Source organism: Gardnerella sp. DNF00753 (assembly GCF_049244275.1).
Taxonomy (GTDB): domain Bacteria; phylum Actinomycetota; class Actinomycetes; order Actinomycetales; family Bifidobacteriaceae; genus Bifidobacterium; species Bifidobacterium greenwoodii.
Map to the genome: position 1 here is coordinate 1,383,766 of NZ_CP058393.1, position 57,671 is coordinate 1,441,436.

At 44.8% G+C, this 57,671-nt stretch carries 39 protein-coding genes, 1 other RNA gene and 1 pseudogene (1 of these 41 running past the window's edge); 11 read left to right on the forward strand and 30 right to left on the reverse strand.

Annotated elements, in window-relative coordinates; translation table 11 throughout:
• Positions 1–1,719, reverse strand: partial view of a methionine--tRNA ligase gene (metG, locus tag HXT33_RS05555; protein ID WP_421786912.1) — the 5' portion only. Its footprint begins 153 nt before the window's first position; the window shows 1,719 of its 1,872 coding nt (coding positions 1–1,719); the start codon lies at positions 1,717–1,719; the stop codon falls past the left edge of the window.
• Positions 1,720–2,029: 310 nt separating this feature from the next.
• Here metG and HXT33_RS05560 point away from each other — a divergent pair, with 310 nt between their 5' ends.
• Positions 2,030–2,656 (forward strand): hypothetical protein, encoded by a 627-nt coding sequence (locus tag HXT33_RS05560; protein ID WP_019260541.1) that lies wholly within the window; start codon positions 2,030–2,032, stop codon positions 2,654–2,656.
• Positions 2,653–2,916: a hypothetical protein gene (locus tag HXT33_RS05565; RefSeq protein WP_415699363.1), complete on the forward strand. Its 264-nt coding sequence runs from the start codon at positions 2,653–2,655 to the stop codon at positions 2,914–2,916. The genes HXT33_RS05560 and HXT33_RS05565 overlap by 4 nt, the downstream gene beginning before the upstream one ends.
• 86 nt (positions 2,917–3,002) lie before the next feature.
• On the opposite strand, the gene rsmI is transcribed toward HXT33_RS05565, so the two are convergent.
• The 8 genes from rsmI to ptsP form a co-directional block, all read right to left on the reverse strand.
• Entirely contained in the window at positions 3,003–3,845 is an 843-nt protein-coding gene (rsmI, locus tag HXT33_RS05570) for a 16S rRNA (cytidine(1402)-2'-O)-methyltransferase (RefSeq protein WP_421787614.1), read from the reverse strand.
• Between the two features lie 155 nt (positions 3,846–4,000).
• Positions 4,001–5,518, reverse strand: coding sequence for a formate--tetrahydrofolate ligase (locus HXT33_RS05575; protein WP_421786915.1), 1,518 nt, complete (start codon positions 5,516–5,518; stop codon positions 4,001–4,003).
• Between the two features lie 48 nt (positions 5,519–5,566).
• Positions 5,567–7,174, reverse strand: a complete 1,608-nt coding sequence (locus HXT33_RS05580; RefSeq protein WP_421786917.1) for a C69 family dipeptidase — start codon at positions 7,172–7,174, stop codon at positions 5,567–5,569.
• A gap of 75 nt (positions 7,175–7,249) precedes the next feature.
• Positions 7,250–7,801, reverse strand: a complete 552-nt coding sequence (locus tag HXT33_RS05585; protein ID WP_421786919.1) for a YbhB/YbcL family Raf kinase inhibitor-like protein — start codon at positions 7,799–7,801, stop codon at positions 7,250–7,252.
• 346 nt (positions 7,802–8,147) lie between these two features.
• On the reverse strand, positions 8,148–9,665 hold the full coding sequence (locus tag HXT33_RS05590; RefSeq protein WP_116794439.1) for a PTS ascorbate transporter subunit IIC: 1,518 nt from the start codon (positions 9,663–9,665) through the stop codon (positions 8,148–8,150).
• Between the two features lie 54 nt (positions 9,666–9,719).
• Entirely contained in the window at positions 9,720–9,989 is a 270-nt protein-coding gene (locus HXT33_RS05595) for a PTS sugar transporter subunit IIB (RefSeq protein ID WP_019260534.1), read from the reverse strand.
• 61 nt (positions 9,990–10,050) lie between these two features.
• Complete coding sequence (locus HXT33_RS05600; RefSeq protein ID WP_116794440.1) at positions 10,051–10,500, reverse strand: PTS sugar transporter subunit IIA; 450 nt, start codon at positions 10,498–10,500, stop codon at positions 10,051–10,053.
• An 84-nt stretch (positions 10,501–10,584) separates the two neighbouring features.
• A complete protein-coding gene (ptsP, locus tag HXT33_RS05605) occupies positions 10,585–12,243 on the reverse strand; it encodes a phosphoenolpyruvate--protein phosphotransferase (protein ID WP_421786922.1) in 1,659 nt (552 codons plus the stop codon).
• Between the two features lie 266 nt (positions 12,244–12,509).
• On the opposite strand from ptsP, the gene HXT33_RS05610 reads away from it, so the two are divergent.
• Positions 12,510–12,776 carry an HPr family phosphocarrier protein gene (locus HXT33_RS05610; protein ID WP_019260531.1) on the forward strand — a complete coding sequence of 89 codons (267 nt, stop codon included), beginning with the start codon at positions 12,510–12,512 and terminating at the stop codon, positions 12,774–12,776.
• Positions 12,777–12,889: 113 nt separating this feature from the next.
• Positions 12,890–13,969: a LacI family DNA-binding transcriptional regulator gene (locus HXT33_RS05615; RefSeq protein ID WP_116794442.1), complete on the forward strand. Its 1,080-nt coding sequence runs from the start codon at positions 12,890–12,892 to the stop codon at positions 13,967–13,969.
• Between the two features lie 18 nt (positions 13,970–13,987).
• Here HXT33_RS05615 and HXT33_RS05620 read toward each other — a convergent pair whose 3' ends face one another.
• The 6 genes from HXT33_RS05620 to HXT33_RS05645 form a co-directional block, all read right to left on the reverse strand.
• Positions 13,988–15,157: a DNA polymerase III subunit delta' gene (locus tag HXT33_RS05620; RefSeq protein WP_421786924.1), complete on the reverse strand. Its 1,170-nt coding sequence runs from the start codon at positions 15,155–15,157 to the stop codon at positions 13,988–13,990.
• A gap of 33 nt (positions 15,158–15,190) precedes the next feature.
• On the reverse strand, positions 15,191–15,895 hold the full coding sequence (gene tmk / locus HXT33_RS05625) for a dTMP kinase (protein ID WP_019260528.1): 705 nt from the start codon (positions 15,893–15,895) through the stop codon (positions 15,191–15,193).
• 48 nt (positions 15,896–15,943) lie between these two features.
• Positions 15,944–18,748 carry a type I DNA topoisomerase gene (topA, locus tag HXT33_RS05630; protein ID WP_421786926.1) on the reverse strand — a complete coding sequence of 935 codons (2,805 nt, stop codon included), beginning with the start codon at positions 18,746–18,748 and terminating at the stop codon, positions 15,944–15,946.
• A gap of 132 nt (positions 18,749–18,880) precedes the next feature.
• Complete coding sequence (locus HXT33_RS05635) at positions 18,881–20,047, reverse strand: phosphoesterase (RefSeq protein WP_421786928.1); 1,167 nt, start codon at positions 20,045–20,047, stop codon at positions 18,881–18,883.
• Positions 20,048–20,108: 61 nt separating this feature from the next.
• An RNA gene (gene ffs / locus HXT33_RS05640) (signal recognition particle sRNA small type) lies at positions 20,109–20,205 on the reverse strand.
• 88 nt (positions 20,206–20,293) lie between these two features.
• Positions 20,294–21,436 carry an inositol-3-phosphate synthase gene (locus HXT33_RS05645; protein WP_421786930.1) on the reverse strand — a complete coding sequence of 381 codons (1,143 nt, stop codon included), beginning with the start codon at positions 21,434–21,436 and terminating at the stop codon, positions 20,294–20,296.
• 173 nt (positions 21,437–21,609) lie between these two features.
• Between HXT33_RS05645 and HXT33_RS05650 the strand changes: the two genes are divergently transcribed.
• Together HXT33_RS05650 and HXT33_RS05655 are read left to right on the forward strand one after the other, a co-directional pair.
• Positions 21,610–23,961 (forward strand): transglycosylase domain-containing protein, encoded by a 2,352-nt coding sequence (locus HXT33_RS05650; RefSeq protein WP_421786932.1) that lies wholly within the window; start codon positions 21,610–21,612, stop codon positions 23,959–23,961.
• Between the two features lie 28 nt (positions 23,962–23,989).
• On the forward strand, positions 23,990–24,763 hold the full coding sequence (locus HXT33_RS05655; RefSeq protein ID WP_004137136.1) for an HAD family hydrolase: 774 nt from the start codon (positions 23,990–23,992) through the stop codon (positions 24,761–24,763).
• Here the strand turns inward: HXT33_RS05655 and HXT33_RS05660 are convergent.
• The 12 genes and pseudogenes from HXT33_RS05660 to HXT33_RS05715 form a co-directional block, all read right to left on the reverse strand.
• Entirely contained in the window at positions 24,717–25,313 is a 597-nt protein-coding gene (locus tag HXT33_RS05660) for a heat shock protein transcriptional repressor HspR (protein WP_004137134.1), read from the reverse strand. The two genes, HXT33_RS05655 and HXT33_RS05660, sit on opposite strands and share 47 nt — an antisense overlap.
• A 54-nt stretch (positions 25,314–25,367) precedes the next feature.
• A complete protein-coding gene (locus HXT33_RS05665) occupies positions 25,368–26,438 on the reverse strand; it encodes a DnaJ C-terminal domain-containing protein (RefSeq protein WP_421786935.1) in 1,071 nt (356 codons plus the stop codon).
• Positions 26,439–26,564: 126 nt separating this feature from the next.
• Positions 26,565–27,266 (reverse strand): nucleotide exchange factor GrpE, encoded by a 702-nt coding sequence (grpE, locus tag HXT33_RS05670; protein ID WP_421786937.1) that lies wholly within the window; start codon positions 27,264–27,266, stop codon positions 26,565–26,567.
• Positions 27,266–29,161 carry a molecular chaperone DnaK gene (gene dnaK / locus HXT33_RS05675; RefSeq protein ID WP_004137127.1) on the reverse strand — a complete coding sequence of 632 codons (1,896 nt, stop codon included), beginning with the start codon at positions 29,159–29,161 and terminating at the stop codon, positions 27,266–27,268. The genes grpE and dnaK overlap by 1 nt, the downstream gene beginning before the upstream one ends.
• 248 nt (positions 29,162–29,409) lie before the next feature.
• A complete protein-coding gene (locus HXT33_RS05680; RefSeq protein ID WP_410313859.1) occupies positions 29,410–30,141 on the reverse strand; it encodes a HesA/MoeB/ThiF family protein in 732 nt (243 codons plus the stop codon).
• 36 nt (positions 30,142–30,177) lie between these two features.
• Entirely contained in the window at positions 30,178–31,002 is an 825-nt protein-coding gene (locus HXT33_RS05685) for a thiazole synthase (protein ID WP_421786939.1), read from the reverse strand.
• A 38-nt stretch (positions 31,003–31,040) separates the two neighbouring features.
• Entirely contained in the window at positions 31,041–31,247 is a 207-nt protein-coding gene (thiS, locus tag HXT33_RS05690; RefSeq protein WP_004574745.1) for a sulfur carrier protein ThiS, read from the reverse strand.
• Positions 31,248–31,348: 101 nt separating this feature from the next.
• On the reverse strand, positions 31,349–32,419 hold the full coding sequence (gene thiO / locus HXT33_RS05695) for a glycine oxidase ThiO (protein WP_004104781.1): 1,071 nt from the start codon (positions 32,417–32,419) through the stop codon (positions 31,349–31,351).
• 573 nt (positions 32,420–32,992) lie between these two features.
• Positions 32,993–40,296, reverse strand: a pseudogene (locus HXT33_RS05700) (peptidase).
• 496 nt (positions 40,297–40,792) lie between these two features.
• Positions 40,793–43,480, reverse strand: a complete 2,688-nt coding sequence (locus HXT33_RS05705; RefSeq protein ID WP_421786942.1) for a TIM-barrel domain-containing protein — start codon at positions 43,478–43,480, stop codon at positions 40,793–40,795.
• Positions 43,481–43,517: 37 nt separating this feature from the next.
• Positions 43,518–44,294: a TraX family protein gene (locus tag HXT33_RS05710; protein WP_410314742.1), complete on the reverse strand. Its 777-nt coding sequence runs from the start codon at positions 44,292–44,294 to the stop codon at positions 43,518–43,520.
• Between the two features lie 161 nt (positions 44,295–44,455).
• Positions 44,456–46,162, reverse strand: a complete 1,707-nt coding sequence (locus HXT33_RS05715; RefSeq protein WP_410314722.1) for an alpha-amylase family glycosyl hydrolase — start codon at positions 46,160–46,162, stop codon at positions 44,456–44,458.
• 276 nt (positions 46,163–46,438) lie between these two features.
• On the opposite strand from HXT33_RS05715, the gene HXT33_RS05720 reads away from it, so the two are divergent.
• The 5 genes from HXT33_RS05720 to malQ all read left to right on the forward strand — a co-directional run bounded on the left by HXT33_RS05720 (position 46,439) and on the right by malQ (position 54,951).
• Positions 46,439–47,650, forward strand: coding sequence for an extracellular solute-binding protein (locus tag HXT33_RS05720; protein ID WP_421786944.1), 1,212 nt, complete (start codon positions 46,439–46,441; stop codon positions 47,648–47,650).
• A gap of 173 nt (positions 47,651–47,823) precedes the next feature.
• Positions 47,824–49,224, forward strand: coding sequence for a carbohydrate ABC transporter permease (locus tag HXT33_RS05725; RefSeq protein ID WP_410313863.1), 1,401 nt, complete (start codon positions 47,824–47,826; stop codon positions 49,222–49,224).
• Positions 49,221–50,141, forward strand: coding sequence for a sugar ABC transporter permease (locus HXT33_RS05730; protein WP_004129320.1), 921 nt, complete (start codon positions 49,221–49,223; stop codon positions 50,139–50,141). Before HXT33_RS05725 ends, HXT33_RS05730 begins: the two co-directional genes overlap by 4 nt.
• A gap of 363 nt (positions 50,142–50,504) precedes the next feature.
• A complete protein-coding gene (gene pulA / locus HXT33_RS05735; RefSeq protein WP_419389152.1) occupies positions 50,505–52,514 on the forward strand; it encodes a type I pullulanase in 2,010 nt (669 codons plus the stop codon).
• A 193-nt stretch (positions 52,515–52,707) separates the two neighbouring features.
• On the forward strand, positions 52,708–54,951 hold the full coding sequence (gene malQ / locus HXT33_RS05740) for a 4-alpha-glucanotransferase (protein ID WP_421786946.1): 2,244 nt from the start codon (positions 52,708–52,710) through the stop codon (positions 54,949–54,951).
• A gap of 153 nt (positions 54,952–55,104) precedes the next feature.
• Here malQ and HXT33_RS05745 read toward each other — a convergent pair whose 3' ends face one another.
• The 3 genes from HXT33_RS05745 to HXT33_RS05755 form a co-directional block, all read right to left on the reverse strand.
• Positions 55,105–55,710, reverse strand: coding sequence for a DUF624 domain-containing protein (locus tag HXT33_RS05745; RefSeq protein ID WP_004137098.1), 606 nt, complete (start codon positions 55,708–55,710; stop codon positions 55,105–55,107).
• Between the two features lie 168 nt (positions 55,711–55,878).
• Positions 55,879–56,712: a carbohydrate ABC transporter permease gene (locus HXT33_RS05750; protein WP_308582622.1), complete on the reverse strand. Its 834-nt coding sequence runs from the start codon at positions 56,710–56,712 to the stop codon at positions 55,879–55,881.
• Positions 56,709–57,563 (reverse strand): carbohydrate ABC transporter permease, encoded by an 855-nt coding sequence (locus HXT33_RS05755; protein ID WP_421786949.1) that lies wholly within the window; start codon positions 57,561–57,563, stop codon positions 56,709–56,711. The genes HXT33_RS05750 and HXT33_RS05755 overlap by 4 nt, the downstream gene beginning before the upstream one ends.
• Between the last annotated feature and the right edge of the window lie 108 nt (positions 57,564–57,671).

Sequence of the window (57,671 nt, forward strand, 5' to 3'; positions counted from 1 at the left end):
AGGCGTTCCCGCAACCAATTCTTCACTCTCCCAAGGATGTACAGTTTCACCCAAACGATAATCACCCGTAATAATCGGATACTTAAAGTCCGGATTATCCAAATCCTCTACTTCCTCAATATGAGGCAACGGTGAGAACACGCCAGTGCCACCAAGAGCTTCCCAAACCTTTTGCGCTGCATGAGGCAAGAACGGAGCAAGAAGATGATTAGCATCCGAAACAGCCTGCGCTGCCACGTGCAATACGGTTCCAAGACGAGCTTCGTCATCCTTAATCTTCCACGGCTCAGTTGCGGAAATATATTTATTAATATCCGCAACCACTCGCATCGCTTCCGTAAGAGCATTCTTTTGACGATGACGCTCAATCAAACTACCAACCAAAGCAAACGCATCAGAAGTTTGATCAAGCAAAGCGCGATCCATTGAAGTCATAGAATCTTCGTCCAAAGGAGGAATCTCGCCAAAATTCTTATTAATAAGATTTGCCACACGGTTAACAAGATTGCCCCAACTTGCAGCAAGCTCTTCGTTATTATGACGAGCAAACTCAGCCCAAGTAAAATCGGCATCAGAATTTTCTGGACCCGCAATAGAAATGTAGTATCGCACAGCATCCACAGGGTAACGAGCCAAAATATCCTTCACGTAAATAACAATTCCGCGCGAAGAGCTGAACTTCTTGCCTTCCATAGTCATAAACTCAGAAGCAACAACCTGCTCAGGCATATTAAGCGGTCCGTAAACACCAGCTTCGCCGCCCTTTGATCCAGCTCCGTTATATGCAAGCATTTCCGAAGGCCAGATTTGAGAGTGGAAAGTAATATTATCCTTACCCATAAAGTAGTAGCCAGGAGACTTAGGATCACACCACCAGTCTCGCCAAGCATCCGGCTTACCCTGCCTGCGCGCCCACTCAATAGAGGCAGACAAGTAGCCAATAACGGCATCAAACCACACGTACAAGCGCTTATTTGGATTATCAATCCACCCTTCAACAGGAACAGGAATGCCCCAATCAATATCGCGCGTAATAGCTCGCGGCTTTACTTCCTTAAATAAGCCAAGCGAGAAGTTAATAACGTTAGTGCGCCAACCTTCGCGCGAATGAAGCCAATTAACATTCGCTTCAGCCAAAGCAGGCAAATCCAAGAAGTAGTGTTCAGTTTCTTCAAAGCGAGGAGTTTCGCCATTGATTTTAGAAACAGGATTAATAAGCTCATCTGGATCAAGCTCGTTTCCACAAGCATCGCACTGGTCGCCGCGAGCGCCGTCCGCACCACACAATGGACAAGTGCCCTCAATATAACGATCCGGCAAAGTACGGCCGGTAGAAGGCGAAATTGCAACCTTCTGCGTACCTTTATAAATATAACCATTCTTTAAGCACTGGCGGAACATTTCCTGAACCACATGCTCATGGTTTGCGGTTGTTGTGCGCGTAAACAAATCGTAGCTTAAACCTAAATCGCATAAATCCTTAGTAATTACGCGATTGTAACGGTTTGCAAGCTCTTGCGCAGAAACGCCTTCTTTATCTGCCTCAACCAAAATAGGCGTGCCGTGTTCATCAGTTCCAGAAACCATCAACACGTCATTACCCTTCATGCGCTCGTAACGCGCGTACACGTCTGAAGGAACACCAAATCCAGCAACGTGACCAATATGACGAGGGCCATTAGCGTAAGGCCATGCAACATTCACCAAAATATGACTCATAGGCAAATATTATCTTGTTCAGCGCGGACAGTTCTAGCCGAATATCAAAGAAAAATTTAGAAAAAAGCGCAGAAACTAGCGCAAAAATGGCGTAAAAATAGCAGATTCTTACGAATATTCTAATTGTGAATATGTGCAAAACTTTTAGCTAATACGAATTATATGCACTTAAAAACAATAGCGATTCAATGTCGATTAAGTATCTACTTAAATAGCAATTCACATATCCACAATTTATTTATTTAATCTTATTTATCTCTAAAAATTTTCATAATCTCAATTCTTAAATCAATAAAAAGAGAGGAAGAATATGATTAATCAACAAATGGCATATACGATTTGGAAAATCGGCAAAATAGATAATGAGGAATTTCCACCGCTTCTTGACAACAACCATTTACCTGGGCCAATGTGCATGAAAAAACTTTCTAAATTTGGAATATTTAACCGATTAACATCTAATACCGGATACTCGCACAAAACGGCTATTTCTATGTGCGGAAGAAGCAATATAGTAAACGATTTAATACCTTCGCAAAGCGTTGCTTGCTTATTTACAGCTGCGTGGGTTTGGCTTGGTGGAGAATTTCCTGAAAATATAGATGTTATTGATTACGGTCATTATAGAAGGAAACCGCACGGTCACACAATTCGATCATTTCGTAGGAAATTAAACGAAAAAGACTATGTTACTCTTGGAAAAACTCGCATAACAACTCCGGAAAGAACAATATGCGATTTAGCATATACACAAAGCGACAGCGAAAATTACGAGCTATACAGAAAAAGCATTGCAAACTTACTAATATCGCACTATCGCGTAGATTTGCACGAGTGCAGACGTATTATTGACAGCAATCCTTATTTTCCAGGCTCTGTTCGTGCAAGAACTTGGCTGAATGATATTTCGAATGAAATAAGGAGAGAGTGGAAATGAAATTTAACTCTTTCGCTAATGAGCACGCAAGCTCGCCTCCAAAGCCTCCAATAATACTTACTCCTGTTGTTGCAAGCGACCCCGAAACAAATCCGGAAATATTGTGGCATATTGCAAAACATATACCCGAATTGCGTAAATGGGTTATTGCAAATCCTGCTGCAGACGCTCAGCTTTTAGAATACATTTCTCAACAGGGCGGACCGGATGTTCGTCACAGTTTTGAAGTGTTATTTGCGGCTTATGACAGCGACATATGACAGCGACATATAGCACTACTTATGTAAGTTTACGGCGCTTTTATGGCAAAGTTTTTAGGATTTATGAAAATTTATACGAAAATTTTCTACTCCGCCTCACCTTTTTGCTTAAGGCATGCTGCGTAAACTTGCTTACGATTTGCAAAAGAACCATCTAAAAGCGGATGCTCTTTTACTACTTTCGTAATCGCTTCTTTAATGCGCAAACCTTCCTTTTCTGCGCAATCAGCCGCAAGCTCAGCAAGAGCATCTACACTTAAATCTTTACTTTCTGCTCTAACTTCATCATCGTTAGCTCCCCCAATAACCAGCACAATTTCGCCACGAGGAGGATCTGCCATCACGCCGTCGTAAATACTTTGCACATTTCCGCGGCGAATTTCCTCAAAATCTTTAGTAAGCTCGCGGCACAATGCCATTGGTCTATTAGGGCCAAGCACGGCTAATAAATCTTGCATAGCTTCTGCAATTCGGTGCGGAGCTTCATAAAACACGATTGTTCTGCGCTCTGCTTTAAGCGAACGCAAATGCTGCTGACGCTCACCCGACTTTCTTGGCAAAAAACCTTCGTAGCAAAAGCGGTCTGTTGGCAAGCCAGAAAGCGCAAGCGCGTCAAGAACCGCACTAGGGCCTGGAGCGCATGTAACAGGAAGCTCACGTTCAATAGCACGTCGAACAATTGCTAAACCTGGGTCGTTAATAGTTGGCATTCCAGCATCTGAAACCACAAGAACCTTAGCGCCCTGCTCTACTTCATCCAGCAAACCGTCCGCCTTATTTCGCTCATTGTGATCGTGATACGCAATAACGCGCCCAGAAACATGAACCCCAAGTCGATTCGCCAAATCGTAAAGCCTACGCGTATCTTCAGCTGCCACAATATCTGCAGTTTCGAGGAGATTTATTAGCCTAGAAGAAGCGTCACCCATATTGCCGATTGGCGTTGCGGCAAGAAAAACCTTGCCGCAACTACTACCAATAGGCGATTCTGCGAGAACGACTTTGCTACGTAAATTACGATTTCCTGAAGTATTATTTTTAATTTCTTCAGATTCGGTCTCGCTCATTTTTACTCCTTGCCAATTCACACAATCTTTGGCATTGGTGTTGTAAGAGATGCAGTAAGGTTTACTTGCACAACTCCAGCACCAGCGTGAACTTCCACCTTCTTTAAGGTAACTGTGCGCTCCCCAGCAGGCTTGCGATCGTCATCCGTCATGGTTGCAGGAGACTTAACTGCCACCAACGCAAGGCTGTTGAAATCAACACCTGCGTTTGCACACAAATCTTGCGCTGCAGACAGAGAATCAACAAAGCCATCTTTTTCAATAATGCGATTAGCTGGAACGCCGTAAGCTTCTTCACACAGCAGCTTAATTCGATTCATAAGAGTGTTGCCGCGCCTAGATTCAGGAGAATACGCTTTAGTATCTGCACTAATTACAGACACAAAATCGTCGAGCTGATCTGCCAAACCATCGCCGCCGTCGCGGAAAAGATTGCCAACAATCGGCTTCCTAAATCCTAATGTCTTAGCTTGTTCCAACAATTCAGGCACTTTATCATCCTCGCCTTCCCACAAATTAATAAGTGGGAAAGTAGGAATATTAAGAGATTCAAGACGAGCAACATGGAATGGGTATCGCCAAGACAAATCTGGATCGTCGCGCCAAGTTGTTGCGCGAGTTACAACCACAGCTGCAGCAGGCCAAGCCGCGCCAAATTCGCGAGAAGCAATATCAATCCACTTTTGAGCGCCAGCATCAGTGCCATAACCAGCTTCTACAACAACAACATCGTGCTCAGCGCAAGCCATTTCAACACTTACCAAGCTTGGAATGCCGAGCGAAACGTTTGCGAACGGGCCGCAATGCACATAAATCGGCGAACCGTTAATAGTTTCTGTTTTTGCAGGCTTCACAGCATCGGTAAGAATATTGGTAATTCGCCACAAATCAACGAAATCACCAAACTTACGAGGAACACCATCCTTCGTGCCAGCAATCATTGAGGCAACGCGCTCGGAAATCTCATCCATGCTGCGCGAAAGAACAACAATTTGCATAAGCTCGCATGTTGGAGTCAAAACAACTCGCTCAGGAACAGTGCCCTTGCCATAATCAACAGCAATGCTGCGAAGTGAACGAGATGGAACTTCACTTACGCGAGGAACCAAAATCGTATCAAGCACGCCTTCATCAACTGCTTTTTCTGCAAACGACACAAGCAAATTCTGTGCGCAAGCAATAGCAGCCATCTCACCGCACAAACCCCAATCAATAAGCTCAGGATGAGAAAGCGAAGACTTACCGCCGCCACTTGCGCCACCTTTAGAGCCGGCTGCAGTAATGCCCATGCTTGGCTGACGAAGAACGGCAGCAGCATCAACACCGCGCTCGCGCAAGGCATCAACTAAAGCAATCGTAGTAGTTGTTTTACCTTCACCACGAGATGCTTTTAGCGGAGTGTCTGCAGTAACAAGAAGCACTTTCCCATGCTTGCGAGGCTGATCAGGATTCTGCTTTAAATAGTCCAAATACCCGAAGGCATCAATCTTTTTAACCAAGCCGAATGTTGTTGTGTATTTATCAATAATGCTCATGTTCCCCACTTTCATAGGCATAATGCATAAATGCATATTTTATATAATTTAATGATCAGAACGGTTAAAGCCATTCTTCATACGCATACTTGTAATGTAAAGAACATTATCAAGCAACGCGTCTGTTTCCTTCTTCAATCTTTCTGCCATGCCGTCATTCGCGTCAGCCAAAGCCTCACGCACTTTTTCGTCGCGAAGAGCGGCAATAATTTCTTCCGGATTGCGCACAACATCGCCGCAATAACCGTCTTCATCGCATTCACGCTCTGGCTCGTAATCGCTTAAAGAAACGCCAAGCAAATCAGCAATTTCTTTATCTGTGCGCTTAACCATTGCATGTCCAAGAGAGCCAACAGTTTCCTGATAACGCTCAATCGTATTAGCCGTATCGTTAAACGCAGCATCGGCAAGAGCTGCAATAATGCGATTTTCCCAATAGAAGTTTTCGCTTGTTACGCGAGTAGTTGTATCTTCCAAATATTTTGGAGTGCGATTTACATTCGGATAGAACGGCACCAAAGCGTTGAAAGGATTAGAACCGTAAGTAATCCACTGAATTGTACGCATTTCTTCAGGCATGTAAGGGCGGATTTGCATTACAGCAAGCTCGCTTTGACGGTTAATGCCGATTGGGCGCAACATGTGGCGAGTGTGCTCGTTACCAAGCTTGCCGTAAGGATCATATTCAGTGCCCTGATAATGCGAGCTCAAAACGTACTTAACGTCCTCAATTGTTACCTTGCGTTCTGGCTGACGCGCCCAAGGAATGTCGTTGCTGTCCGGACGATGGTCCGCATCTTTACCATCCCACACTTCGTCATACGGATTCAAGAAGCGCTCCATGAACCACGCGCGAGGCGTGTTATAAACATGATCAGAATCCGAATGAGAGCCGAAAGCATCGCGAGGATTGAAAGGAGAAGCGTTTTCAACCGACAAATCCAAGTGATTTTCTTTAATAAACTCAAGCAAATCAGCCGAGCACATGTGCTCTTCTTGCTCACCAAAAGCGTCATCCAAGTCAAACTCGTCAATACCAAGCTGGTTTGGCATAACAACGTAAGCTTCATCCGGCACGCGCTTAGCAATCCAATGATGGCCGCCAACAGTTTCAAGCCACCAAATCTCGTTTACGTCCGAAAAAGCAACGCCGTTCATTTCGTAAGTGCCGTATTTTTCAAGCAACGCACCCAAACGCTCAACGCCTTCGCGAGCGCTACGAATATAAGGCAAAACAATCGTCAGGAAGTCTTCTTCGCCAATTCCGCCTGGAACTTCCGGCTTGTAGTCAGCATCTCCAACTTTGCCCTGTGCTTTTTGAAGCTCAACCATTGGATCCGCTCCGAGCACGCGCTCGTTGGACGTAAGCGTTTCGGTTGCGCTCATTGCAACGTTTGCTTCGTTTACGCCGGCCTCTCCCCAAATTCCTTCGCGCAAATCAGCGTTTGGCACGCTTGTGTATTGCATTGGATTGTCTGGAAGTTCAACCGTCACGTGACTAAGAACAGACTTATAAACGCGAGGCTGATCTTCTGGCTTTACTACTACTAAACGTTTTGGATTAAACTCGCCATTTGCGGAGTCTTCGTTACGCGCAATAAGCGTAGATCCGTCGTAGCTTGCGCCGCGTCCGACGAGAATTGTTGTGCATGCCATTTGCAGCCCCCATTGTGAGTTTCAATATTTTACTAATTTTTTATTCCTGATTGATTCTATCGCTAGTTACTTAAATTAGGCGCGCCCAGTAAAGAACATTCCGCCCGCATCTACGCCGCTAGTGCAGTTACGAATTTCGCGCAACAATTCATTCATGTAGAAGCCTTGTTTAAGATTTGGCAAAGGTTGTTCCGTGCCAAAAACTTCAAGCATGTATTCGTGATCTTTATCCGGAGGCTGCGGGCCGTTGTAACGCATAGTAATTGCTGGATCTTCACAACCAACGAATCTGCTTGCTTGTGAATTGCGTCCTTGAACTGCTTCCGGAATCATCGACGGCATTTTGCACGAAAAATCTTCCGGAATTTGCAAAGCATGAGAATCGTTAAAATCAAACATTAACGCATCTACTGGCACGTTTGCAGCCGTCCAATGAATCCATTCAAAACCGCATACCGGTATTGCGTCATCGTCAACAAGTCGCCAATGCAAGTAGTGAACAAAAGATGGCATATTGTCAATATAAAACGGGAATGAAACTACTGGAACTCCGTTAATTTTATTCTGCGACGGTGCAGCTTTAGAATAATCGTCCGGAATAATAGTGAAATCTGTAGAAATATTCATAATTCAAGTATCTACTATTACACAGCACTAATCAACTGCGTTAATAAATTACCTATTTGCAAACTATTCGCTTTACGCGCGTTGAGCACTGTTACTAACTCAGTCAGCAAACTGAGAAAATAACGGTAATAAGCTCAACACTGTTAAAAACTCAGCTAACAAACTGAGAAAACAACGGTAATTGGCAAAACACTGTTACTAACTCAGTCAGCCAACTGAGATATTAACAGTGTTGCAGCTTTATCTATAACTTTGAAGACTAATAAGATTAAAAAAAAAACGTGCGCCCAGCTATATAAATAACCGGGCGCACTGATTTAGAAAATGGAGATTTTATACTCGATTTTTACTTTTCTGCAGCCTCCTTATTAGCAGCCATAGCAGCCTTCTTGGCAGCACGCTCTTGTTCCTTAATGCTTTCAATGAACTCAGCATGCTTTACTGCAGGAAGCCAGCCGGTGTTAACAACCTTAACCTGCCATACCCAAGCCAAAGCAAAGATTATAACTGCAAAAACAATCAAGCTTACAGCACCAACGCCTGCACCAAGGTGAGCGAAGTTACCAACAACGGTACCAACCCAACCAAAGTCAGCATCGCCGAAGGTGGAGTTTGCCAAACCGAAGGAACCCATAACCGTAAGCAATACTGCTGGGAGGAATGTAATAATCAAGCCGTTGATGAAGCCGCCAAGAATAGCGCCACGACGGCCGCCGGTTGCGTTGCCGAATACGCCAGCACCACCGCCGTCGAAGAAGTGAGGAACCATGCCAGGAAGAATCAAGGCCAAGCCCCAAGCCGGTCCCATCCACACTGCAATAATGCCAAGAGCTACAAGACCACCAACGAAGGAAGCCAAGAAGCCAATGAGGGAAGCGTTAGCACCGTATGGGAACACGATTGGAATATCCAATGCTGGGCGTGCGCCTGGAACAACCTTGTTAGCAATGCCCTGGAATGCAGGAACCAATTCGCCCAAAATAATACGGACGCCGTAGAGGATTACGCTAACACCAATACCGAACTGCAAAGCCTGAGCAAAAGCAGCCATGTAGAATGCGCTGTAATCAGCAGGATGAGATGCGAAAATCTTGAAGAGTTCCTTTGCCGGCAACACAACAGAAGCCCATACTGCGAACACAAGATAAAGCACAACCATCAACAAAGTGGTGGAAACCATGGAATCGCGCAAGAAGCTCAAGCCCTTAGGGAAGTTGATGTCTTCAGTGGACTTTGACTTCTTACCAACAGCAGCGCCAACAGCACCAGAAACAATGTAGCTTAAGGAGTTGAAGTGGCCGATTGAAAGCTTATCGCTTCCAGTAATGCGGTTCATGAATGGCTGCGCAAAAGCTGGCAAAACAACCATAACCGTTGCCATAATAATGGAGCCAACAATAACAATAAGAAGCTGGTTGCCAGCACCAAAGCCTACAGAAAGCACCAAAGCTAGAAGCATAGACATGAACACCATGTGGTGGCCAGTCAAGAAGATGTACTTCAGTGGAGTAAAGCGAGCAGCAAGAAGCATAAGAACGAAGCTAAGCACAATAATGTATGCAGAAGTAGCACCATACTGTCCTGCAGCCTGAGCTGTAATAACCTCGTTTGTAGGCACAACGCCGTGCGCACCAGTAGACTTCAAAACTAAGTCACCAAATGGAGCAAGAGCACCAACAACAACGCCAGCACCTGCGCCCAAAATAAGGTAACCCATAGCAGCCTTCAAGCCGCCTGCAATAACTTGTCCTGCACTACGCTTGAGCGCAATAAGACCGATTGCTGCAATAATACCAATCAAATAAGCCGGCACATTCAAAATCTGCTGACTTATGAAATTTAAAACCTGAACTACAATGTTCATTTTTATTTCCTTCTTTTTTATTCCCTAGGGGAAGGCAAATACTATGAGTAATTACTATACGTAACGCTCAAGTACGCTTTTCACCTCTTCAACATCCATGAAATTTTCAATTGTTTCCACAGGAGTGGTAGTACCCTCAAGCTCTGGAGCGAGCTGAGGAGATGTGAGTACAAGGTCGTTCATATTAGCGGTACCTTTTGCACTTCCAGCGTCGGAAGTAGTAACCGTAACATCAAGACCAAGGTCTGCTGCTGCAGCCTCAACATTGATTTTGAGCAGTACAGACGTGCCAATGCCGTTTCCGCATACGCACAGAATATTCATAATAGCCTCTTTCGTTGAGTTATCATTTTTAATTTTACAAAATTAATTTATGATTTAACATCTAACTTTTAAGAATCGCGCGAATTTCTTCAGCATTTTTTGCTTGCGCAAGTTCCTTAGTTTTTACAGGATTAGACAAAGCTGCAGCAACTGCGGACATAACCCCAATATGCTCGCTTTCGTCGTGACCTGCAAGACCAATAACTAAAGAAACTGGATCGTTAGCAGCATTGCCAAATTCAACAGGCGTACTTAAACGAACCCAGCTTAAACCGCTTTTAAGAACCGCTGCCGATGGCCTTGAATGAGCCAAAGCCAAGCCTGGAGCAATAACAATATATGGCCCCATTTTCTCAACGGTTTCAATCATTTGATCCGTGTATTCGTCAGTGGTAAAGCCAGCTTCTCGCAAAGCATCGCCAGCAAGACGAATCGCATCGCGCCAATCCTTAGCCGCAACGTCAAGATTAACTGCAGCGTCCGGAAGAAGCTCGTCAATATCAGCGCTCATATTTTCTCTTTTCTGATTATTTTTAATTTTTTACTATTTTTTAAATTTTGTGATTATTAAATTTTGGTTATATTTAAATTTTGATTATTCCTGCATAATCGAGTGGTAGAACTTTCCAGCTAAAGCCTCTTGAGCTTTAGCTTTTGCTTCATCAAATGTAGTCTGAGCAAGTTCAGCACGAACATCGTCCAAAGCAACCGGCGTCATAGAAAGCGAGTTAATACCAAGACCAGTAAGAACAACCGCTAAGTCTGGATCAGCCGCAGCTTCACCACAAACTCCAACTGGCATACCATGAGCGTTACCAGCGTCTGCAATCATTTTGATTGCACGCAACACGGCAGGATGCCAAGCAGTTTGGTAATTAGAAACAGATCCAAGAGTTCGATCAGCCGCAAGAGTGTACTGAGTTAAATCATTCGTTCCAATAGAAACAAAATCAGCAACTTGAGCAACTTCTTCGGCAACCAAAGCAATAGAAGGAACTTCGGCCATAACGCCAACCTTCTTAAGACCTTTAGATTTACCAAGCTTTACAAAATACGCAGCTTCATGCTCGTCTGAAACCATTGGAGCCATTACCCACAAATCTGCATTAGTGGCGGCATCAGCACGAGCCAAGGCCTCAAGCTGGCCATCTAAAACATCCATATGCTGCCTTAAAGTGCGCAAACCGCGAAGACCTAAAGCAGGATTTGGCTCATCTTCCGGAGTTAAGAATGGCAACGGTTTATCTGCTCCAGCATCAAGCAAACGAATAACAACTTTTTTGCCATCAAATTGAGATAACAGCTTTGTGTAGGCTTCTGTCTGCTCTTCTACACTAGGCGGCTGCTCGTTACCAATAAACAGAAATTCCGTACGGAACAAGCCAACGCCTTCAGCACCATATTCGTGCGCAATTTGAGCATCCGAAGGCTTGCCAACATTTGCCAAAAGTGGAATCAAATGACCATCTTTAGTACTTCCAGGCAATCCGCGCAATTCGCGAGCACGACTTAAGCGCTCACGAGACTCTTTAACATGCGCAATTTCTTCTTCGCTAGGATCGCTTATAACGCGTCCGCGGGCAGCATCAACTACAATCATTTGATGATTCTTTAGCTGGCAAGCATCGTGCGCTCCAACAACAGCAACAATTCCGCGAGCGCGCGCAAGAATAGCAGTGTGGCTTGTAGGACCGCCGTCGATTGTAACAATTGCCTGAACCTTGCTTAAATCAAGCGAAGCAGTATCGGCAGGAGAAAGATCCCTAGCAACCAACACAAAAGGAGAATCGCTTTCTGGCACTCCAGGCGCTTCGACACCAAGCAAGGACGCAATAACGCGCTGGCCAACATCGTGCAAATCTCCCGCACGCTCAGCCATATAGCCGCCAAGATTGCGCAACATATCTTCAAACTGCGCAAATCCTTCCCAAGTAGCACGTTCAGCTGTTTTCCCAGCAGAAATTCCAGCTTCAATCGCACTTATTAATGCTGGATCCGACGCCATTTGTGCAAGAGCCTGCATAATTGGTGCTGCTTTTTTAGTTCCTTCATCCGCTGCTTTAAGAGCAGCTTCCGCGCGCTGTTGCAAATCTTTATTTACTGCATTTAGAGCGTTTTGTACTGAAGTCTTGGCATCTTCGATTGATATTGCCGAAGGACGCGCCACATCTTCTGGCTCGCGCAAAGCAGGTGCCATACACAATACTTCACCAGACGCCATTGAACGACCAATACCAACACCAGTGATTACCATACTTAAACCCTCCTTTAGGTTTAGACGCTTTACCACAGCTGCAACGCCGCAGAAGCATTTCTTGCAGGTAAACGTTTCTTACTAATGAAACTATACACCATTAAAAACGTTGTTACAACAAGTGAAAACGTTTTCTGTATTTTTCAGTTAATTGTGTTACACTTAACATTAAAAATAGCAATAAAAAACTTAAGAAAAAAACTTTGCTTTTATACGAAAGTAAAATAAAAGTAGAAATTATTAATTTTTTATTCAAAGGAGAAAAAATGTCAGTCGCAACTCGCACCGTTACTATTGAAGACCCTGTTGGAATTCACGCTCGCCCAGCATCTGAATTTTCACAAGCTGCAATGGCATCAAATTGCACCGTAACAATCGCAAAAGGTGAAGGAGCTCCAGTAAGCGCAAACAGCATTCTTTCTATTATGGGCTTGGGCATTACTAAGGGAGATTCAATCACAATTACTGTAGACGGCGAAGATGCTGAAAATGTGGCAGCTAAGCTTGTAGAAGTAGTCACGAAAGGCGAATAATATAGAGTTAAGTAAGCAAATAAACGAGCAAATAAATAATATTCACTTTATAGTATTCGATTTGCGGTGCTGCTTATTATTAGCTACAGCACCGCACTCATTCGGGGGCATATATGGCAAATCAAACAAATCAGAATGCCTCCATTACTCATGTAGCGGCGCTCGCAAAAGTTTCAATCGCAACAGTATCTCGCGTACTTTCTGGCCGTCGAGCCAAAGATGACGATATTGCAAAACGCGTTAGAAAAGCTGCAGAACAGCTTAATTATTCAGTAAATTATGCAGCAAGCGCATTAAGAAGCGACACAACTAACACAATCGGCGTGGTAATAAGCACAAGCAACGTAGACGATTCGTTCAACGTAAACATGCTTTCCGCTCTGGATGAGGCAGCTAAGACAATAGACAAAATACTTCTTGTTGGCACTGGCAAAGACGCTGAAACGCAAGAAGAGCGCATTGAGGAGCTTATTGAGCACAATGTTGACAGTCTTATTGTGATACAGTCTAACAATATTGATTTAACAAAAATACTTGAAAACTACGTAAATAATCTTCCAATTGTGCAAATCGGCGGCACTGCAACTTCGTTCCACATTAACTGGGTTGGCATGGATCAAGAATCCATGATGGAAGCTGCTTTAATACATCTTTCACACCACGACGCGCACAATATTGCTTATTTAAGCGGAAATGTTGACTCCACACAAAACGCAAACTTATTCGCTAATTTCCAGACTGCTGCAAGCCGATTAAGTCTACTTCCTGAGCCAGATTGGACGACTTTTGGCGAGCTTACTTATCAGCGTGGATTTAAGGATACTATGAGGCTCTTTTCCACTTCTGCAGCTAAGCAATCACGCAGACCAGACGCTATTATTTGCGCAAACGACGCCGTGGCAATGGGAGCTCTTTTGGCTTTAGATGAGCTTTCTTTAAAAGTTCCGCAAGATGTTCGCGTAATAGGTTACGGAGATAGCAGGCAGGCAAAAATATCTGAGCCTAAGCTTTCTTCAATCAGGCCTCCATACCAGCAGATTGCGCGCGAAGCTATTCGCTTAGCCACTGTTGATAAGTCCGAACAACATTGGCTTCCAGCACACATGGAATTTAGGCCAGAAATTATGCGACGCGAGTCAACTAACGCGCCGAGAATAGGCACAAGCGATATGTCACTTCCGTGGCGAATATAGTAAAGCCCTACGTTATTTTTATAAAAGAGAGCAGAATAACGCTTCAAAAACAAGCGTTGCGTTGCCGTTTCTAGCCAAGCGCTTACGAGCTGTGGCAATGTTGTCAACAAAACCAAGCGCCTGCTTCACCGTTAGTTTTTTAGAAAGTTCTACAATCCCAGACTTGTATTCTTGATTTATTATTGGCGAAGAATCCTGCGCATTGTTAAGTATGACTAAAACGTCTCGATACACGCTGCTGATTGCGTCTAAAGAACGACCTAATACGTCGCGACTTACGCGAGTAACTTTGCGCTTTACCTCATCTTTTTTACCGATTGCGTTGTAAGCTGTGCGCAATTTTGGCGCAATACGATCGCCCTCTTTTAAGCCGTTAATTCTTAAAAATTCTTTCTGCTGAGCTTCAACATTTCGCTGAACTTCATCTTCTGCTTGAGCTTTTGCGTCCTCAATAAGCATTGCAGCAAGCATAATTGCGTCAGCAGCCTCATGCATGCGAAGCAATCCTGCAACTAACTCATCTCGTCTGCTTAAAGCACGCTCGTCGCTTGCGTAAATCAACGCGGTTTCTATATTTCCTTGAGCAAGTCTAGCTGCGCGACCTGCTAACTTATTATCCGCATCCGTTTTTTTAATAAGATATTCTGCTACAGACTTCTCATCCGGCATAGCTAATTGCACAAGCTGCGTGCGAGAACGAATTGTTGGAAGCACATCTTTAGCGCTTGAAGCACAAAGAAGCCAAATAGTGTGATTGCTAGGCTCTTCAATCTCTTTAAGAAGAACGTTTGTGCTTCGCTCCAACATTCTGTCAACGTCTTCAATAATTATGATTCTCCACGGAGCAGTGCTAGGCATCTGTTCGGAAATTCCAATAACTTCGCGAACATCGTCGATGCTGAGAGTCACACCTTCGGTTGCAAGCGTATGAACATCCGGATGCGAGCCAGCTAAAACTTCTTTAGCAGTTTTACTAAGCTCTTCTTCCCCAATAATATTTCGATTTTCATCTAAACAATCCGGGCTTTCGAGAGCAGCAGCAAAAGCGCGCGCAACTTGCACGCTACCAAAGCCAGCAGCTCCGCAAATTAGCCAAGATTGGGCTATTTTACTGGCGTCCGCACAAGCAACTTTTTGCAAACGCTTAATCACCTGCTCTTGGCCAACTACGTTATCCCAAACGCTCATTGCTTCACCCACTAAATTTCGTTTTACAGCATTTTATTTAGATTCAATTTGCGCAATTAAATTATTCACATCGCTAGAAATTAGCTCCGCTAAGGATTGTGCAGAACATGTTGCGTCTAATACACGATACCTATCTGCAGATTCCTGCGCTAAATCCAAAAAAGCTTCTCGAGTGCGACGCTGGAAATCAATTCCGGCTGATTCCATTCGATCCTGCTCACGATGCAAGCGCTCAAAAGCTGCTTCCGGCTGCATGTCTAGCAAGTAAGTGCGATTAGGCCACAGAGAGTCAGTTGCCCACTCGCTTAAAGTTCGCACATCATCCATAGTCAATTCGCGGCCGCCTGCTTGGTAAGCAAGCGAAGAATCAATGTAACGATCTGTAATTACTACCGCTCCACGGCTAAGCGCTGGGCGAATCACTTGAGCAACATGCTGAGCGCGATCTGCTGCAAACAATAAAGCTTCAGCCCTAGAAGACACAAAAGATCCGTGCAACAATATTTCTCGCAAAGACTTTCCAAGATCAGTTCCGCCCGGCTCGCGCGTCACTACAACTTCTCGCCCCAAAGATTGCAAATGCTTTTTCAGCGCCTCAACTTGCGTTGTTTTACCAACGCCGTCAATTCCTTCAAAAGAAATAAATAAGCCTTTATTTTCAGCATATTTCTCACTGTTGCAACCACAGTTTCCTCCGCAAGCGCAACCGCCTGAAAAATCACCATTCTTAGATGCCATATTTTGTGACTCCATACGCAAGGTCTATTTAATCTTTAGATTTCATTCCTATGCTTTTTTAGCGGTAGATTTCTTTGCAGTAGTCTTCTTTGTGGAAGTTTTCTTTGCTGTAGATTTTTTCGCAGTAGACTTCTTTGCGGAAGATTTTGCAGCGCTCTTCTTGCGTTTTACAGGTCCTGCAGCGCGCTTTTGAGCCAATAGCACAAACGCATCCTGAGGATCAATTGATTCAGGCGTGTACTGCTTCGGCAAAGTGCGATTCGTTTCGCCATCAGTAATATAAGCCCCATAGAAGCCATCTTTAATTACAACAGGCTTTCCAGTTTCAGGATCCGCACCGAGCTCGCGAAGAGGAGGCTTAGCAGCACCGCGAGTACGCTTACCGTACTTTGGTTGCGCAAACAAAGCCTTCGCTTCTTCTAAAGTCGTAGTAAAAATAGCGTCTTCACTAGCTAAAGAGCGCGTTTCTGGCTTAGAATCAACTTCAGAATAAGTCTTAGTTAAGTATGGGCCGTAACGTCCGTTGCTTGCCTCAATTCGAGCAAGTTTAACCACACCTTCAGCATCAACTTCTTCATACTCGCCAACCAAACGCGGCAAGTGCAAAAGCTGCAAAGCATCTTGCAAAGTTAAGGTTAAAGGATCCATAGTCTTAAACAAGGATGCCATTTTTGGACGCGACTTAGAAGACTTAGCATCTTCATCATCCTGAGAGTCAACTAAAGCAACGTATGGGCCAAAACGACCATTTCGCACTTCAACAGTGCCACCAGTTTCAGGATCTTTGCCCAACACTCGCGGACCTTCAGCATTGTTATCTAACAATTCTCGCGCAACATCCACGCTAAGCTCATCCGGAGCTAAAGTTTCTGGAAGAGATGCGTGTCGAGGATTACCCTCAGCGTCCAAATGCGTAGTATCTTCCAAATAAGGTCCGTAACGGCCAACGCGAACATGCAAGCCGTCACCAATATTTATAGTGTTGATTTCACGCGCGTCAATTTCGCCAAGTTCCGCAACCTGCTGCTGCAAACCAATATGCGCTTCGTCAGCAGACTTCGCAGAATCATCTCCAGAACCAAAATAGAATCTAGTTAGCCAGTCGCGACCGGTTTCTTCGCCGTGCGCAATCCTGTCCAAACCATTTTCCATATCCGCAGTAAACGCGTAATCAACATACTTTGGGAAGTTAGCTTCCAAAAGCTTGATTACAGCAAACGCAAGCCATGAAGGAATTAAAGCACGTCCACGCTCATACACGTATCCGCGATCAATAATCGTGGAAATAATCGTTGCATAAGTAGAAGGGCGACCAATTTCCTTAGCTTCCAGCGTTTTTACCAAAGAAGCTTCGGTGTATCTTGCAGGCGGCTGAGTTTCGTGAGAATCCGCACTAACACTTTTAGCTTCAAGAACATCCCCAGATTGCATTTGAGGAAGCGCTTTTTCGCCTGCGCCATCACTTTCAGCTGCAGATGCGTTAGCAAAAACTTTCATAAAACCAGCAAAAGTAATTACTGTTCCAGAAGCTTGGAACAAAGCTTCACCATATTCGCCAGCAGAAGCATTTAACTTAACTGTTGCTGTAAAACCAGTAGCATCTTCCATTTGAGACGCAAGAGTTCGCTGCCAAATAAGCGTATACAATTTAAGCTGATCTGCAGGCAATTTATCCGCCAGCTCGTCTGGGCTTAAGAAACGCGCTCCAGCAGGGCGAATGCATTCGTGAGCTTCCTGCGCTCCTGCAGACGTAGTTGCGTACTGTTTAGGAGATTTAGAAACATACTCAGCGCCGAACGCTACCCTAGCAGCATTGCGCGCAGCCTCAATAGCCTCTTTAGAAAGCGTCACGGAATCCGTACGCATGTAAGTAATATAGCCGTTTTCGTATAAGGATTGCGCAGCTCGCATAGTTTGACGAGAGCTCATCGACAGGCGGTTTCCAGCAGTTTGCTGCAAAGTTGATGTAGTAAAAGGCGGCAAAGGACGACGGCGGTACGGCTTCGTTTCCATAGAGTCAACTACAAAATCTGAATTTTCAAGAGCTTTAGAAAGCTTGGACGCAAAATCAGCGTCAACATGCAAAGCTTTCTGAGACTCACCTTTTGCAGCAACAAGCTCGCCTTTTGAATTGAAATCTTTAGAACCAGCCAGACGACGACCAGAAAGCTCGCTCATGCGCGCTTCAAAATCAACGCTTTTACCATCAGAGTCTTTAGAGCTCAAAACAGCACTAATATCCCAGTATGAAGCTTTCCTAAAAGCCATGCGCTCGCGCTCGCGCTCAACAATAAGCCTTGTTGCAACAGACTGCACGCGTCCAGCAGAAAGACCTGGACCAACTTTTCTCCAGAGCACAGGAGAAAGCTCGTAGCCATACAAACGATCTAACACACGACGCGTTTCTTGCGCATCAACCATATTGCCGTCAACATTTCGAGTATTACTTAACGAGGCTTGAATAGCATCCTTAGTAATCTCGTGAAAAACCATACGCTTTACTGGCACTTTTGGTTTCAAAGCTTCAACCAAATGCCAAGCAATAGCCTCACCTTCGCGATCCTCATCAGTTGCCAAATACAGCTCGTCGGCTTTGGCGAGCGCAGACTTTAAATCGGCAACTGTTTTCTTTTTATCTGCTCCAACAACATAGTATGGAGCAAAACCATGATCAACATCTACACCAAACTTGCCAAACGCAGCTTTGCGCGAGGCTGGAACTTGGCTTGGTTGAGCGAGGTCGCGAATATGCCCCACAGACGCCATAACCGTGTATCCGTTACCCAAATACCCGCCAATTTTGCGCGCTTTCGTGGGAGACTCCACAATGACTAGCTTATGTTCAGCTGCCATATTCGCTCCTTTCCTAACACAATCAAACATACACGCATTAACTGTATGCTTCGCACTAACTGTATCGCAAGTTACGCTGTACGTCTATTAAATTCCACCTCGGTGGATAAAAGCAGATAGAGTAGACATTTTTCATGCAGCAGACGGTGGTGTTGGAGGTGCACCAACTAATCCAAGCCTTCCAAGCGGGGAAGCTGTAGAATGACGCATTACCATAATCACTCCATAAACAAGCAAAGATGCACCAATAGTCAGCCAATATGTTGCAGCATAAGATACACTAGCCGCCCACTGTGCGAAAATATCTACGCCTGGCAAAATTTGCCATATTAAATATAGTGAGTAAAGGCAAGTAAGAACACCCAAAGTAATCATAGAACTTCCTACAATTTGCACGCTAATTGAGGATCTTCTATACGCGGGCATGTCCATTCCGCTGCAACGCGTTAAAGCAAGCGCAATAAGAGTTGCTGCAGCAACTATTAGCAATGAAATAAGCACGTCGGAAGACCTGTGCCAGTGCCCAGCAACCAGTGAAAGTTGCACCAAAATAGTTATTACAGCGCTTGCAACAGCAACCCATGCGCGCCAAACTCTAGAAACGGTACAAATAAGCAAAGCACAAGCCGCACAAATAAGTAGAGCATGACCAGAAGGTGCTGAATTTGCCGACAAATACTCAATATTGATAAGCATTGGTCGAGGAAGAATCTTTTTTAGAGGTTCAGCTGCTGCGGCCAAAATAATGATTCCTGCACACTGCCCAAGCAGCCACCAGCGTTTTCTAACGCAAGCTAAAACTAAAGCGACTGCCGCAATAACAACGCCAAGAATAATGACAACAAGTGAATTGCAGAGCGGTTTTAAGCAAGTAGATAGCCACGCTGGCATTCCTCTAGAACCAAAACCGTCAATTACCATTTCCTCGTAGCTTTGGCCGAGTATTGTTTGCACGCTCACAAACCAAACGCCAACTGCAGAAGCTAAAAATATGACTGCAAGCGCAACACACCATAATATTGTGGAAACACGCGGGCGCTTAAGTAGAGGATCAAACTCGTCAACATCGTCTTCTTGTAAGGAAGAATCTTTATTTGATTTTGATTTTGCGTTCGTTTCTATGCCGGTTTCTGCGCCAGCTTCCGCAATCTTCTTTGAATCTAATAGCTCGACTGTAGATTCATCGCTACTAGGCACTGCAGAAAAAGCCTTAACCTCTGGCAAGTCTGGAAGCTCTTCAATATCTTTCAAACTATTGGCGTTTAAGCCGTCATTTGTTCCTGTAAATTCTTCGCTCATACTTTAGACTTTACGACAGTCTCTATGACAGCGCTAGTTTTGAGCATAATAAAATTTTGACAAAATAAAACCTCCACGCACCCACCAGAGGCCACTTACCCTTGCTGCATTTCTGCCCTGGGGGGATTGGGTGACATAGTGCCACGCGGAGGCTCTAACTATATTACACGATTTTCGCTACATGTCGAGTAGTAACAACGAGTAATAGAAACTAAAAATAAATTAATAGCTACTATTAGCAATAAATTAGGCTCTCCAAACGCTTTTACCGCGCTCTTTCGCTTCTTCAACATCTGCATTAAGCTGCAGCTCATCCGCTTCAACTTCGCCAGCAATATAGCGCTCAACTAATTGACGAGCTTCGTTATCTTCATGCTGAACTGCAGGAGACTTCATAAAGTAGGAGCTTGGAGCCAAAATCGGGCCAGAAAGCTTGCGATCCAAAGCAATTTTTGCGGCTCGAACAGCATCGATAACAATTCCGGCAGAATTTGGAGAATCCCAAACCTCAAGCTTGTACTCCAAATTAAGCGGAACATCACCAAAAGTCGTACCTTCCAAACGCACAAAAGCAAACTTGCGGTCATCCAACCAAGCAACGTAGTCGGATGGACCAATATGAACATTGTGCTCATCCATTTCGTGAGGAACGATTGAAGTTACTGCGCGAGTCTTAGAAATCTTTTTAGACTCCAACCTTGAACGCTGAAGCATGTTCATAAAGTCCATGTTTCCGCCAACATTCAGCTGATAGGTGCGGTCTAAACGAACGCCGCGATCTTCAAAAAGTCGAGCCATAACACGGTGAGTGATCGTTGCACCCACCTGGCTTTTAATATCGTCACCAATAATAGGAACTCCGGCATCGCGGAACTTTTGCGCCCACTCAGGATCGGATGCAATAAATACCGGCAAGCAATTTACGAAAGCGCAACCAGCTTCCATTGCAAATGTTGCGTAAGCTTTATCTGCCTCTTCAGAGCCGACTGGCAAATAAGAAACAAGCACATCAACATGCTTATCTCGCAAAACTTGAGCTACGTCAACAGGCTCAGACTCGGACTCGTCAATCATCTCACGATAATAATCACCTAAGCCGTCGTAAGTAGGGCCGCGCATAACTTCCACACCCAAATTTGGCACGTCAGCAAAACGAATTGTGTTATTCTGCGAAGCGCCAATTGCTTCGCTTAAATCATGCCCAACTTTTAAAGAATCAACATCGAATGCTGCAACAAACTCAATATCGCGCACACGATACTGTCCAAAAACAGCGTGCATCAACCCTGGAATTTTCTCACCGTCATCAGCGTTTTTGTAATATTCAACGCCCTGAACCAGCGACGAAGCGCAATTACCTACTCCGGCAATGGCAACGCGGATGCTCATATAGACTCCTTGCCTGCAAAAAATCAGCGGCATTACGTTATGCCGCACTCATACACATTTCATAATACTATTTCCATAAGCATTATGTGCAATATGGGAGATTTTCAGTCGTTTCTACGCCGAAACATGTAATTTCTGTGAAAAATTCAATACCGGGCGCTACGGTGGAATGTATGGTTGTAAATAAAGCTGGAAGACGAGCGTCGAATTCGTGCAAAAACGAGCCAAGAAGCGTATCGTCACAATCACAAAAAAATACGAATACACCAGCCTCTCTTCCACCTCGTGGACAAGGCTCATACGGCTCATATCATTCTTCAGGTTCCGGCAATAGCAACCGAGGCTCAAGACGAGAACGCTCACGCGCATACACTCGTCAACAGCGCAGAAAGACTTGGCGCGGAAGGCACCCTATTATTTTTTGGGCACTAATACTAATTTTTGTACCTATTTTAATCGGCGCAGCAATTTTTGCTTATATGTACGCAACTACCGACATACCTGCTCCTGACAAAGTTGCTATGGCAGATAAAACCAAGGTTTATTACGCAGATGGAAAAACAGAGTTGGGGTCTTTTGCTGAACAAAACCGTGAGATTATTAATTGTTCAGTTCTTCCTAAATACGTTGGACAGGCAATAGTTGCTTCAGAAAACCGCTCCTTCTACCAAGATGGCGGAATTGATTTTAAGGGAATTGGCCGCGCTCTTATTCATAACGTTACTAAACGTGGTCGCTGGGGCGGCTCTACCATTACACAGCAGTACGCTGAACGCTACTATCTTGGCGAAACTAAAACGTATCTCGGTAAACTTCACGAAGCTATTTTGGCTTTGAAAATCGCTCAAACACAAGATAAAGATACTGTTTTATGCAATTACATGAACACTATTTATCTTGGACGCGGCGCTTATGGTATTCAAGCGGCAGCAAAAGCTTATTTCGGCGTAGAAGCTAAAGATCTGACATTATCTCAGGCAGCTCTTTTGGCTGGCATAATTCCTGCTCCAAGTAGTTGGGATCCTGCAATCGGTCCTAAAGAAGCCAGCATTCGCTTTAAGCGAGTGCTGAAAATTATGAAAAAAGACGGTTATATTACGGCTTCTCAGGCAGCAAAAGCTAAGATTCCAAAAACAATTACACAAACTACGCAAAATATGTATGCAGGTCCGCAAGGCTACTTACTGCACATGGTTCGCGACGAGTTGACTAGTAATGGCGCTTTTAGCCAGGAAGATCTCGATAGCGGCGGATACCGTATTATTACTACGATTGATAAGTCTAAACAAGATTTAATGTTTAATGTTGCAAGCCCTTCTCAAGGCGGACGTGGGATTGTGCCGCAAGGATTGCAAATTGGCGGAATTTCCGTAAATGCAAAAGACGGCTCGATTATTTCGGTTTATGCAGGCGACGACTATTTAACAAAACAGTTAAATAACGCAACTCAAGCACTTTATGAGCCTGGATCTACAATGAAGCCTTTTGCTTTAATTGGCGCAATTCAAGCAGGCACGAGTCTTGACACAATGTTCAACGGAAATTCGCCGCGCAAGTTTGACGGTATTGAAAAACCTGTTGGAAACTTTGCAAACGCAAGCTATGGCATGATTAACTTGTATAGAGCGACTGCAGATTCCGTCAATACGGTCTATATGGATTTGCAGAGTAAACTTGGCGCTAAAAAAGTTGCACATACAGCTGTTACTGCAGGACTAAATCCTAAGAGAGTTAATGGTAAAAATCCGTTTACTGTGCTCGGTAATGATTCTGTACATGTAAGCGAAATAGCGCGCGCTTACGCAACTTTTGCTAATCAAGGCAGACGCCCAGATTTGCATATTGTTGCTAGCGTAAAGAATCCTGATGGCAAAGAGTTTTATCGTGCACCAACTGTTGGAAAGCAAGTTTTCTCGCCAACAGATGCCGCATTAGCCACAAAAGCAATGGTTGGAGTAGTTCAACACGGTACTGCAACCGAAGCCAGATCAATCGGAAGACCTGTAGCTGGTAAATCTGGAACAGCAAACGACGAAACCGCTGGAAGCTTCGTAGGATTTACGCCTAATATTGTTACGGCTTTTGCAATTTGGAATCCAGACGCAAATGGCAGCCCGCAAGTAATTAAGCCATTCCACGGGTATCTTGGCGGAAGCGACTACCCTGTTCACTTGTTTACTAGGTACATGCGTCAAGCTGTAGCAGGAACTCCTGTTGCTAAATTCCCTGAAGTAAAAGATACTGGTAAGATTGGTGGGCCGGACGGCACGTGGGGCTTAGGCGATCGACATGCTTACACTCATGATGAAGATGAAGAAGATAAAAATAAGGACAAAGATAAAGATAAGGATAAAGATAAAGACGATTTAGACCCTGACCATATTAATCGTTCGGACAATCCGTGGGATAGCTATACAAATAGCGGAAACTACGGAAATAGTTACAGTGGAAGCTACGGAAATTCGGAATCTGGAAACACTGGCGAAAGCCAATCCGACGCTTCTACGCCACACAGCGGGCAGTAATTACAGAAAGTATAAGGAATCATAAATAGTGGAACAAAAAACTGAAAAATCAGAAAAAATTACAAACACACAATCGAGCAAGAATATTTTGCGTGCGGTATTTTGGGATATGGATGGCACGCTTATTGATTCGGAACCGTATTGGCACGAGTCTGAATTTTATTTAGTAGAAAAATACGGCGGATATTGGGATGAAGATTTAGCTTGGAAATGTTCTGGCGGATCTTTGGAAACAGTTGCAAATAAAATGATTCCTTCCGGGACTAAACTTACCGTAGAAGAAATCGGCAAAGGGATGGTCGATTACGTTGCAGCTCGCGAAGCTGAACGCGTTCCGTGGATTCCAGGAGTTCTAGACCTTCTTAAAAGCCTCACAAATGCTGGTATTCCTTCTATTTTAGTCAGCAATTCGCCGCGTTGCCTAGTAGAAAATATTGTTAAGCATGCTCCAGAAGGCGCTTTTGCTGGATACGTTTGTGGAGACGATGGTTTTAAGCCTAAGCCAAGCGCTGAGCCATATTTGGCTGCTGGAAAAATGGTTGGTATTTGTGGGAGCGCGGAAGAAATCGCTGAACAAATGGCTCACTGCGTAATCATAGAAGATTCTTTATCTGGTCTTACTGCTGCAGTTAATTCGGGAGCTACTGTAGTTGCGCAAACTGGTTTTTCGCGCGCAAATATTTCCGAAAGCAAGCACCACGATGAGCTTAATGGATATGAAGGCGTGAGCGCAAAAACTCTTGAAAATATTGTTATTAAACGCGCCAAGCGCGCCAAAGAACAACAGATTTCTCGTCTTTAATTGCGTTATTATCACTTGCGTTTGCATACTCTGATGACGAATAAGACGACGGCAAAGCTCGGCGCTCAGTGCGAATATCTCGTCTCCAGCGCCGAGCATTACGCGAACGCTGCATTTCCACAATGTCGCCATCTGCGTTTGCAGCAAAAATATTGCGCTCTGAAGACTCTGCAGCTTCTGTTAAATGACGAACTTGCCTTTTAAGCTGTCGATTTTCTTCTTGCAGATCCAGAATTTGCATAATTCCAGCTAAATTGATACCTTCATTTTGACTTAAATGCTGCGTTTGTACAATTCTGCTTATATCTCTCAAAGAGTATCTGCGAGCGCCACCTTCTGTGCGCTGAGGCATGATTAAACGCAAACGATCGTATTGGCGAAGGGTTTGCGGATGAGTATTGGTAAGGCGCGCTACATGGCTGACGGTAAATATTGGCAAATCGATTGTAAAACCTACTTCGTCCGCTCCGTCAAGCGTTGCACTACCACGCACTAAAGCAACTGCGCACATTTCATACAGTGCTTTAGTTTCACGCGTTATAGGTGTCATAGCACGCCTTCCTTTACTTTACTTTACTTTTACTTTTCTTAATTTATTTTTACACTAATTTTGTCTCAAATTATTAATTTCTTCCGCGTAAGATTCGCCGGCAGTCTTATCAAATTCTTTTGCTACACGCTTAAGCAACATATTTGCTCGTTGTGGCAGGCGAATTTGCACAAGACCAACGAAATCGCCATTTGCTCCCGGAACTCCAGCGCCTTTCACACGAACCTCATCTCCGCTAGATGAGCAAGCTGGAACTTTAAACGTAACAGGATTACCATCTACGTCATTAAGCGTAACTTTTGCACCATGCACAGCTTCACTTAAAGTTACCGGAAGAGTTGCGACCAAATCGTTTGCGCGCAAAGTGAATTTATTAGATTCTTCTACATGAACTTGTAGGTACAAATCTCCTGCAGAACCGCCAAATCTTCCTGGCTTTCCTTTACTCTTTAAACGAATTTTTTGACCGTTTTTTACTCCGGCTGGAATATGCGTTTTAAAAGTCGATCCGGCTGCACGCAGCGAAACAGTAGCACCCTTAAATGCCTGCTTAAAAGTGAGTTTAATATCTGTTGTTATATCGTCACCTTTCGTAGGCACATTTTGGTTTTGAGCACTTTCGTATTGCTCGTCTCCAAAACTGTTCGCGCTTTGGAATCCAGACGCACCAGAATTTTGACGTCCACCGGCAAACATGGAGAAAATATCACCCATATTTGGGCCAGCGCCACTACTTGCGAAACGAATGCGCGAGCCGTTTCCGCCCATTCCGCCCATGTTGCCCATGTTGCCCATACCGGCTCCTCCATTAAACATGGAGAAAATATCCGAGAAGCTTGACGCATCAAATCCGCCTGCTCCCCCGGCGCCACCGGCAAAACGAGCACCTCCTGCACCAAATTGACGAATAGCATCGTAGCGTTGGCGCGTTTGGCTATCTTTTAGAACATCATAAGCTTCAGAAACGTCCTTAAACTTTTCTTCAGCTTCTTTTGTTTTGTTCAAATCCGGATGATACTTACGCGCTAACTTACGATACGCTTTAGTAATCGTTGCTTCGTCAGCGTCTTTGGAGACACCTAAAACTTTATAAAAATCTTTAGCTAACCACTCATTTTCAGCCATTTGTGCCTCCTTTCTTTACAAGCACATTGGCTATTTCGCTTTTTTGACCAAATATAGCCTGCTCGTGCCAACTCTTATGAGCCAGCACGAGCAAGTTACGCAATAAAGTTACAACTCAGAGTTTCGTTAGGAATTACTTGGTGAAGAAACGACCACACGAGCTGCGCGAATAACACGATCTCCTATGCGATACCCCGCCTCAACCACAGCGTCCACAGTTTCTTTTGTAGCGTCTGGATCAGGACGATGTAAAACAGCATCGTGCTTGGTCGGGTCAAAGCCTTCGCCTTTTTCGCCGAACTTTTCTACGCCGAACTTCTCAAAAGCCTTATCGATCTTGGTTGCAACAGCCTTAAACGAATCATCCATTTCGCTGTGCTCGCGAATACGGTCAATATCATCCAAAGCTGGAAGCAATGCTATTAGCACGTCGATAATTCCATGCTGTCTGAAACGATCCTGCTCTTTCGCAGAACGATTGCGGAAGTTAATAAACTCTGCTCGCTCGCGTTGCAACGCTTCTAAGTATTCAGCAGCCTCTTTTTTGGCTTTACCTAAAGGCGTTAAACTGCTGTCGTCTGCATCTTTACCATCTTTCGATTCAGAAGATTCAGAAGAATTTGCGACATTTGCAGAATCCGCAGAATCCGCAGAATCCGCAGAAACGTTAGCATCAGACTGAGCGTCATTCGTTTCTGCACGATTCACGTTTTCAGCTTGCTTTGAAGACTGTGCAGAAGTCTTCGCAGAATCTTCTGCAGGTTTTACATCCAGCGAGTCAGAATCTTCCATTCCTTGCAAATATTCGTTGGTGTTAAACTCGGACATTACTTGTTGTCCTTATCGTCCTTGTCGTCGTCCACCACTTCGGCGTCAACCACGTCATCATCCTTAGAGGCAGATTCAGCACCAGCATTTGCACCAGCCTGAGCACCAGCAGCAGGACCAGCTTGAGCACCAGCAGCGCCCTGCTGAGCGTAAAGCTGCTGACCAATCTTCTGAGCAGAAGTCATCAACTCACTCTGAGCAGACTTAATCTTCTCAACGTCATCACCCTTCAAAGCTTCCTTCAAAGCGTTCACCTTTTCGGTAACTTCCTTGGAGATTTCGTCGGAAAGCTTGTCTTTATTATCGTTTACAAGCTTTTCAGTTTGGTAGGCAAAAGCTTCTGCCTGGTTGCGAACTTCAGCTTCTTCCTTACGCTTCTTATCTTCAGCTTCGTGAGCTTCAGCTTCCTTAACCATGCGATCGATTTCGTCCTTTGGAAGGCCAGAACCACCGGTAATAGTCATGGACTGCTCCTTGCCAGTGCCCTTATCCTTAGCGGAAACGTGCACAATGCCGTTAGCATCAATATCGAATGTGACTTCAATCTGAGGAACGCCACGAGGAGCTGGAGCAATACCAGTCAACTCAAAAGTGCCAAGAGGCTTGTTATCGCGAGCAAACTCACGTTCACCCTGGTAAACCTGAATCAACACGGATGGCTGATTATCTTCAGCAGTGGAGAATACTTCCGAGCGCTTCGTAGGAATTGCAGTATTACGATCGATAAGCTTTGTCATAATTCCGCCCTTGGTTTCAATACCCAAGGAAAGTGGAGTTACATCAATAAGCAGAACGTCTTTGCGGTCTCCCTTAATAACGCCCGACTGCACAGCTGCACCAACAGCCACGACTTCATCTGGGTTCACGGACTGGTTAGCTTCCTTACCGCCGGTAAGTTCCTTTACCAAATCCTTCACAGCTGGCATACGAGTAGAACCACCAACAAGAACCACGTGATCGATCTGGCTTACGGAAATTCCAGCGTCAGAAAGCACGTTGTTAAATGGTGTACGGCAGCGACCAAGCAAGTCAGAAGTCATTTCCTCAAAGTGAGCACGAGTCAAAGTTTCATCCAAATGCACTGGAGTGCCGTCAGGAGTCATTGCCAAGTACTGCATAGAAATTGAGGTGGAAGTAGAAGAGCTAAGCTCCTTCTTTGCCTGCTCAGCAGCTTCCTTCAAACGCTGCAAAGCAATCTTATCCTTGCTCAAATCAACGCCGTACTTGTTCTTAACTTCGCCAACGAGCCAGTCGATAATCTTCTGATCCCAATCGTCGCCACCCAAGTGGTTGTCGCCGTTTGTGGCCTGAACCTGAATTGTGGAGAATCCGTCGTCATCCTTACCAATTTCAAGCAAGGACACGTCGAAAGTACCACCACCCAAGTCGAATACCAAAATGCGCTCGTCTTCCTTGCCTTTTTCAAGACCGTAAGCCAAAGCTGCAGCAGTTGGTTCGTTAATAATACGAAGCACGTTCAAGCCTGCAATCTTACCTGCATCCTTAGTTGCCTGACGCTGAGCATCGTTGAAGTATGCTGGGCAGGTAATAACAGCATCGGTTACAGGCTCACCAAGGTAGGCTTCTGCATCGCGCTTAAGCTTCATTAAAACCTGAGCAGAAATCTCTTGTGGAGTCCACTTCTTGCCATCAATTTCAACAGTCCAATCAGTGCCCATGTGGCGCTTTACAGAGCTAATAGTGCGATCAACGTTTGTTACAGCCTGACGCTTAGCAACTTCACCAACCAGAATTTCGCCTGACTTGCTAAATGCCACAACAGATGGTGTAGTGCGAGCGCCTTCAGCGTTCACAATAACGGTTGGGCTACCGCCTTCAAGAGTAGCGATGCAAGAATTAGTTGTACCCAAATCAATACCTACTGCACGTCCCATAATTTCTCCTTAACTAGGTATTGCACATTTTGTGCAATTACGTTTTCTTTTAAGTTTTGTAGTTACGTAAGCTGAGCTCTATTTAGGTTCCTTTTTGGAAACTAGGTAAATCATCAGCTTTTTTACTTTCCAAAACTTGAGCCTACTACACTCAACTTATAAAAGTCAACTTTTATTCCCAAAAATTACAAAAAACTTTATACAACTAGACTCAAGTTTTGTAAGATGTGCAAAATATAAGAAAAAATTCACATGCCAAACTTAAAACGACGCAAAGAATTATCTAATGCGTTGTAGCGCGCTAAAACGCCAATAAGCGGCGTGCCAATACCTGTTATGAGTTTGATTGCTTCAGTTGCCATCATTGCGCCTACAATAGCCGCAGTCGCGCCCAATACCGCCGATTTTGGCACAGTTTCTTTAGGCGGAGGGCAAGGGTACAAGTCCCGCAAGCACGGCCCCTCTCCAGGCATAAAAACGCTTACTTGACCTTCATAATAAAGAACCGAGCCATAAACTTCCGGCGTTCCTGCGCTCCACGCGGCATCCGCAATCAAAAAGCGCGTAGCGAAATTATCACAACCATCAATTATTAAGTCATGATTTTCTACAAGACGCTTCGCGTTATCTTCATTAAACCTAGGTATAAGGTTGATTTTTAATCCGGGAGATAGTGCCTGCAGACGTTTAGCTGCAAGTTGCGCTTTAGATTGGCCACACTGATCAACAGTGTACAAAGTCTGCCTTTGCAAATTAGAAAGCTCAACAACGTCGTCGTCACAAATTGTGATTTCTCCAACTCCTGCTGCAGCAAGCGAAAGCAGGCATGGAGAACCAAGTCCGCCAGCACCAACCATGCAGATTTTTGCATTTCGAAGTAATTGTTGATGCTCAAGAGTAAAGCCCGGCAGGAGCAAGTGGCGGCAAGTGCGCTCCGCCTCAAGCTCCTGCAGGTTGTCGTAAATTTTATTAATCGTCATGCTTAAATAATTATGCCGAAATTCATAGTACGAAATTTACAGCACGGAATCAGCCCAAGCGCGACCCTCAACAGGCGAGGAAGCAAGAGCATGATTTCGCATTGGAATACGTCCAGCATCGTGAGCAAGCTTGCCAGCAGTTACAGCAGCAGCCATTGCGCGGCCCATTTTCACTGGGTCCGGGCAGCGAGTTACTGCGCTTGCAAGAAGCACGCCAGAGCAGCCGATTTCAAAAGCTTTAACAACGTCGGAAGCAGTGCCAACGCCGGCATCCAAAATCACAGGAACGCCAGCTTCCTTGCATTCGCGCACAATCAACTCAATATTTCGAGGATTCAAAATACCAAGACCAGTGCCGATTGGAGCACCACCAGGCATAACAGCCTTCACACCAAGCGAAACTAAACGACGAGCCACAATCGGATCGTCATTCGTGTAGCACAGAACGCTAAAGCCTTCTTCAACAAGCTTTTCTGCAGCAAGCAAAACTTCTCGAGTATCCGGAAGCAAAGTATCGTCATCTGCAATAACTTCAAGCTTAATCCAATCGGTTCCAAGAGATTCGCGAGCCATTTTTGCAGTAAGCACAGCGTCATGTGCAGTTTTGCATCCTGCAGTATTTGGCAAAACGTTAATATTATGACGCTTAAGCATTCCATAAATATCCACGCCTGTTTTTGCGTGACGGCGCAAAGCAACCGTAGCCACTTCCGCACCCGAAGCAACAAGCGACTTCTCCATAATATCAATGCTCGTCATGCCGCCAGTTCCAAGCAAAAGCCTTGAATGTAGGGTCTTACCACAAAGTTGCCAAGTATCGGCACTTTCTTCTGCATTATTTTCAGAATTATTTTCTGTCATTTTAAGCCTTTTATTGAAAATTTAATATTTTGTAAGCGTCAGCCGCCTTGAACCGCGCTGAGAATCTCAATTTGATTCCCATCGCAAATCACAGTCGATGCCCACTGATTGCGCTTAAGCACATCGTCGCCAATCGCAACAGCTATGCCAGGACCAGCATCCGAACCGTAACGTTGAGCAATAAGCTCAGCAACAGTTAACCCATCTTGAACTTCAATAGTTTCACCATTGACGACGATTTGCATAATTCAACCTTTATTAACGTCTTATTAAAATTGCGCAACTAAAACTTGCGTTACTAGAATCGCTTGTAACTAGAAACTTGAGCTACTAGAAACTTGCGTTACTAGAAGCGAGCAGGATTGCAGCTTTCCAAGAATCCCTTTTCCTTCTCGGTCAACTCTTGCTCAAGCACAAGCTTTGTAGTCAAAGAAGAGCCCAAAGCGGTGAGCAAAATGCCGTGACGGAAGTAGCCAGTGGAAATCGTAGTATGCGTCTTAGGATCAATACCAATGAATGGCAAATCGTCCGGAGTTCCAGGGCGGCCGCCAGCGGTAACCTCAGTAATCGAGCATTCCTGAATGCCAGGAAGCACGCTTGCAGCATCGCGAAGCAAGTCGAGCACGCCACCGACCTTTGGAATATCGCGGTCGTCTTCGCGAGAAGTAGCGCCGAGCACAAGCTCGCCAGTTTCCTTAGCGCGAGGCACCAAATAAACTGGGCGGTCATGCACAAATCCACGAACCACAGAGCTCAAAATTGGACGCAAAGGCTCTGGAATAGTCATACGAATCATATCGCCCCACACAGCGCGAAGCTTAAGCTGAGGAAGCATGTCCTTAGCTCCCAAGCCGGATGCCAAAACTGTGTCTGGGCCTAAATCGTCTGGAGTGCTTGCGCGACGCTCAATAACAACACCACGCTTTTCAAGTGCATCAATCATAGCTGCAGTGAAAAGACGAGGGTTGATTTGATGATCGTCCGGCACGCTTACAGCGCCAGCAATAGTTGGCGAAAGAGCAGGTTCAATTTCACGAAGCTTACTCACAGAAATATGCTCAGCTCTACGTCCGTAACGGTGCTGCAAGTTTAGCAACTCATTCACGTGCTCGTTATCTGCAGCGTCGCCGCCGATTACGTAAGAGCCGCACTCTAAATAACCGGTTGGCTTATCAGTATACTTTGCAACCGAATCAACCAATTCCTTATACATGGTTGCGGACTCAAACATAAGTGGATACAACGCTTCTTGCTGATATTGCATTTCTGCGGTAGGAGCTAACATGCCGGCAGCATGGTGAGAAGCGCCAGAGACTGGATCCGGATCAATTATGCTAACTTTTACGCCGGCTTCCGTAAGTCTCCACGCTGTTGCTAAACCAATAATACCTGCACCAATAATACGAATATTTCGCATATATACTCCTTCCCTACGGCGGCATTACCCGCATCAGGTTTACGGTCGGCTTTCGCCCTCTCAGCCTGTATAGAACAAGCTCCCGCGTTTCGTAGCTTTGACCTTCAAAACTGCGATTGTAAAGCACTGCAATATTGCCAACTTTAGCGATATTACAAACGCTACAGATAGACGTAACGAAATTATGTGATTTTCGTCACACTACCGTGTAGCATTCTAACACTTTTACAAAAAATCTGTTAATTGAAACGGCATGTCAAGCGGTAAAACTAAGCAATTTTCGTTACTGACGCAGATTGCGTTCTGCGCGCGTAACTTATCTCACGTTTGGAGGGTTTGAGGATAAGTTTCGCTCCAAACGTGCGCGACGACCTGCTTTCGCGCAGCATTTCGCGCGCGAAAGCAACTCGGAGCGTGAGCTTGCTCAAGTTGAAAGCACGGTGTGCTTTCAACGCAAGCTCAGTAGCGAGCGCGTTAACCGCGCGAGCGTTCTTTCGTGCAGCAGATGAAAAAAAAATCCCTCGCGGATTATCGGAGGATAACCTGCGAGGGATCTGTTAGTTATGCGTAAAGTTACTCTTTAGAGTGCTTGCGACGGCGAGAAGCAACTCCAGCAGCACCAAGACCAGCAAAGATTGCAGCAAATCCCGCAAACAAGCCAGTTGCAGCACCAGTCTTAGCAATCTTATGACCAGATGCGCCACTCAAACTATTAAGCAACGCAGCCTTAGCCGCCTGAAGCTTCCTCAAAGCCGCATCAACCTGAGCCTGCGTAGCATTAGGATCGTTAAGCACGCTCTTAGCCTCAGCCAAAGCCTGCCTGTAAGCCACAGCCTGAGCAGTATTAGCATTAGCGTCCACAGCATTGTTAACTTCGATTTGCAAAGCAGACTTATCTACCAAAGCACCATAAGACTCATGGCCGTTTACAAAACCGTAGCCATTCCAATCTCCAGTACCATTGCCAGAGCCGCCGAAGTGACTCAAGAAGTCAAGAATACGCTTCTTAGCATCTTCAAGCTTCTTCAAAGCCGCATCAACCTGAGCCTGAGTTGCGTTAGGATCTGCAAGCACGCTACGAGCCTCAGCCAAAGCATTCTCATACGCTTCAATATCAGCCTTATTGCCAATAATGAAGTACGGCGACTTACGGAAGTTAGCATCATCATCAGCCTCATCCTGAAGCTTAGACTTATCCGTGCTATTTCCAGCCTTAAGCTTAGCCTTAGCATCCTGAAGACGCTTCAAAGCCGCATCAACCTCAGCCTGAGTTGCGTTAGGATCTGCAAGCACAGAATTAGCTTCGTCGAGCGCGTTCTTGTACTCGTCAAGAGCCTGCTTAGACTCGTCATCACCCTTAGCTTGAGCATTCTGATACTCAGGAGACTTAGTGAAGTCATCACCAGCCTCTTGGCGCAAATCATACTTGACCGTGCTGTAGTCGTCAGTAATCTTCTTCTTAGCGGCTTGCAAGGCATCTAGAGCATCGTAAAGCTCTTTCTGGGTTGGGACGTCAGTTGCGCCATCCTTTGGCTTGCCAGTAGTGCGGTCGAACTTCTCAAGAATCTTCTTAGCAGCAGCAAGCTTCTCGTTGTATTCCTTAAGAGCTTGCTTAGACGCGTCATCACCCTTAGCAGTCGCGTTCTTGAACGCAGGAGTGTTCTCGAACACGTCATCACGCTTGTCTTTATCTCCGTCCTTAGACTTATCAACTTCTTGCTGAAGCTCAGTAGAACTGGTCTTGTAGTCAGCAAGAATCTTATCCTTGATTTCCTTAAGCTTCTGAAGAGCCTCGTCAACTTCCTTCTGAGTTGGGATGTTCTTAGCATCAGACTTTGGTTTATTGTCATCACCAAACTTTTCAAGCAAAGTCCTAGCCTTCTTCAACGCTTCCTTATAAGCAGCGACGTCAGCATTTTCCTTGCCGTCTTTACCCTTCTTAGAATCAGCGTTCTTGAACTCGGGAGTATTCTCAAAGTCATCTTTACCAACGGTAGTTACACCGTCAGCAGTAGACTTCGCAGACTCATCCTTCAAATCCTTAGCATCGGTCGTAAAGGCATCATCGATAGCTTTCTTTGCCTTTTGCAAAGCATCAAGAGCTTCATCAACCTGTTTCTGCGTTGGACGATCTTCTGGCTTTGCATTCGGATCTGGGTTCTTCACCTGATCGATAATCTTCTTCGCTGCTTCAAACTTATCGTTATAATCTTGAAGCTTCTTGGTGGCAGAGGTATCAGCCGTTGCATCATTACCAGTTTCGGACTGCTTCTTATACAGAGCATTCTTGTATGGAATCGACTCCTCAAATGGAGGTATTACAGGCTTGTCGTCTTTATCCTTGTCGCCAACCTCCTTTTCAAGAGGCTTTGTGTCGGTCTTGTAGTCGCTGGTAACTTTGTCCATCGCCTTTTGCAAAGCCTCAAGCGCATCATCGACTTCCTTCTGAGTAAGCTTGCTAGCATTCTGCAACTTGGCAGTTATTTTATCAACAAGCTTGGTGAGACCTGGATTATCATTAGTACCCTCCAAATCCTTACCAGCTTGTTCATGCTTTGCGTTGGTATTGTCATCCTTTATTGCAGTAGCATTCTTATACTCAGGAGTCTTCTTGAAATCACCATTTGCATACTTCTTAGCTTCTTCAAGCTTCGAAGTATCCGTCTTGTAGTTGTCTTCAATCTGCTTCTTTGCCTTCTTCAAGGCATCAAGCGCTTCGTCAACCTGCTTCTGAGTTGGGCGTTCGCTGAGATTAGTAGCGTCTTTCTTAGAAAGTAAATCACGCGCAGCCTTCAAAGCCTTCTTATAGGCATCGACTTCGTCATTGTCTACCTTATTGCCGCTATCGTCATCCTTCTTCTTGGCGTCGGCATTCTTGAACTCTGGCGTAGCTTCAAAGTCTGCATCGGCTACTGTAGCACCGTCTGCAGTAGACTTCTTCGCTTCCTCGTCAAGCTTAGAAGTATCGGTCTTGTAGGCATCAAGAGCTTTACGCTTCTTATTTAGCTCTGTCAAAGCATCGTCAATCTGCTTCTGAGTTGGCTTAGCGTCGAGAGGCGTGTCCTTGTTATCGTGCTTTGAGAGCAACTCCTGAGCCTCGGACAACGCCTTGTCGTATGCCTTCTTAGCTTCCTTAGCAGCGTTATTCCTCTCGGCATCTTCAACCAACTTAGTTGGATCAGCTGTATCTGGCTTCATGAAGTGAGGATCAGATGCGTTACGGTATGCGTCGGAAGTAACAGTACCTTCGGTAGCTTTCTCAGTACCACTGGCCTCTTTACCGTGCTTGTTAGCGCTTTCTTGAAGCTTAGATACATCAGTCTTATAGGTTTCAAGAGCCTTGCGAGCATCGTCAAGCTTCTTAAGAGCCTCGTCCACTTTGGCCTGGGTAGCGGTTGGATCCGTCAAGAGCTTCTTAGCCTCAGTAAGCGCATCGTCGTAGTCTTTAGCCTTCTGCTTGACGGTCTCATATCCAGAAGTATCTTCCTGGCCGTTATCACCCAGCTTGTGCGGATCCTTGGTGTTCTTATACGCCGGATCTTTCTGAGTATCAGTATCCTTATTAATGGATTCCTGCAGCTTATCTGTCTTAGTCGCAAACTTGTTCAAATCTTCCACAGCTTTGTTAAGATCTGCAAGGAGCTTTGGCACATCCCTATTCAAAGGCTGACCCTTAGCATGTGACTGGATGTTCTTAAGATAGTCAGGACTACTAGTGTCTCCATCCTTTGCAGGAATATTATCTGTTGAGATTGCAGCACTACCAGGCTTGCCATCGACCGTATCTTGAGGCATCTCATCATTAAATGCCTTTTTCAGCTTCTCGAGCGCATCATCGTACGCTTGCTTTGCCTTAGCTTCGTCAGAACCTGCAGCACCAGCGGACGCGTTTAGATACGCTGGGCTTTTAGTTATAGCCAAGCTGTGAAGCAGCGCCGCCGAAATCTTGCTGGTATCGGTTGCGTACTTATCGATTGCCTTACGGGCTTCAACAAGCTTATCTTTAACCTTATTAGCCTGATCTTGCGTTACTGTGCTATTTGGCTTCCTAATCTCCGTAAGCAAGTCTTTTGCAGCGTGATAAGCGTCGTTGTAGGCTTTGAAGTCTTTTGCGGCTTGAGAATCTTTGCCCTTAGCTTGCGCTTCATCAAAGGCATTGAAGTACGCTGGCATCAAATAACCGCTGAAGTTGTCCGCAATAGCTTCCGCTAAATCAGTTGCCTTTGTCTGATACTTATCAGCATGAAGTGCTGCTTCAGCATCTTCAAGCGCTTTCTTAGCCTTTTTTACATCGTCATTTGTAGCGTTCTTGTCACCAAGCACTCTCTTAGCTTCTGCGAATGCGTTATCGTAGTCCTCGACAGCCTTTTTAGCATCAGGGTCGGTGTCTTTCTTTGCGGCGGCGTTCTTATAGAACACGCTCTGCTTCGACTTATCGTCTGGCTTCGGATTATCGAAGCTCTTTTGAACGGCAGCATCAAGAGGAGCCTTGTCGGTTGCGTTCTTGTCAAGCGCATCCTTAGCTTTCTTAAGATCCTCAATAGCTTTGTTCACATCCTTTTGGGAAGCGTTTGGATCAGCTGACAAACGAATTGCGTCCTCTAGCGCATTATCATATGCTTCACGCTCATTTTCAGTTGAATTTTTATATGTTGGGTCAGCTTTCTCCAATTTCTGATCAACAGTAAGAGTATTCAGAGTATCGTTCGTATACTCATACACATGACCATGCTCAGCAATAGCAGCGTTAAGCTTATCCTTGTTAGTGCTGTACTTATCAAGCTCTTTACGTGCAGCATCAAGCTTAGCCTTTGCGTCGTCAACAGCCTTTTGCGTAGCATTGGCATCCTTGTTTACTTTCTCAGCTTCTTCGAGAGCTTTGTCGTAAGCATCCTTAGCAGCAGTTGCCTTATTGTTCCTGTCAGTATCATCAGAACCATCAGCCTTCTTAAAGTCAGGCTCAGTAACATTCTTATACTTATCAGTAGTTACCGTACCAGGAGTTGCAGCAGTACTACCATCAGCAGCTTTACCATTAGCATTAATCGACTTCTTCAGCTCTTCCTTCTTAGTATCATCACCATCAAGAGCATCATGAGCCTTATTCAGCTTAATCGTTGCGTTATCAACCTCAGCCTTAAGGTCTTCACTTAAATCAGCATCAGCTGTAGTTCCAACTTTCTTAAGCGTTTCTTTGGCAGCAGCAAGTGCCTTGTCGTACGCATCTTTCTTATCAGCAGACGCGTTGTAGTACTTCGACTGTGTTGGAACGTCCTTGCCATCAACATTTTCGGTCTTGTGATCCTCAATCGAATCCTTCAAATTACTTGTCTTATGATTCGTCTGCGGCACAAAGATAACGTTAATCGCCTTTGCCGTATTGCCTGGATGGCGACCTTTCTCCAGATAAACATCCTTATAGTACGACATTGCATACGGCTCAACAAACAGACGCGCCTTGAAAATTTTGCCTTCTTGCCGGCTACCTTTACAGGGCCAGCTTCTGTATCCCACGAATACGAGCCTGCTTCAGACTCCGCGTCTCCAAGCTTTACGTCAGAATTAGAAACCTTCTGAACTCCATACCAATACGCACCGTTCATATTTCCAAGCGTAAGTTCAGTTGTAGGCTCGCCTTTTTGCAGCACATAGTGCATGTGTGACTTGCGCGCGTTATTACCTGTACCTTCATATTCAAGCTGCTCGCCGCCTGTAAGCTCGCGCAAACCAGACTTGGTATCATTTGGCGTAGCTTTCAACAAACCAAGAATCTTTGTTGTATCAAACTCTTCTGCCCTGGTTGGGTCGTAGCGGTAGATGATAGTGGTCTTCTGATCATTACTCCAAGAAATACCTTCGTCGGTATCGCGACCATCAATCTTAGTCTTCGTCCACGAAACGGTGTAATCCTTGCGAATATTTGGAAGCTTTGTAAGCTTACTCTCTTTTACATTAGAGGTAAACTTTGCAAATGCCTTATCGGTCTTGATTTTAACGGTAATAATGTTTTCCGCCTGACCATTCGAGATACCTATATTTTCATGACCAATGACAGTATCACCTTTGACATATTCAAGCGAAATCTGATTCTTGTAATCTTTTTCACTCAGACCAAGCTTTTCATTGTCTTTATTAGCTGCGTAAATAGCTGTCTTGATTCGGTCAAGTTCGGCGTTTGAATAGCCAAGCGGATTAGCAACAAAGACTGCTTTATCGCCAGTCGGAACAACAACATCACCTTCCGCAACTCTCGTAAGCACTAAGTCGCTCAAAGGAATCTTTGGATCATCCTGCGGGCTCAAGCCATCGAAGTCGATTGTTGCAGTGCCATTGCTGTCAAACGTAACTTTGTCAGTAGATACGCCGTTAAGTTTTGCAAGATTCTTTTTGATTTGAGTCTTTTGGTCATCTGTCAACGCGCTAAAATCAACTGTACCCACAACCGGCTTCTCAATGCGAGTACTATAGCGCACTACAGTAAGAGGTATTTCCGGAGACTTCATTCCCAAATCTGTTACCAGATACGTTTTAAGCTTTCGCTCGCCAAATGAGTAATCTCCACTATCATTTTTCTTATTGATTGCTTCAAACATAGCTCTGTCATAATCACCCATTCTTTGCGGAATTTTTGCATCTACCGTATCTGGAGTGTTATTAACAGTGCTTTCATCAACACGCAAGCCAACACCCGCTGACTTACTTTGAGCAACAAGCTGATCAGCTACACTGCTACCAGCCTTATGTTCAGTAGGAAGATTTACTGCTTTGTGAAGTACTTCTCGTACTTTATCTGCCGACAATCTCTCGTCATACTTTAAGACGATTGATCCTGCTGTTTTTGGCGGAACAAGCGTTGCAACACGGAAGTTATTAGATGTTTTGTCATGCTGCAAATTAGTCTTATCGTAATACAAGAAGATTGAGCGATTTGCACAATAGCCTTGACCCGAAGATATGCCGCCATCCCTGAATGGCTGCTCCATAATCAAGTCCACACTACCGTCATTATTTGTCTGTAACTTGTAAATTCCAGAATAGCTTTGGTGCATGTCATTTACACGCTCAGAATCAAATTCGATGATTTTCTTGTAAGCATCAGGATCATCAGTATTAATACTATCTTTTGAATCTGGAAGAATTACTACGCGTGCAACCTGCTTACCATCCGCACGCTTTGGCAAATGGTACACAATTTCTTGCTTCTCAAGATTCGTGTCAAATGTATTGCTAGAAGTTGCCCAACCATAAATGTTTGGCAGCTTTTTGGAAAAATCTATCTCATTAGGATTGTGCTCTGTGCCAGCGCGATCTTCTCCCTGAGCTACTGTGCTTGCAGTAGTTTCCGCAAGGGCGCTACTGGCTGCAGAAGTGCTAGTTTCTACCGGAGTTTCTACTGGAGTGCTACTAGTGACAGGAGTGTTAGTTTCCGAAGTAGGGTCATTAGCTACCGGAGCGCTATCTGTAGAAACCTTCTCGTCAGTCTTATTATTTTTGCCAGTCAGCTTAATCTTATTACTGTCTTCAGCATTAGCTTCAGCCTTGTCTTCAGACTGATTCTTCTGCTCAGTTTCAGACTCATCCTTCTGCTCAGAATCTTTATTAGTGGAACTCTGCTCCTTCTTTTCATCCTTATCATCAGGCTTAGTGCCTGACTTCTTATCTGCAGCCACAGGAGCTTTTGCAGGCTCAGCCGCAGCACCAGCATCCGCAGCCATTGCAGGAGTTGCTCCAAAAGCGAACGCCGCACCAGCCAGAATACCTGCTGCGCCAACCGTAAACGTTGCCACCTTGCGAGCGTCAACAGCCTTTTCAATTGCGTTATTTACTGCAGCATCCAAAGTTACTTTGTGCGCGTGCTTTCTAGATTTCGCTACCATGTTGTCCTTCTTCCACTTAGTTATCTAATAAAAACAAATTCACACGCCCACCTATGGACATGCAAAATGCAAATTCTTAATAACAATCATCTAAATTTTCATAGCTCAAATTTATAAAATCTCAAGCTATCTTTGTTAGGTTATTATAACAATTTAAAAAATTTTTTAAAGATGAATAACACATGTTTAAATCAAAAAGCCTGTAATACCCCCCCCCCCAAAGCCTTATTTTTCAGCGGTTTTAAGAATTAAAATTTATTTGTGAATATTTTGAATTAAGGCGTTTTTACAACCTTTCACTAATCTGTCTAAACATTTGTTACCATATAAATTCTAATTTTTGACAATACGAATTTACAGAAATAAAAATGCAAAAATACAGATTTGCAAAATCGCAACTCGTTTAAAAAACAAATCTGCTGAGAAAAGTACACAACTTCACCCAGCAGATTACAACTAACTCAACAGAGCTAAAATCTATTGAGAAAAACATTACTCACTCAACCGAGCGCAGCAAAATCTCCTCAAGCGCATGCTTTACCGAAATAGGCAGCGTGCAACGCCATTGCGCCCACTTAACTACGGAAGGCTGATCAGTTGCGTAAGCGTTAAGCATATCAACATTGTTGCGATACTTTTCTGCTTCCGATTCGTTTTCGTATTCAAGAGTTGAGACTGCAGCAATAGAGCTTGCACTTCCACCAGCCTCACGCACTGCGTCAAAAGCCATTTCCTTACCGCAGTACGGCACTTGCGCTTGAAGCAGGAATCTGTAAGCGTCGCCAACTTTAGGGTCTGCAGCAATTTGCAATCCGCCGTCAACAATTACACGAACTTCCGAACGAGCCGGCACGTCTTTTACAGAAACAGTTAAGCTCAAAGTTGATTCTTCGCCTTCGTAAGAAATTGCAAAATCGCTTGCATTAAGCTCTCGGCTTCCTACAAAAACGCGCACGTTCGCAAAATCTGCGCAAGCAACTCCTCTAAATACAACGTTCCAGTTGCGTTTTTGCGGCACAGATTCTACGGCAGCTTCCGCACCTTCTACGCCGGAAATAATAAATTGCGAAGAACTATTGCCGTCTCGCCACACAAAATTCATACGCGTGTCGGCGGTATTACCAGCGGACGCTGCAGCAAAATCACCGTTGTCCTCTCGCATCACAAATTCGCCGTCAGCTCCAGGGAACACGAGCACGCGCAAATTACGAGGATTTTCAACGCTATTAACAGATTCAGCAATCTCAGCACTACGCTCGCAATCTGCCACTTCTGGCAAAACTTGCGTAGGCACAATCGCCCCGGCACGCGCAAAAGCAGGCACTCGGTCAAGCGAGCGCCACGCTTCAAACCTGCGACCATTCCAGCCGCGAGACACGTACCTGCGTCCGTCAAACAAATCGTACCAGTCGCCTTCAGGCAACCAAACTCCGGCACATCCGCGCAAAGTAGCAGAATCATTAGGCGAAGTAATCGGCGCTACTATAAGTTCGCTTCCAAAACGGTACTCGTTAGGAATTTCGTAAGCCATGCCAACTTCCGGCGCCTGCCAGTACATTGGCTCAATAATCGGCCTGCCTTCAAAAGCTGCACGATAATTCATCGTATAAACGTATGGCAAAAGTTCCGCGCGCAAGCGAAGCATTTTCACCATTGCTTCGCGAGTTTCCTGAGGGAAATTCCACGGCTCTTTTCCAGCAAACGGTGAGCAAGTCGAGTGCAAACGATTAATAGGACTAAACGCGCCGAAAGCGTACCATCGCGCTTCTAACTCGTTATTTCTAACGCCAAGCATGTGTCCGCCAATATCGTGACTCCACCATCCGTAGCCAATATTTGAAGCTGTAGAAGTGAAGTAAGTTTGGAAAGCAAGGGAATCCCAAGTAGTAACGGTATCTCCCGAGAATCCAACTGGGTAACGATGCGAACCAGGCCCCGCATAGCGAGAGAATGTAAGCGGCCAGCGGCCGTCGCGCGCAGCATCCTCATAATGCATGTGGTTCAGCATCCAAAGCGGATCCAAACCAGGCTCGCGCGTCACACCACCCTGCTGCCAATCAATCCACCAAAATCGCACGCCTTCATCTTCCATACGATGATGCATATTGAAGTAAGCTTCAACAAATTGCGGGTTCGTTAAATCAAATTCCACAGCTTTGCCGCTCGCCGGATCAATGCCAGCATCTTGCGCAACTTGCGCATAATCTTTTTCAAACGCACGCACTCCGTCGCGCGGATGCAAGTTCAAAGTTGGAGCCAATCCAGCCGCGTTAAGTTTACGCAAAAAAGCACGATGATCCGGAAAAAGCTCCTCATTCCACGTGTAACCCGTCCAACCGGAACCATACTTCGAATCAACGTCCGTCACATGCCAATCCATATCAATAACAGCCGTGCTAAAAGGTATGCCTTCGCGCTTAAAACGATTATGCAATTGCAAATATTCGTCTTGACGGTAGCGATAGTATCTGCTCCACCAATTACTTAGCGCAAAACGTGGAAGCAGCGGCTGAGCGCCTGTGAGCTTATAAAAGTCTTGAATTGCTTGAATATAGTGATGTCCGTAGCCGAAGAAGTATAAGTCTTTATATCTTCCTGATTGCTCGCTAACTTTTTGCGCACACGACTTAACCCAAGCCCCATACGGGTTTGGTTTGCCATTTATTTCCTCAGCTGGCACAATTTCGCAAGTTGCAGAATCGTCTAAAACAGACCATCCATCGCGCGAAAGTATTCCTTTACCAAGCTTTACTGGGCCGTTCGCCTGATCCAAAGTTCTAAAAGTTCCAAGAAGATTTCCCGGGCAGTCGTCGCCGTAATGCCACGTGTTAAATTGAGTACACGGCACTCCGCGCACAACAATACTTAATCCTTCTTTGCTAAAAGCTTCGCAATTATAAGTAAGATGCAGCTTTTCAGTTTCGACTTCCAGCCATCCGTTTTCGTTTTTGCGCGCACTAAATTGCGGCTGAGTATCCGAGCTTTTGTGAGCAAAATTGCGGCATATTACAGTTTGCGTAGGATTGTCAACAAACTTTCCGTCGTCACTCCACTCAAGACGCAACAGCGAATCTGTAATAACTGTAATTCGCCACTTTTCGCCTTTAATTACCTGAGTATCCTGAGCCTTTGCGTTTGAATCAGTTGCGTACTTATAAAAAATTCCCGACTTGGAAAAGTCCATTTTTGTACCTTTGCTTTTTATTAATTAACGCACGTTTTTATTTGACGAATACTGCGAATAATGCTGCAATCGCCAGCATTACCGGATACCATGCGTACATTGTCCAGCGAAATACTGGCGAATCCTTATGGCCGTCTCCGTAAGGGCTGCGATAGTGCAAAACTGCCACGCCAATACCAGGCGCAAGCATCGACATAGCGCCAAACATGCCGGAAATCAGCTCCATGCGAATTTCATGCTTTTGCATCAGCTCAAAAATCAGCACAAACACAAGGAATAGCGCGCCTCCCCAGAAAATTTGTTGACGCACATAAACTTTGCCAATAATATTCCACAATAATCCTGCAATTACTACTGCAGCATACGAAACACTGCGCAAAAAACCGCTAAAACGCTCTCGAACCATGTCAATTCCCATAAGAACAAACAGCGCAATTACGAGCGCAAACACTGGATTTTGCGAGCGCAAATCAAACGCGCAACCGGATGTAGTAAGATCGTACGGCACTTCGCAAATTATTGCCAAAATCAAAAGTCGCAATATATAAAGATTCACGTTATGCGTATTGTGATACCCGCGCATAAGAATCCACGCATACCATGGCAGCGCAGTCCAACTAACTACTTCGCAAAGAACCGCGAATGTAAGAGCAAGCATATTATCTTTGCGCAAGCCGCCGAACAAATGCGGTATTACGGGAGCGCTAAATGCACTAAGCATCATCATGAATGCGCCAAGCATTTTAAACTTGCGCAAAGTAATGCCCATTTTTATGTTTTTATCTGCACGAATTTTAGGCTTTAGCACATCCATGACTTGCACTCCCTCGTATTTCCACGAATTGTTTCGCATAACACTTACTCTAAGTAACGTTCTAGCGTTCTTTTTAAGTAACGTTCTTTTTAAGTAACGCTTGCTTATTTTTTACTGCTCTGTTTTACTACCGTTTATTGTATCGCAGTATTTATTGCGACTTAAAGCGGCAGATTGAATATTGCAAAACTTTGCGCGCCGAGTTTCAAAGAATTTCCGCAGCTTAATACTTCGCCGATTTTTAGCAAAGGATTTTCTACTGCTTCCTGAGTAAGATTTGCCAACGTTTCAAACGGTACCGTTTCGGCGTTCATTCCAGGGTTCATAACAACGATGCTTCTTTCGACAGCCGATTCTCCCTCGTTACTTTTTGCGCAACGCTCGTAAGCAAATCCGCGGCCGTCAACAGGAGCATATAACACTCGCCATGATGCGTCAGCTTGCAAAGAAGCGCGACTATGACGAAGCGCAATAAGTGAGCGCACCCACGAAAGGAAGGAATCTTCGCAATTAATTTGCGCAGAAACAGTTGGAATTTCGCCACTTTCTACAGCTTGTTTGCGAGAATTTGCGCAAGTTCTTCCATCTGCTCGCACTTCAACAGGCAAGTATAATTTAGATTTTGCAGCTGTTGAGAATCCGAGATTTTTTGTGTCATCCCACTGCATTGGCGTGCGCGTGCCCGTACGAGCATAACCGCCTTCTTTTGTTGGAATATCGCGATATTTCATTCCAATTTCGTCGCCGTAATACACAAAAGGCACGCCTGGCATTGTAAGTAGCATTCCGAAAGCTACTCTGCGCTCACGCTCATCTAAGCGCGGAGCCATGCGCGGCGTGTCATGATTGCAAGTGATGAAACTAAAGTAACCTTGGTTGCAAGTTGACTCATATTGTGGGCAGTAGTCGTCTAAGAATGGGCAAATGCTGCCACCACCTCGCGCCGAAAAGTAGCTGTGATCATGTTCAGGATTGCTATCTAAAGCGTTATCAACATCACGAGCTAAACGTGCGTAGCCGTTAGGATTTCCATCCCAGCGCCAGCTTAAATAAAAGTCCATGTCAAACCCAGCTGCCAACGCCTGACGCGGCCTGCCCCATTCGGAAACGAAAGCAGCCTGCGGATACTCTTCTTTTACAGCGCCCAGCATTTCCTGCCATGCGCGAATTGTATTGTCTTTCCCAAGACTTCCTTCGCCATTATTGTCATCGTTTTTTACAAGCGAATCAGCCATATCAACACGGAAACCGTCAGCGCCGAGCGAAAGCCAAAAACACATAACATCAACCATTGCGGCGCGAGTTTCGGCAGCCTCTTTAGAATCAGGCGAAGATTGCCAATCGCGATCCCTATGTGCAAAACCGTAGTTTAATGCAGGCTGGCATTTGAAGAAGTTTAGAATGTAGGTAGCATCTCGCTCGGTTTCTCCGCCAATAAAAGGCATAGAATAGCCACTAAATGCGCTGTCTGTCCAAATGTAGCGCTTGCTTAACTCGTTTTCTTGAGCTTTTGAACTTTCGCGGAACCACTCATGCTCTTCACTGGTGTGACCTGGCACTAAATCAAGCAAAATATGCATTCCACGAGTGTGAGCTTCATTAAAAAGCTGCTGCAAGTCTTCGTTAGTGCCGTAGCGAGCAGCTACTTTTTTGTAGTCACGCACATCGTAACCAGCGTCTTTAAAAGGAGAGTCGTAGCAAGGATTAAGCCAAATTGCGTTGCAGCCAAGCGATTTTACATAATCTAATTTTTCAATAATTCCTTGAATATCTCCTATACCATCGCCATTTGCATCATAAAAACTTTGCGGATAAATTTCGTAAAAAACCGCGTCTTTAAGCCATTGAGCATGATTATATAATCCCATTGCTTTACCCTTCTTTTGTTGCTATATAAAGTTTATACGACGACACTTTAAAAACATATTATTCAAAAAAATACAAACAACCCGCCATTCATTTGCAAACGACATAATATCCGTGTATACTACACATTGCTTACGAACGGATTTTTGTGAGACTTGTGACGCTGCTCTACGCAGCTATCGCGATGTTGCGCCACAACGAAATCCGTTACTACGCCACCAAATGATATGCCAGTTTTGGCATGATATAGGAGGTCAAGGACGACGAATATTAAGAAGATGCTGGGTGCAGGTCTTGCTGTTGCTACATTGTTTGGATTTGCAGCTTGCGGTTCTAGCACAAACACCGATAATAAGGCTGCTGAGTCCGGCCCTGTTCAGCTTACAGTTTGGTCTGCTTCTGAAGATCAGAAGGCAGGCGGCTGGGTTGACACCGTCGAGAAGGAATTCCAGAAGGCCAATCCAAACGTTAAGTTCAAGAACACTGTTGTTGAGCCACCAAAAGCTGCTGAGTCTGTAAAGAAGGACGCAAAGGCTGCTGCTGATGTTTATCTCTTCCCTAACGATCAGCTTGGCGACTTGGTTAAGGCTGGCGCAATTGGCCAGTTGAGCGATGACGCTGTAAAGCAGGTTAAGGAACAGAACGAAGATACTTTGGTTAATTCCGTCACCGCTCAGGACGGCAACATGTACGGCGTTCCTTACACCGGCAACACCTGGTTCATGTACTACAACAAGGCTAAGTTCTCCGCTGACGAAGTAAAGTCCCTCGACAAGATGCTCGAGAAGGGCAAGGTTGCATTCGATCTTAGCAACGCTTGGTACCTCCCAGGCTTCTACCTCGATGGCAACATGACACTCTTCGGCGAGAAGGGCACTGATGCCAAGGCTGGCATGAAGCTCGGCGACAAGGCTGCTGAAGTCACCAAGTATATCGCAAAGCTTTTCGCAAACAAGAACTTCGTTCTTGACGGCAACAGCGCTGGCTTGAACGGCCTCAAGAGCGGTAAGGTTGACGCTTACTTCTCCGGCTCTTGGGATGCTGCTGATGTAAAGAAGGCTCTCGGCGACAACTACGCTGCTGCTGCTCTTCCTACCTTCAAGACTGAATCCGGCGAACATCAGATGAAGTCCTTCGCTGGTTCTAAGGCTGTTGCTTACAACCCTAACTCCAAGCACCCAGAGATGGCTGCTAAGTTTGCTGCATTCTTGGGCTCCAAGAAGTCCCAGCAGATTGCTTACGAGAAGCAGGGCGTTATTCCTTCCGACAAGTCTCTTGCTGATTCCGTGAAGTCTGATCCAGCTGCTGTTGCTCAGATGGAAACCATTGCTAAGACTTCTGTCTTGCAGCCAGCAATCCCTGAGATGGGTAGCTTCTGGGAGCCAATGGGCAACTTCGGTAAGGCAATTGCCAATCATGAAGTTACCGAAGCAAATGCTGATGCTAAGACCGCTGACTTTGCCAAGGGCTTAGCTGGCGCCGTAAAGTAAGCATTTACTTTCGATAATTAAATAAGTTTATATAAATGCGTAAGTGAAAATTACAAGTAACTTGTGCATTTGCAAATAGCACGCCCCAGTCCCCACTCTAGTGAAAAGGGGCCGGGGCGTGCTATTTATATATACTTCTCTAAAGCACTCACTGTTTATATGAAAGGTATGTCATGACTGGCACGACATCCACAAAGCGAGAAAGGCGCCAGAAGAAGACGTCAAATATAGAACGCTTTGCTCCTTCACCATATTCACTGAAAGAGGCTGCAGAGCACGCAGACGTTCTTTCGTGGATTTCCGTTATTATCTTTGGTTTCGGCACTTTTGTTCGCAAACAATTCATTAAAGGCATTTTGTTCCTTTTGTGTGAAGCTGTTCTTTTTGGATTCTTATTCACAACCGGTGCAGAGTACCTTCCAAAAATTCTTACGCTTGGCACAAAAAAGCAAGGCAAGATTAAAGTCAATGGTTTCTGGCGTTATACTGCCGGAGATAATTCTGTAGAAATTTTGCTGTACAGCGTTATGGCGATTGCAGCAGTTATCGTGCTCATTTACTTAGCAACGCTATCTCTACGCAGCGCTTATAAGGCACAGGCTATTACAGCAAGCGGCCAAAAGCCAGTAAACTTTATTAAAGATGCTTCGTCTTTGCTCGACAGCAAAGCGCACATTGGTTTGATGACACTTCCAACCGCAGGTATTGTTCTCTTCACCATTTTGCCATTAATCTTCATGATTTCTATGGCATTCACCAGCTACGATAGGAATCACCCAGTTCTGTTTACTTGGACTGGATTAAACAACTTCTTCGCAATTGGTAACGCTAAGAGCTCTATTAACGCAGCTACATTCTTCGACGTTTTGCTGTGGACTCTTATTTGGGCATTCTTTGCAACATTCCTGAACTTCTTCTTCGGTATGTTTATTGCAATGATTATTAACCGCAAGTCCACTCGTCTTAAGGGATTATGGCGTACTTGCTTCTCTCTTACCATTGCAGTTCCACAGTTCGTGTCCTTGCTTGTTATGAACAACATGCTTCAGCGAAATGGTGCTATTAACAGCATCCTTCTGGAAAACCATTGGATTGCTCAACCTCTTCCATTCTTCCAGGATGTGACTTGGGCTCGCGTAACAGTTATTCTTATTAACCTTTGGGTTGGTATTCCATTCACGATTATGCAGATTACGGGTATTTTGCAGAATGTTCCTGCAGAACTTTACGAAGCTGCAGAGCTCGATGGTGCAAGTTGGTGGCAGCGTTTCATGAACGTCACTATGCCATACATCATCTTCGTGATGACTCCATACTTGATTACAACCTTCACTGGTAACATCAATAACTTCAACGTTATTTACCTCTTGTCTGGCGGCGAACCGACACCACTTGATTCTTCCGCAGGTAAGACAGATTTGCTTATTACTTGGCTCTACAAGTTGACAGTGGATCGCGGAGACTACAACATTGGTGCTGTTATCGGTATTATGACGTTCATTGTTCTAGCCGTCGTAGCACTTATTACGTATCGCAACTCTGGATCTTATAAGAACGAGGAGGGATTCCGGTGAGTAATAAAAATACCGCTATGCAGCAAGAACCTGTTGTACACAGCACTCGTAGCGTCTCTCTGTTTAAAGATCAACGTATACGAAGAATAATCGGAGATATTTTCTCCCACCTATTCTTGGCTGTACTGTCGATTATTTGGTTGATTCCAATTGTTTGGGTTTTCTTGGAAAGCTTCAACAAGAACGAATCCCCATTCCAGAAGACATTCTTCCCAACAGAGTATTCGTTCAATAACTATATTCGCTTGTTCACCGAGCGCGAAGCCTTGGACTTCCCGCGCATGTTCTTGAACACTTTGGTTGTGTCCATTTTCGTGTGCATTATTTCCTTGCTCTTCGTACTTGCAGTGTCGTTCTGCATGTCTCGCCTTCGCTTCCGAGGACGTAAGACATTCATGAATATTGCTTTGATTTTGGGCATGTTCCCAGGTATCATGGCAGTTATCGCTATCTACTTCATTTTGAAGGCTCTCGGTTTGACGAATGGTTCGGTTGTTCTAATCGCACTTATTATCGTCTACTCCGCAGGTAGCGGCGCCGGCTTCTATGTTATGAAGGGCTACATGGATACGATTCCAAAGTCTTTGGATGAAGCTGCTTACTTGGATGGCTGCACTACTTGGCAAGTCTTCTACAAGATTATCCTCCCAATCTGCAAGCCTATGATTGTGTTCCAGGCAATCACAAGCTTCTTGGGCCCATGGCTTGACTTCGTTATGGTTAAGACGATTGCCAACAGCCAGGACAACTACACTGTTGCTTTGGGCTTGTGGAAGATGCTTGATAGGGAATTTATTAGCCACTGGTTTGCGCGATTCTGCGCAGGCGCTGTGTGCGTTTCGATTCCTATTGCAATCCTGTTCATCATTATGCAGCGCTTCTACGAAGAGTCCATGTCTGGCTCCGTTAAGGGCTGATATTCTGCAAGTGATTTGTAGGATTTAAAAAAAGATGAAGGCCGAGGCGCTTTCGAGCGTTTCGGCCTTCTTTATTACGCAATTCAAAACATCAAAAAAAAAAATTAAAAAATAAAAATTAAATAGTCGAGGTTAAAAATAATCTAAAATAACTTAAGCTACTCGCAGTTTGACTCAAAACGATACTGGTTACAAAACCTTACTGCATTAAGCCAAATGACGCTCGAATAAAGTTACGTACAAATAAAAACTCCAACTAATAAATTAAAAATAAGTAAATCGTAAAATTTAATATCACACTTAATTGCAAAACATACAGTAAGATAGTACTTACGAAATAACAAAATAAGAAGGATATTACACATGACGTTCCCATCTTCGGCAACCTGGCCAGTGTACGAAGGTCCTCTCGGTTTTACTTTGAACTCAAAGTCCACAACTTTCACCATGTGGGCTCCGACTGCACAAACTGTGACTTTAAGACTTTTTGAAACAGGCAATAACAGCGAGCCTACTCAAACACACGAGTTAAAACCGCTGCACGATGGCGCTTGGCGAGCTAATTTCCGCAAGCGCTTGGACGGCATATACTATGATTACCTCATCGCTTTTCCTGATGGCACTGTAAATCGCACAAGCGACCCTTGGGGTATTGCGAGTGGCGTAAACGGCGAGCGCAGCCTTGTTGTAGACGAAGAGCGCATATCTCCTGCCAATTGGCATAAAGATAAGTCTCCTAAGTTTGTGCGCCACGCAATGGTTGTTTGGGAAACGCATGTTGCTGACTTCAGCAGCAATCCTAATGGCGGTTTTAAGCCGGAGCATCGCGGCCAGTATCTCGCTTTTACCGAAGAGCATACAACTTTACAAAACCCAGATTCTTCCGACTGCAACTTCCCTACCGGATTGGATTATTTAAAGAAGCTTGGCGTTACTCACGTACAGCTCGAACCTATTTACGATTTTGCAACAGTTGACGAAGCTGCAATCGACAATGCGCGCAAAAATGGTGCTTCATCCGAAGAATTAGATTCTCTATACAACTGGGGTTACGACCCTCACGCTTATAACGTTCCAGAAGGTGCGTATTCCAGCAATCCTTACGATGGCACTGCACGCATACGCGAATGTAAAGCGATGATTGCGGCATTACATGCTAATGGTCAACGCGTAATTATGGATGTTGTGTACAACCACATGTATCGTTCCGCAGAAAATGCTTTTGAATGTGTTGCTCCTGGATACTTCTGCAGGCGTAACGCAGATGAATCATTCTCTAATGGTTCTGGATGCGGCAACGAAATGGCTTCTGAGCACCCTATGTTCCGCAGGTTTATTATTGAATCTTTGCTACATTGGGCACGCTGCTACCATATTGACGGATTCCGCTTCGATCTTATGGGTTTGACGGATACAGAAACCTTGAATCAGGCTCGCGCAGAACTAGATAATCTTCCTGGCGGCAAAGATATTGTTATGTATGGCGAACCTTGGGGCGCTTCAGACCCTGCTGCCGATGAAGCAATTTCTTTGGGAAATAAGGAAGGACGTCATACTCTTAACGAGCGCATTGGCTGGTTTAGCGACGAATCTCGCGATTCGCTTAAAGGCAATGTTATGAATCATCGCGACCGCGGCTATGTTAATGGCAACGAATTTTGGTGCTGCGATGCTGCTCGTCAAGCGTTGGACGCGTGGAGAGATACGCCTTCTGCAGGTAAAGACGTTGGCCAAATCGTTCAGTACACTTCTGCTCACGACGATTTAACTTTGTGGGATAAGCTTTGTATTTCTATGCGTGACAATGCTGGCGATTTTGAGTTTAACGCCCAAGACAAGCAGCAGGTTGCAGATATTTTGAACGCGAACATGTTTGCAGCAGGAATGGTTCTTTGCTCTGCTGGCATCCCATTTATGCTAAGTGGAGAAGAGTTTGGACGCACTAAGCACGGTTGCGATAATTCTTATAATCGCGGCGTTTTGCTAAATCAGCTTGATTGGGCGCGCGCTGAACAATTCAAGCCTTTAGTTAATTGGTATAAGGATCTTATTGCGCTTCGAGCAGAACACAGCGCATTGTACGACGGCAAGCGAAAGCAGCTTACTACATCTAATCGCACTGTTTTAGCTACTAGAATCGGCAATAATATTATTGTTTGCGCAAATCCTATGTATCATGAAGACGCAACTATTGAGTTACCAACAATTCACAGCACAAAGTCTAAGGGCTGGAATTGCATACTTAATTCAAACGATTATTATTCCGATTGGACAGGCTCTAAGCCTGAGTCTGACGCATTTATTGCAAATGAAGAAAATAATACTACTCTGCATTTGCCAAGACGCACTTTCGTAGTGCTTAGTGCTAAATAACTGCGTTTTAAAAAAACTTACACCTGATATCGCAACGCTAATTTGCAAACGATATCAGGTGTTTATATAATTGACAAACAGAGCGTATTTCAATCCAGAGATGTATTGAGTGCACTCTACCGCCATAGTGGCACGTTTGGCACGCTTACGACGACGTTAGGGATGTGCCAGATTAATAGATAGAAGGAGCACCATGAGCAAAACAGCTAACGGCACAGCTGACACTGATAAGCCTATGGAAGAAAGCGCTGAGCGTCTTGCACGCCCGCTTATAAAACTTGCAAAAGCATGCGGTGTTGCCACTTTTTATATTGATCAGCAGGGAAGCTACACAGAGATTACAGACGAAGCATTGGTTGGAGTGCTTGACGCATTAGGGATGCCTGCTGACACTCAAGATAATATAGCGTCATCGTACAAGCGAGTGCAGTCTAAGAGAGCCAGTGAACTACTTCCTCCAACTGTAGTTTCATTTAACGGCACAAAAACTTGCGTACCAATTCACGCTGGGGGTTCTAAGCCGGAAGATATTAGACTTTCGCTTACGCTTGAAGACGGCACTGATTATGAAGGCAAATTAGGAAATATCCTAACGGAGGAAGACGGCGACCTATACACTGAACTTCCTGACGATTTGCCAATGGGATACCACACTTTGCACGCTCAAGTAACGAATAAAAACGGCGAAATTTCGCAGAATGCAGACGTTACATTGATTGCAGCCCCGGCACGCATTCCTCTTCCGGAAAGCGTAAAGAAGCAGCACCGTTGGGGCTTTATGACGCAAATGTATTCTGTGCGTTCTAAAGACTCTTGGGGAATTGGCGATTATGGCGATTTGCGTCGCCTACTTAAGGATGCTGGAGAAATCGGCAAAGCTGATTTTATGCTGATTAATCCAATTCACGCATGCGCTCCTGTAACTCCACTTGAGCCTTCTCCATACTTGCCTGAATCGCGTAGATTCTTGAATGTTACGTATATTCGCCCGCAAGATATTCCAGAATATGCTGAATTAAACGGAGAAGATCTTGCTAAAGTCGAGCAACTGCACGAGTCTATTGCTCCTCAAAACAATAATCCAAATCCTATGGATATTAACGCTGCTTGGGACGCTAAGCTTCCGGCTCTGCGTATAATCTTCAAGCAACCTCGCTCTGCAGAACGCGAGCGCGAGTTTACTGAGTTTAAGCATCGCTCCGGTGAAGATCTTGATGCTTTTGCCACTTGGTGTGTTGCTTTTGAAGTTTGGGGCGCTCCTTGGGGAGAAAACTTGTGGTTTGACACTACTGGTAAAGGCACTCCGCAAATTGAACGACTTAAGCGCGAGCATGCTGATTTATTTGAGTTCCATCGTTGGCTCCAGTGGATTGCGGACGAGCAGGTTGCTGCAGCTCACGCTGAAGCTAAGGCTGCAGGCATGGCAATTGGTCTTATGCAGGATATGGCTGTCGGTGTACACGGCTACGGAGCTGACGTCTGGTGGAGTCCGGAACGATTTGCTAACGGCGTAAGCGTTGGCGCCCCTCCTGATTTCTACAACCAGCAGGGCCAGGATTGGGGTCAGCCTCCATTCGATCCAAATTACCTGGACGAAACAGGCTATATTGCTTACCGCGATATGGTTCATAACGTGTTCTTGCATGCTGGAGCTGCACGTATTGACCACGTTCTTGGGCTTTTCCGCCTGTGGTGGATTCCACAAGGCCAGGGAGCAAGAAACGGCGCATACGTGTACTACAACGTAGACGCAATGATTGCAGTTCTGACTATTGAAGCAACTCGCGCAGGCGGTGTTGTTATTGGCGAAGATTTGGGAACTGTACCGAAGTATGTTTCTAAAGTTCTTGCTTCTCACGGCGTGCTTGGCACTGTTGTTGAGTGGTTTACTCACGACGACGAAGCTGAAGCTGCTACTAAGAAGCTTGGAAAGAAGCAGATTATATTTGCTGATCCTTCTACTTACCGCGAGTACGCGCTTGCTTCTGTTACTACGCACGACATGCCACCTACAGCGGGTTATCTTGCGTTTGAGCATGTGAAGCTTCGCGAACAGCTTCACTTGCTTACAGACTCCGTAGAAACCTTCCAAGAGGCTGCTCAGGCTGAGCGTGACGCTATGATGAAGATGCTTCTTGAGGGCGGTTGGATTAGTAAAGAGGCTGCAGAGGACGTAGAAGACCACGTGCAAGAGATTGTGGAAGCTATGCATGCAATTATGCGCACTTCCCCATCGTTGCTGCTGCAAGTTGCTTTGGTTGATGCTGTTGGCGAGCGCCGCTCTCAGAATCAGCCTGGCACTAGCACGGAGTATCCAAATTGGCGTATTCCGCTTGCTGATGCAGATGGTCGCGTAGTCCACACTGATGAAGTATTTAAGTCGCCACGAGTGCTTTCTATGACAGCGGTTATGCGCGGCGAAAATACAAGGAAGTGAGTATAATTAAAACGTTGGTTTACTGAGAACCGACTCAATTCCCCGCAAGGAATATGGTTTGCACAGTAGCAAATTAAAAATATTTCTTGCAATGATGTCCTATGTGAGGCGAGTATCTACGATGATGCTCGCCTCATTAATTATTTGCATAAATTACTTCTTAATATACTTTGCGAAAACACGCTCCAACAAAGGCGTGTGAAGCATAATAGTCGATCCCCAACCAATGAATAATAGCAAAGGTAAGCCTTGCGGAAAGTAAATAACTGATGCAGCCACAAGACCTATAAAAATAGCGTCAACAATAATCATTCCAAGCGTTGCTTGCCAGTATGCAACGCTGAAAATAAAAGCATTCAGAATAGTTTTGCCAATAGAATTTTCAAAACGCGCTTGTAATGCGAAAACCCATTCTGCTATAAGAATCCAGATTATGCTTATTGCAAATTGCGGTATTAAAAGCGGTGGTATTCTAACTGCAATCCAAGCCCATAATATAAGAGCTAAAAACGGAGCCATTACAATCCAGATTACAGTTGATTTCAAAAAGTTGCTGGCAAAAGCGCGAAAGTATGCAGAAGTCATGTGCCCTTCCGCATTTTCTACACGTCTTGCAGCATCGTGCGCTGCGCTAACAGCTGCACCAATGGTGATTAAAGGTATGCTAGTAACAATCATAAGTATGGTAAGCCACACTGTATTAGCAAATGTTTCCATACCTTGCGCAAACTTTGAATCCGGGCTTCCAAACGAGAACATTTAATTATCTCCTTTACGTTTCTGTTTGCGCTATTTATAGCTGACTTACTAGCAATACTCTTACTAACAATACCCCTACCAACAATACAATGGTGGTGACTTACAAATCTTACGACCGTAGTCACCACCATTATTTTAGCCACTTGAGATTTTGGAGGAGAAGAAATCTCAGCCTTTTACCGCACCTGACATAACGCCTTTGATAATATACTTCTGGCAGATGAGGTAGAAGATAATAATTGGAAGAATGGCAAGAACCAAGCAGCCCATCATGGCACCCATTTCAACGGAACCATAGCCACCCTTCAAATACTGAACTGCAATCGAAACCGTCTTGTACTTGTTCAAGTCCAAGGTAAGGTACGGAAGCAGGAAGTCGTTCCAAATCCACATAGTTTGCAGAATAGACACAGACACAATTGCTGGTCGCATAATTGGGATAATAATCTGGAAGAATATGCGCGGCACAGAAGCGCCATCAATCATTGCAGACTCTTCAAGTTCTTGTGGTATTCCCTTAATTACACCAGTGAAAATAAACACTGCAAGACCAGCGCCAAAGCCTAAGTAGATAATCCACAAGCCCCATGGAGTGTTCAATCCGAGCTTATTGGTGATGTCGGAAAGAGTGAACATAACCATTTGGAATGGCACAATCATGTTAAATAGGAACAGCACGTAAAGCATTACAGCGAACCAATTGTTGACTCTAACAATCCACCATGCGCACATTGATGTGCAAAGCAGAATTAAAATCACAGCTCCAACGGTAATTACTATAGTCCACCAGAAGCTCATTATAAGATTCGTGCGCTCAATACCTAGGGAGTAGTTACCAAGCCCAATAAACGTTTTTGGATCAAAGCTAAAAGGCTCGCTAGCAATATAAATCTTCGACTTGAAGGAATTTATAAAAACTATAGCGATTGGGAAAATCCAAAGTAAGCTTACGACGGTAAAGAAGATTGTCCAAAGTACCGGATGCTTCATTTTCTCGTTCATGCCACTACCTCCTTAGACCTAGTAAGCATATTCTGAATCAAAGCAATAACAGCTACAATCACGAAGAACACAACTGCTTTTGCCTGACCAACGCCTTCACCATTTGTACGCCCGTAGAAAGTGTTGAAAATGTTCAAAGCCAACATCTCAGACTTATGAGAAGGCATACCGTTCGTCAAAGCCAAGTTCTGATCGAATAGCTTGAAACCGTTGGTAACTGTTAAGAATGTGCAAACAGTAATCGAAGGCATCATAAGAGGTATTGTAATCTTAAACAGCGTTTGCATCGGGGTTGCGCCATCAACTGCCGCAGCCTCAATAACATCTCCTGGAAGAGCTTGCAAACCAGCAATATAAATAATCATCATATAGCCGATTTGCTGCCAGCAAATAAGCAGAACCAATCCCCAGAAGCCATACACGGCAGAATATGTAATAGAACGGCCGAAGTATGCCAAAATACCATTAAGTACCAGCTGCCAAACATAGCCCAGCACAATGCCGCCAATAAGATTTGGCATAAAGAACACAGTGCGGAAAACGTTTGATCCCTTAAATTTCTTAGTCAACATATATGCAATTGCAAAAGCAATTACGTTAATAAGAACAGTTGTTACAACAGTAAAAGCTATAGTGAACATTAGCGAATGAAGGAAATGAGGATCCTTAAACGCCTTAACGTAATTACGAACGCCAATGAATTTACTATCCGTAACAGCATGGAATCTAGTAAAACTCAAATACACGCCCATAATAAACGGCACAACAAAACCAATAATAAAAGCCGCAAATGTTGGCAAAGCGAATAACGCCCACCATTTACGTATTGCTTTTCCGCTCATACTAATCATGACTCGTCACTTTCTCCTCCTTGAGTGCGACGTCACCATAGACGTCGATGCCCGAACCAATATCTTCATTCTACTACATGAATGAGCGATGTCAAACGTTGTCATTTT

Bases quoted from the DNA above. Each gene is read 5' to 3' on its own strand.
- HXT33_RS05560 (WP_019260541.1), top strand. From the start codon at position 2,030: ATGATTAATCAACAAATGGCATATACGATTTGGAAAATCGGCAAAATA.
- HXT33_RS05565 (WP_415699363.1), top strand. From the start codon at position 2,653: ATGAAATTTAACTCTTTCGCTAATGAGCACGCAAGCTCGCCTCCAAAG.
- rsmI (WP_421787614.1), bottom strand. From the start codon at position 3,845: ATGGGTGACGCTTCTTCTAGGCTAATAAATCTCCTCGAAACTGCAGAT.
- HXT33_RS05575 (WP_421786915.1), bottom strand. From the start codon at position 5,518: ATGAGCATTATTGATAAATACACAACAACATTCGGCTTGGTTAAAAAG.
- HXT33_RS05580 (WP_421786917.1), bottom strand. From the start codon at position 7,174: ATGGCATGCACAACAATTCTCGTCGGACGCGGCGCAAGCTACGACGGA.
- HXT33_RS05585 (WP_421786919.1), bottom strand. From the start codon at position 7,801: ATGAATATTTCTACAGATTTCACTATTATTCCGGACGATTATTCTAAA.
- HXT33_RS05590 (WP_116794439.1), bottom strand. From the start codon at position 9,665: ATGAACATTGTAGTTCAGGTTTTAAATTTCATAAGTCAGCAGATTTTG.
- HXT33_RS05595 (WP_019260534.1), bottom strand. From the start codon at position 9,989: ATGAATATTCTGTGCGTATGCGGAAACGGCATTGGCACGTCTGTACTG.
- HXT33_RS05600 (WP_116794440.1), bottom strand. From the start codon at position 10,500: ATGAGCGCTGATATTGACGAGCTTCTTCCGGACGCTGCAGTTAATCTT.
- ptsP (WP_421786922.1), bottom strand. From the start codon at position 12,243: ATGGTAATCACTGGTGTTGGTATTGGTCGTTCAATGGCGTCTGGTGAA.
- HXT33_RS05610 (WP_019260531.1), top strand. From the start codon at position 12,510: ATGTCAGTCGCAACTCGCACCGTTACTATTGAAGACCCTGTTGGAATT.
- HXT33_RS05615 (WP_116794442.1), top strand. From the start codon at position 12,890: ATGGCAAATCAAACAAATCAGAATGCCTCCATTACTCATGTAGCGGCG.
- HXT33_RS05620 (WP_421786924.1), bottom strand. From the start codon at position 15,157: ATGAGCGTTTGGGATAACGTAGTTGGCCAAGAGCAGGTGATTAAGCGT.
- tmk (WP_019260528.1), bottom strand. From the start codon at position 15,895: ATGGCATCTAAGAATGGTGATTTTTCAGGCGGTTGCGCTTGCGGAGGA.
- topA (WP_421786926.1), bottom strand. From the start codon at position 18,748: ATGGCAGCTGAACATAAGCTAGTCATTGTGGAGTCTCCCACGAAAGCG.
- HXT33_RS05635 (WP_421786928.1), bottom strand. From the start codon at position 20,047: ATGAGCGAAGAATTTACAGGAACAAATGACGGCTTAAACGCCAATAGT.
- HXT33_RS05645 (WP_421786930.1), bottom strand. From the start codon at position 21,436: ATGAGCATCCGCGTTGCCATTGCCGGAGTAGGTAATTGCGCTTCGTCG.
- HXT33_RS05650 (WP_421786932.1), top strand. From the start codon at position 21,610: ATGGTTGTAAATAAAGCTGGAAGACGAGCGTCGAATTCGTGCAAAAAC.
- HXT33_RS05660 (WP_004137134.1), bottom strand. From the start codon at position 25,313: ATGACACCTATAACGCGTGAAACTAAAGCACTGTATGAAATGTGCGCA.
- HXT33_RS05665 (WP_421786935.1), bottom strand. From the start codon at position 26,438: ATGGCTGAAAATGAGTGGTTAGCTAAAGATTTTTATAAAGTTTTAGGT.
- grpE (WP_421786937.1), bottom strand. From the start codon at position 27,266: ATGTCCGAGTTTAACACCAACGAATATTTGCAAGGAATGGAAGATTCT.
- dnaK (WP_004137127.1), bottom strand. From the start codon at position 29,161: ATGGGACGTGCAGTAGGTATTGATTTGGGTACAACTAATTCTTGCATC.
- HXT33_RS05680 (WP_410313859.1), bottom strand. From the start codon at position 30,141: ATGACGATTAATAAAATTTACGACAACCTGCAGGAGCTTGAGGCGGAG.
- HXT33_RS05685 (WP_421786939.1), bottom strand. From the start codon at position 31,002: ATGACAGAAAATAATTCTGAAAATAATGCAGAAGAAAGTGCCGATACT.
- thiS (WP_004574745.1), bottom strand. From the start codon at position 31,247: ATGCAAATCGTCGTCAATGGTGAAACTATTGAAGTTCAAGATGGGTTA.
- thiO (WP_004104781.1), bottom strand. From the start codon at position 32,419: ATGCGAAATATTCGTATTATTGGTGCAGGTATTATTGGTTTAGCAACA.
- HXT33_RS05705 (WP_421786942.1), bottom strand. From the start codon at position 43,480: ATGGACTTTTCCAAGTCGGGAATTTTTTATAAGTACGCAACTGATTCA.
- HXT33_RS05710 (WP_410314742.1), bottom strand. From the start codon at position 44,294: ATGGATGTGCTAAAGCCTAAAATTCGTGCAGATAAAAACATAAAAATG.
- HXT33_RS05715 (WP_410314722.1), bottom strand. From the start codon at position 46,162: ATGGGATTATATAATCATGCTCAATGGCTTAAAGACGCGGTTTTTTAC.
- HXT33_RS05720 (WP_421786944.1), top strand. From the start codon at position 46,439: ATGCTGGGTGCAGGTCTTGCTGTTGCTACATTGTTTGGATTTGCAGCT.
- HXT33_RS05725 (WP_410313863.1), top strand. From the start codon at position 47,824: ATGACTGGCACGACATCCACAAAGCGAGAAAGGCGCCAGAAGAAGACG.
- pulA (WP_419389152.1), top strand. From the start codon at position 50,505: ATGACGTTCCCATCTTCGGCAACCTGGCCAGTGTACGAAGGTCCTCTC.
- malQ (WP_421786946.1), top strand. From the start codon at position 52,708: ATGAGCAAAACAGCTAACGGCACAGCTGACACTGATAAGCCTATGGAA.
- HXT33_RS05745 (WP_004137098.1), bottom strand. From the start codon at position 55,710: ATGTTCTCGTTTGGAAGCCCGGATTCAAAGTTTGCGCAAGGTATGGAA.
- HXT33_RS05750 (WP_308582622.1), bottom strand. From the start codon at position 56,712: ATGAACGAGAAAATGAAGCATCCGGTACTTTGGACAATCTTCTTTACC.
- HXT33_RS05755 (WP_421786949.1), bottom strand. From the start codon at position 57,563: ATGATTAGTATGAGCGGAAAAGCAATACGTAAATGGTGGGCGTTATTC.